Consider the following 40570-nt stretch of genomic DNA (forward strand, 5'->3'; position numbering starts at 1 on the left):
GCCCTGTCTCGACTCGAGACAGGGCCACGAGCCCACCCACAACATTGCCCGGGGTGGCGCGGGCGCGCGGTGCTCAGCCCAGGCGGTCGGCGAGCGCGGCGCGGACCTGCGCGACGGCGTCGGCGACGTCGACCTGCGACGTGTCGATGACGAGGTCGGCGTCCGTGGGCTCCTCGTACGGCGAGGAGATCCCGGTGAACTCGGGGATCTCGCCGCGGCGGGCCTTGGCGTAGAGGCCCTTGCGGTCGCGGGCCTCGCACACCTCGAGCGGCGTGCTGACGTGCACCAGCAGGAACGTGCCGGCGGCCTCGGCCAGCTCGCGCACCCGCGCGCGGCCGGAGGCGAACGGCGCGATGGGGGCCGCCACGGCCACGCCGCCGTGCGACGACACGAGCGACGCGACGTAGCCGATGCGTTCCACGTTCAGCTCGCGCGAGGCCTTGTCGAAGCCGAGCCCCTTGGACAGGTGGTGGCGCACCTCGTCGCCGTCGAGCAGCGTGGTGTGCAGGCCCTCGTCGTCGAGCTCGGCCGCGAGGGCGCGGGCCACGGTCGACTTGCCGGAGCCGGACAGCCCCGTGAAGAAGACGACGGCGCCCCGGCGGCGCGCGGTCCGCGCTGCGCGGGCCAGCTCGCCGGCGGCGGGCTCGGCGTAGAGGGCGGCGACCTCGTCGGACCAGAGCGCGCCGAGCCGAGCGACCCGCTCTCCTTCGCTGACGGAGCGGTGGTCGGCCAGGACCTCGGCGCGCGCGGCGCCGTAACGCGCGGCGACGTCGGGCCAGCGCAGCGTGCCGGGGGCGGTCGCGGGCCAGGGGACGACGACGACCTCGGCGCGCCGCCCGGTCGCGCGCAGGCGCTCCGCCACGTCGCGCGCGACGCGGACCAGGCCGGGCGCGCCCACGTGCCCGGCCGCGGGGGAGCGGCGGGAGGCGGGCACGAGGACCAGGACGGCGTCGGTGTCAGCGGCCAGGGCGGGCAGCGCGTCGAGCTCGGAGCGTGTGGGGGGCTCGGCGACGACGATCGCGAGGGCGGCGTCCGCGCCGGGCCGGACGTCGTCCGCGGTGCGGCGCAGCGCCGGGTCCCAGTGCGGGCCGGCGGCGCGGGCGAAAGGCTTGACGGCGCGCGGCGCGGCCTCGTCGCCGACGACGGCGAGGGGGGTGTTCTCGGCGTCGGTGAGCGTCACGGGGCCGTCGGGAAGCCCCGCCGGCGGGGTCCAGGGCGCTCCGCCGCCGAGGGCGAGCTCGAGCAGGTCCAGCTCGTCGGGGGACAGGACGCGCGTCGCGGCGGGCAGGTCGTCGGGCTGGTCTGCGGTGAGGTCGGCGGGGGCGGTCATGGTGAGGGGGTGACGTCCTTCGGTGCGGGCTCGGGCTCGATGTCGGGGGCGGAGACGGTGCCGAGGGGCTTGGGCCGCGGCGGGAGCTTCTTGATCCGCTCGCGCACCACGATCCACAGCACGTTGCCGACGACGAGGGCGCCGACGGCCGCGGCGAGGACGACGCCGAGCGGGGCGCCGAGCAGCTTGAGGCCGGAGGCGAGCAGCAGGATGGCGAGCGCGCGGCGGATGATGCCGCCGGGCGCGCGGCTGGAGACGTGCGCGCCGAACCAGGCGCCGGGGATCGCGCCGATGAGCAGGGAGGTGGTGAGCCCCAGCTCGAAGTCCCCGTACAGGATATGGCCGAGCGACGCGGCGGCGACGAGCGGGACCGCCTGCACGAGGTCGGTGCCGACGAGCTGCGACGCCTTGAGCGCGGGGTAGAGCAGGAGCAGGACCACGATGATGATCGACCCGGCGCCCACCGACGTGAGGCCCACCATCAGCCCGGCGACGGCGCCGAGGATCAGGGTGGGGACCTTGCGCACGGCCACGTCGGGGCTGGTCGGCCGGGCCGGTCCCTCGCCGAGGGCGGTGCGGCGCTGGAGCATGCCGAGCACGGCGCGCACGACCAGGCCGGCGGAGGCGATGAGCAGGGCGACGCCGAGCACCTTCTTGAGGACCTCGTCGAAGCCGTCGCCGAACGGCAGGTACCGGATGAGGAGCGCACCGGAGAACGCCGCGGGTACCGACCCGATGCAGAGCCAGAGCACGAGCTGAAGGTTCACGGTGCGCCGGCGGAGGTGCACGATCGCGCCGGCGGGCTTCATGAAGAGGCTGGCGACGACGTCCGAGGACACGGCGGTGAGCGGGTCCACGCGGAACACGAAGATGAGCATCGGCGTCATGAGCGCGCCGCCGCCCATCCCGGTGAGGCCGACGACGAAGCCCACGACGAGGCCGCCGAGGACCAGCGGGAGTTCGACGCTCAAAAGGGCACCATTCCTATCGGATAAAACGAATTTCGCTGTCGCGAACGCTCACTCAGGACTCCATTCCCGGAATGGTAGCCTCGGCCGCGGCCCTGTCGGGCCGCCGTCCCAGAGCAGTCAGCCGAGGAGCCGCATGCCGCAGTCCAGCCCGTCCTACCCGGACCCGGCGCTGCCCGACGGCGAGCTCGCGGTCGTTCTCGCGCGCGGTGCGGGCGAGGTCCTGCTCGGTCTGCGGGCCGAGGTGGACGCCGCCGGGGGCGACTTCGTCGCCGCCGGGCTGAAGGACGCCGGCGACACCGCGAGCCAGGCCTGGCTCGCGGGGGCCCTCGCGCACGCCCGGCCCGACGACGCCGTCCTCTCGGAGGAGGCGAAGGACGTCGGGGCCCGCGCGACGGCGGACCGCGTCTGGATCATCGACCCGCTCGACGGCACGCGGGAGTTCGCCGAGCGGCACGCCGAGGGCGAGCTGTCCGGCGCCTGGCGCGACGACTTCGCGGTCCACGTGGCCCTGTGGGAGCGGGGCTCCGGCCTCACCGCCGGTGCCGTCGGCCTCCCCGCGCGGGACGCCGTCCTCAGCACCGTGGCCACGGGCGCCGACCTGTCCGACGCGGGCGCGGTGCTCGCCGGCACCCGCCCGCTGCGCCTCGCCGCGAGCCGCAGCCGCCCGCCGGAGTTCGTCCGCGACCTCGCCGCCCGCGGCGACGTCGAGCTCGTGCCGATGGGCTCGGCCGGCGTGAAGGTGGTGTCCGTCGTCGACGGCACCGTCGACGCGTACGTGCACGGCGGCGGCCAGTACGAGTGGGACTCCGCGGCCCCCGTCGCCGTCGCGCTCGCCGCCGGCCTGGACTGCACCCGCCTGGACGGCACCGCGCTCGAGTACAACCGCCAGGACCCCTGGCTCCCCGATCTCTTCGTCAGCCACCCGGCCGTCGCGTCGCGCCTGCGCGCGGCGCTGACCGCGGTCGGGGTCGACATCAAGGAAGGTGCCCAGTCGTGACGTCTCACGTCCTGAGCCAGCTCCGCAGCCTCGAAGCGGAGAGCATCCACATCATCCGCGAGGTGGTGGCCGAGATGCAGCGCCCCTGTCTGCTCTTCTCGGGCGGCAAGGACTCCATCGTCATGCTGCACCTCGCCGCCAAGGCCTTCGCGCCTGCGCGGATCCCGTTCCCGATCATGCACGTGGACACGGGCCTGAACTTCCCGTCCGTGCTGGCCACGCGCGACCGGTGGGTCGAGCGGCTCGGCATCCAGCTGGTCGTGGCGTCCGTGCAGGACGCCATCGACCGTGGGCTGGTGCAGGAGGAGCCCAACGGCTCCCGCAACCGCATCCAGACCCCGGTGCTGCTGGAGGCCGCGGAGAAGAACGGCTTCGACGCTCTGTTCGGCGGCGGCCGCCGCGACGAGGAGAAGGCGCGCGCCAAGGAGCGCGTGTTCTCCTTCCGCGACGACTTCGGCCAGTGGGACCCCAAGAACCAGCGGCCCGAGATCTGGGACCTGTACAACGGGCGCGTCCACCAGGGCGAGTCGATCCGCGTGTTCCCGCTGTCCAACTGGACCGAGCTGGACATCTGGGCCTACATCGAGGCCGAGGAGATCGACCTGCCCGACCTGTACTTCGCCGCCGAGCGCGAGGTCGTGGACCGGGGCGGCATGCTCTTCGCCGTCAACGAGTTCACGCCGCTCAAGGACGGCGAGACCTCCGAGGTGCGCTCGGTGCGCTACCGGACGGTGGGGGACGCGAACCTCACCGCCGCCGTCGCGTCGACCGCGTCGACCCGCGCGGAGATCGTCGAGGAGGTCGCCGCCGTGCGCCTCACCGAGCGCGGCGCCACCCGTGGCGACGACAAGGTGAGCGAGGCCGCGATGGAGGACCGCAAGCGAGAGGGCTACTTCTAAGCCATGAGCACCGAGACCCAGACCCCGTCCGCCGCCTCCCAGCAGGCGGTCGACACGTCGGCCGACCTGCTGCGCTTCGCCACGGCGGGCTCCGTCGACGACGGCAAGAGCACCCTCATCGGGCGGCTGCTGTTCGACTCGAAGACGATCTTCGAGGACCAGCTCGAGTCGGTCGAGCAGGTGAGCAAGGACCGCGGGAACGACTACACGGACCTCGCTCTGCTCACCGACGGCCTGCGTGCCGAGCGCGAGCAGGGCATCACGATCGACGTGGCGTACCGCTACTTCGCGACGCCGAAGCGCAAGTTCATCATCGCGGACACCCCCGGCCACATCCAGTACACGCGGAACATGGTCACCGGGGCGTCGACGGCCGACGTCGCGCTCATCCTCGTGGACGCGCGCAAGGGCGTCATCGAGCAGAGCCGCCGGCACACGTTCCTCGCGACCCTCCTGGGCGTGCCGCACATCGTGGTGTGCGTCAACAAGATGGACCTCGTCGACTACTCCGAGGAGGTCTTCGAGAACATCCGCCGGGACTTCACGGACTTCGCCTCGCGCCTCAACGTGCCCGACCTGACGTTCGTCCCGATCTCCGCCCTCGTGGGCGACAACGTGGTGAACCGCAGCGAGAACACGCCGTGGTTCGACGGCCGGCCGCTGCTCAGCCACCTCGAGACCCTGCACGTGGCCAGCGACCGCAACCTCCAGGACGTGCGCTTCCCGGTGCAGTACGTGATCCGGCCGCAGTCGCACGACGCCCGCGACTACCGCGGGTACGCCGGCACCGTCGCGAGCGGCGTGCTCAAGCCGGGCGATGCCGTGCGCGTGCTGCCCTCCGGGCTGGAGACCACCATCGAGGCGATCGACACCGCCGACGGCCCCGTCACCGAGGCGTTCCCGCCGATGTCGGTCACCGTGCGGCTCGCCGACGAGATCGACATCTCGCGCGGCGACATGATCTGCCGCCCGAACAACAGCCCCGCCGCGCTGCAGGACCTCGACGCCATGGTCTGCTGGATGGACGAGTCCGCGCCGCTGGTGCCGGGCAAGAAGTACGCCATCAAGCACACCACCCGCTGGGCGCGCGCGATGGTCAAGGACGTCAAGTACCGCGTGGACGTCAACACGCTGCACCGCGACGAGGACGCGACCGAGATCCGGCTCAACGAGATCGGCCGCATCCAGCTGCGCGTCACGCAGCCCCTGTTCGTCGACTCCTACCGCCAGAACCGCCGCACCGGCGCGTTCATCCTGGTGGACGAGGCCACGAACAAGACCGTCGCGGCGGGGATGATCGGCGCCCTGCCGCACTCCTCCTGACCGACCGCCTCCCGGCCGCACACCTCCTGACCGCACACCTCCGGACCGCGGGAGGGCCCCCGACCGTCACGGACGCCCCGTCCGTCGCCTGATCGCGAGTTGATGACCACCGTGCTTTCGAACCTCCTGCGGTCCACGTACCGTCGTCTGCCGGCCTCCTGGCGCGCGCGCGTGACGGAGCTGCGCCGGCCGGGCCGCCGGACGCTCGTGTCCGTCGTCGTGCCGGTGTACAACGTCGAGCGGTACGTGGGGGAGTGCCTGGAGTCGATCCTCGCGCAGACGCACCGGCGCCTCGAGGTCGTCGTGGTCGACGACGGCTCGCCCGACGACTCGATCTCGGTGGTGCGGGCGATCGCCGCGCGCGACCGCCGCGTGCGGATCGTGCAGCAGGAGAACGGCGGCCTCGGCGCCGCGCGCAACACGGGCGTGCGGCACGCGCGCGGCGAGATGCTCTGCTTCGTCGACTCGGACGACACGGTGCCGCCGAACGCGATCGAGGTCATGCTCACGTCGCTGACGCGCAGCGGCTCCGACTTCGCGGTCGGCTCGCTGCTGCGGGACACCTCGGGCGGCCGGCACATGCCCGCATGGGCCCGCAAGCTCCACGACCGGACGCGCACCGGCGTGACCATCGTCGAGGAGCCCGACGCGCTCAAGAACGTCTTCGCGTGGACGAAGCTCTTCCGGGCCGAGTACTTCCGCCGGGTCGTCGTCGGCTTCCCGGACGGCCTCTACGAGGACCAGGTGCCCTCGGCGAAGGCCTACCTGCACGGTCGGTTCGACATCGTCGAGGACGTGGTCTGCTACTGGCGGATCCGGGACGACGAGTCGTCCATCACGCAGCAGAAGTCGACGATGAAGGACCTCACCGGCCGCTGGCGGATGCTCGACGAGCTGCACGAGGTGATGCGCGACGCGCCCGTCGCCGTGCGCCAGGCGTGGGAGGCGAAGGTCATCGGCTTCGACATGCGCCTCTACTACGAGCAGGTGCCGCGCACTGGCGACGAGTACTGGGACTTCCTCCGCACGGAGGTCCAGGGCTTCCTCGACATGGCGGGGTACGAGCGCCTGCGCGAGGTGCCGGTCTACGACCGGCTGCCCGCCGCGGCGGCGTACCACGGCCTGCGCGACGACGTGGCCGAGCTCGTGGCCCGGCGGGAGTCGATGACGTGGAAGGTGCACGGCATCGCACGGGACGGGCACGTCACCCTCGGACCGGACTTCCTCGAGGGGCTGGAGCTGGAGCCGGACGGGGTGCTCGACGACCTCGACCCGGACGCCGAGATCGTGGGCCGCGTGGCCGACGTCGTGCTGGGCGACGGGTCGCTCACCGTGGAGGGGAGCGCGTACCTCGCGTACGTGGACCTCGCGGGGACGTCGAGCGAGATCACGCTGGACGCGGTCGCCGAGGACGGCGGGCGCGTGCCGGGCACGGTCGAGCGCTTCACCGACGAGACCATCGACATGCGCGCGGTGGACCCGTGGAACGACCACGCCGCGTCCGGCTTCCGGGCGCGGTTCGACCTCGCCGAGCTGGTCTCGCCGCCGTACCGCCTCGAGGTCGGGGTGCGCGTGGAGGGCGTCGAGCGGGTCGCGCCGCTTCCAGTGCCGGACCCCCGGACGAGTGGGCGGCTCCCCGTCTTCGGCCCGCTGGACGCCGCCGGCCGCTGGTTCGTCGACGCACCGGCGGGGACGGACGCCCTCGAGCTGCGCCGGACGACCCCCGCCCGGGTCCCGGTCGAGGACCTCCGGGTGTCGGGCCGCCGCGTCGAGCTGGTCCTGCCGGGGGCGTCGCCGGAGATCCGCAGCTGCGCCGCCCGGGCCGGGACGTGGACCGTGCCCGGCGTGCGGCGGCACGAGGACGGCCGTGACGTCGTCGCGTTCACGCTCCCCGAGGCGCTGCCCACGGAGGGGCTGCGGACCTGGGTGTTCGCCGCCCGGCCCGCCGGGGGCGGCCGCGAGGTCCGGTTCTCGTGGGTCGCGCCGAGCAGCACCCTGGAGCCGGTCGCCGGCACCAGCGTGCTGCCCGCCGCCACCCGGTTCGGCAACGTGATCGCGCAGACCGGCCCCGTCCTCGGCGAGATCGAGGAGCTGAGCCTCGGCCGCGACGGCCTGCGGGTCCGTGGGTGGGCGTTCGTGTCCAAGGAGCTGCCCCGCGAGCAGCTGACGCTCGCGCTGTGGCACGAGGTCGCGGCGGGCAGCGAGGTCCGCCTCGACCTCGACGCCGACGGCGCGTTCGACGTCGTGCTCCCGATCACCGACGCCGTCGGCAGCACGCTGTCGAAGTCCGTGAGCTTCGTCATGGTCCTGTCGGTGGGCGACGTCGTGATGCGCCCGCGCGCGGCGGCGCGCCTCCTGCGGTCCCTGCAGCTCGAGCTCACGGACGGGGTCGTGTCGGCGTCGGTCTCGGCGACCCCGAAGATCGGGTCGGTGAGCGTGCGCCTGCGCACCGCGCTCGACGACGGCGAGCGGAGCCGCCGGGCGCAGCACCTCCTGTACCTGCGGTACCGCCGCGCCGAGCAGGAGCCGCTGGACGCGGTGCTGCTCGAGTCGTTCGGCGGCCGGACGGTCGGCGACTCACCCCTCGCGCTGAGCCGCGAGCTGCACCGCCGGCGGGACGCCCGGCCGCAGTACTGGTCCGTCGCGTGCCTGTCGACTCCGGTGCCGGAGTGGGCCACCCCGGTGCTGCGCTACTCGACGGCCTGGTACGACCTGCTGGAGCGCGCCACGCTGCTGGTCAACAACAACAACTGGCCGTGGTACTTCCGCAAGCTGCCGCACCAGACCTACCTGCAGACGTGGCACGGGACGCCGCTCAAGCGCATCGGCAACGACGTGCCGGGGGCGAACCTCACCCTCACCTACCGCCGGCTCATGGTCCGCGAGGCGCAGAGCTGGGACTTCCTGCTCGCGCAGAACGCGTACTCGGCCGAGATCTTCCCGGGGGCGTTCGGCTACGACGGCAGGATCGTCACCGAGGGCTACCCGCGCAACGACTCCCTGGTCGACGACACCGCGGCGGCCACGCGCGCCGCGGTCCGTGAGCGGTTCGGCCTCGACGACGACGTGCGGGTGCTCCTGTACGCGCCGACGTGGCGGGACAACATCAAGGAGGGCGCCCGGTACGGCCGGGTCGCGTTCCTCGACTTCGACGAGCTGCGCCGCGCGGCCGGGCCGCGCACCGTGGTGCTCTACCGGGGGCACTCGAACACGGCCGGCTCGTCGAGCGACCTGCCGGACGGCGTCATCGACGTGACGCACCACCCCGACGTCAACGAGCTCATGCTCGCGTCGGACGCCCTGGTGACGGACTACTCGTCGATCATGTTCGACTACGGGGTCCTGCGGCGGCCGATCTACCTCCTGGTGCCGGACCTGGAGCTGTACGGGTCGAAGACGCGGGGGTTCTACCGCGACCTCGTCGACGTGGCGCCCGGCCCGCTCTGCGCGGACACGGGCGAGCTGGTGGCTGCGCTGGGCGCCGACCACTGGTCCGCGTGGGGCGCCGCGCACGATAGGTTCGTCGCTGAGTTCGCACCGCGCGACGACGGCGCCGCGTCGGCCCGCGTGCTCGACGCGACTGGCCTGAGCCACTGACCGACCCCCAGCACCGGAGCACATCATGTCGATCTATCGTTCTGCCCGGTCCAGGCTCGGTCAGGTGGTGCGGAGGGCCGGCGAAGGACGCCGACGTCCGGACGCCGTCGAGGCGCTGCGCGCGTTGCGACTGCTCGACGACTACGAGGTGGCGGACGACCTCGTCCTGGTGGACGGCAAGGTGCCGGTCAACCACTTCACGTTCCGCTCCAGCTTTGGCGACGCCCTGTCGCCGTGGCTCGTCGGGCGGCTCACCGGCCGCGCGACGATGGTGGCGGACCGGTCTCGGCCGCACTACGGCGTCATCGGCTCGGTGATCAACCAGGGCACCGACGAGACGATCTTCTGGGGTACGGGCGTCTACGGGACCGAGGACGTGACGGAGGTGCCCGCCGCCGCGGCGTACACCGCCGTCCGCGGCCCGCTGACCCGGGCCAAGCTGTCGGCGGCCAAGGGGTTCGGCATCCCCGTCCCGGCCGTGTACGGCGATCCGGCGCTGCTCCTCCCGCTGGTGCACGCCCCTGAGGTGCCGGTGACGCACGACGTCGGTGTGGTCGTCAGCTGGAACGAGCGGCGCTGGGCCGAGGCGACCTACGGCCCGGGCGTCCTGCTCATCGACGCCGGGCGCGTCGACGTCGAGGCCGTGCTCCGCGACATCCTGTCCTGCCGGCGCATCGTGTCGTCGGTGCTGCACGGGCTCGTGGTCGCCGACGCCTACGGCATCCCGAGCGCGTGGCTGGAGTCCGACGCCCCCCGTGGGGGCGCGTTCCCGTTCTACGACTACTTCGGGGCCGTCCAGAAGCTCCGGGCCCCGCACCGGTTCGACCTCGCGGCCCAGCCGGTGACCCGCGAGCTGCTCGACGAGACCTTCACGTTCGCGGACGACCCGATCCGGTTCGACCACCGGGCGCTCCTCGACGCGAGCCCGCTCCTGCATCGGAGGGGCGCGCCGCGTCGACACACCGAGCGCCTGCCCCGGCGGGAGCCGAGCACGCTGGCGAGCCAGGGCGGCACCCGCGTGCTCCTGCCGTCGCTGGGGTACTTCGGCGGCATCGGGGCGAACTACCTGCCGGTCCGGTTCGCGGCTCCGGTGGAGGAGGTGCGCTTCTCGCTCCCCCGGGAGGGGCAGCACCAGCTCGACCTGCGCGGCCTGGAGCTCTTCCGCCGTGGGAAGCGCGTGGAGGTCGACCTGTCGACGGCGACGGTGACGCAGAGCTCCGACGTGACCAAGGACGACCGGTCCCCGTTCGGCCTCGGCGGCATCCGGACCGCGCGCGAGACCGGCCCGTGGTGGACCGTGCGTTTCGACCCGCCCGTCGACGCCGACGAGGTGCGCGTCTACAACCGCCTCGACGGGTACGGCATCCGCACGCGGGCGCTGAGCGTCGCGGTCGGCCGCGGAGCCGACGGCCCCGACGTCGTCGTCACGGTGGACTCCGACCGGGTGGTCCGCCACACGCTCGACGTCCTGTCCCGGATCGGCGGGGCGCCGGTGGACGAGGCGGTCCTCGCCTCGGCGGAGGCCGCCGGCGCGGCACGCGCGGACGTCCTCGCGCGGCTCGCCGAGCGGGCCCGTACGGGGCTGCTGACGGCGGACCCGGCGGAGCAGCGGCTGCTGGCGCAGCTGCTGCCGACGGAGCGCCCGGACGACGACGTCGAGCTCTCCGACGACGAGTGGGCGCTGCTCGGCCACCTGCTGGCGGCGGAGCGGCACCGGGCACCGGGGACCGCCACGTCCATGCGGGCCTTCCAGTTCGTCCTGCGCTCGAAGGCCGACCTCCACCGGCTCGGCGACGAGGTCAACCGGGCGGGCGAGGTCCTGGGCGCGCCGCGGGCGGTGCTCACGCGGCACGGGATCGTCGACGTGGGCGGGCTGCGGGAGCGGTCGGACGACTACATCGCGACCATCGAGCACGCGTCCGCGGTCCTCGAGTCGTGCGGGTACCCGACGATGCTCGCCTACGGGACGCTGCTGGGCGCCGTGCGCGAGGGGGACTTCCTGGCGCACGACGACGACGTCGACCTCATGGTGCCCCTCGACGCGCCCGGCCGGGCGGAGGGCGAGCCCCTGCTCGCCGAGCTCCGCGAGCGGCTGCAGGGGAAGGGCTGGAGGGTGTCGCGCCCGAACACCTACACGAACTTCCACCTGCACGACCCGGAGACCAAGCTCCACGTGGACGTGTTCCCGCTGTTCGTCGGCGGCGCGTCGACGGCGCTGCACATGGAGAAGATGCAGCTCCGCACGATCGACACCGACATCGTCCTGCCGCCGCGGACGTTCTCGTTCAAGGGCCACGACCTGCTCGTGCCGGCGCGGCCCGAGGCGTTCCTCGAGGAGCGGTACGGCGCCGGCTGGTCGGTGGCCGACCCGTTCTACGACTGGCCTTGGACGCTGCGCGACTGACGCGGCGCGGTGGGCGCGCGGCCGTCAGGACAGCGCGCCCACCTTCCGCAGCTCGCGGAGCACGTACGGCGCCATCGTCTTGGTGTACGTGGTGGTGAGGTGGCTGTTGTCCCGGTAGACGTTGACGCCCCCGATCACGGACGGGCACGTCGTGTCGTCGCAGTAGAAGTCCGTCAGGTCGACGTACTTCGCGCCGCGGACCTCCTGCGCGGAGGCCTTGAACGTGTTGGGGAACGGGAAGGCCTTCGCCCGCGTCGTGTCGCAGCTGTCGGGCTCGATCACGTCGAGCTGCTCGAGGCACTTCGAAGGACCCGTGCGGTGCCAGGGGTTGTCCCCGAGCGCCACGATCGGCACGTCCTTCTCCGCGACCGGCCGCCACGCCGCCACCATCTGGTCACGCTGCTGGTCGGCGTCGCCGGAGAGCATCTTGAGGTAGCCGGTCGTGACGATCAGGTCGATGTCCTCGGCGTGGTCCACGAGCCAGGGAGCGAGCTGGTCCTTCCACGTCTCGCACGTCGCGGAGCGCTGCGGGTCGTCGTAGTTGATCGTCCCCGTGGTCCACGCGCAGGTGGCCTTGAGCTGCGGGGTCAGGCTGATCGTGCCCTTCTCCGCGAGCGCGATGAACGCGGGCAGCATGGCGCGGGCGTGCGAGTCGCCGATGAGGACGACGTGCGGGACGTCGGGGTCGTCCACGGGCCCGAACGAGCACTCCTTGAGGCGGTCCTCGTTGCCCTCGACCCAGCAGTCGGGGTAGTCGGCGTAGTCGCCGCCGACGGCCTCGGGGGCGGGGACGAGCATGCCGTCCAGGTCGGGGTTGTCGCAGGGCTTCTCCGGGTCCATGGATCCGGCGCCGAAGCACGGCGGCATGTCGGCGACGAGCCGGGCCGCGAGCTCCTCTTGCTGCTGCGTGCGGTGGTCGGCGACGGCCAGGCCGGCACCGGCCACGAGGGCGAGGACGGCGGCGACGGCGGCGGTGAGCCCGAGGGCGCGCCCGGTGCCCTGCAGCCCCCAGCGGCGGGTGAACCGGAAGGTGTCCTCCACGTACCGCTTGGACAGCATGGACAGCATCAGCACCGCCACGAGCAGGGCGACCCGCTCGAGGAGGCCGGGCGTGTGCCCGAGGACGTACGGCAGGATCACGATCGCCGGCCAGTGCCACAGGTACAGGGAGTACGAGATCTCCCCGGTGTACTGCACGGGGCGCCAGCGCATGAGCGGGGTCGGGCTGAGGGGGCCGGACGGCGTCCCGGCCCAGATGACGGCGAGGGTGGCGACCACGGGCAGCAGGGCCGCGGTCCCGGGGAACGGCGTCTTCGCGTCGTAGAACAGTCCGCACGCCGCGATCGCGGCGAGCCCGGCCCAGCTGACGAGCACACGCCACCGGGCGCCGAGCAGGGCTGGCGCCGACCGCGCGAGGACGACGGCGAGGAGGGCGCCGGCCCCGAACTGCCAGGCACGCGTCGTGGTGACGAAGTACGCGGAGGCGGGGTTGGTCGTGGTGAGCCACAGCGAGTAGCCGAAGGACGCGAGGGTGGCGACGGCCAGGACGGCGCCCGTCACGCGGCGGCGCGAGCGGCCGGCGCGCGCCGCGAGGAGCGCGGCGACCAGCACGAGCACCGGCCAGACCAGGTAGAACTGCTCCTCGGCCGAGAGGGACCAGTAGTGCTGGACCGGCGAGGGGGCGTTCTCGGCGGCGAGGTAGTCCACCGAGTCCGCGGCGAGCACCCAGTTCTCCACGTAGAGGGTGGCGCCGATGGCCTCGCGGAACCACTGGTGCCACTGCGTCATGGGCACGACCAGCAGCGTCACCACGACGGACACCGCGATCACCATGTAGGCCGCGGGCAGCAGGCGCCGCGCGCGGCGCGCCCAGAACCTCCCGAGGGCGACGGTGCCGGTGGACTCGACCTCCCGCAGGAGGTGGCCGGTGATGAGGAAGCCCGAGATCACGAAGAAGACGTCCACGCCCACGTACCCGCCCGGCAGGCGACCCGGCCAGAAGTGGAACAGCACCACGAGGAGCACCGCGAGCGCGCGGAGCGCCTGGATCTCGTACCGCAGGACCTTCGCGGGGGGCCGGGGCGCGGTGGTGCGCTCGGGCGCGTCGAGGGTCTGGCTCACGACGCGGACGCCGGGACGGGGTGCGGGCGGAGAGCGGTCAGTGCCACGGGAGAACCTTCGATGGGGTACAGAACCAACGGGACATGGTAGCGGTGATCCTGCCGTGTCCTTCGACCTACGCGTGCGATCGCCAAGTCGGTCATAATCGCTGCGATCACGACAGGTGGAGGTACGAGTGGATGACGACCGGGGCGAGCACCGTTCGCGTCGAGGGGTGCTGGCTGCTGCTGCGGCCAAGGCGGACCTCCGACGATCGGCAGCGGCGGCCAGACGTCGAGTTCGGCTCGGCCGCGGAAGCGGTGGGGCCGAGCGCCGCAGGGTCTTTGTCGTTGCTGATGATGGTCCCCCCGACGTGCTGCGTGCCGTCATCGACCGGTACCGGGACGACGAGCTCTTCGTGGTCGCGCCGAAGCCCTACGACGAGTGGTGGTTGGACGGCACGCGCCAGCGGTACCTGACCCTGGCGAAGGAATCGAACGTCCATTGGTTCCTCAAGCTGCACGGTCCCGTCGACCGCATCGTCGACACCCGGGTCAGGTGGCCCAAGGAGCACGAGGCGTCGCTCCGCAAGCTGCTCTTCCATCTGGCGCCCGACGGCGAGTACGTCATTCCGCGATCGGGGTTCAGGGCCTACGGGGCCGGCAACCCGCTGGAGAAGCGGCTGGTGAAGTTTGCTCGCGCGCTCTCCGTGGGTGAGCCCGACGACGACTTCCCGGAACTGTCCCGTGCGGTCGCAGAGGTGCGCCTGGACCGTGAGGAGATCGTGGTGCGCAAGAACGGGCGCCACTACCTCAAGCTCACAGATCACTGGGCGAACCGGATGATCACGACACGGAACGACCAGACCACGACGGTTCGTGAGCTGACGAAGCTGCGCGAGCAGCGATTCGATTCCGCCACGACGGTGACGTCGCACGGGGCTTCGGCTCCGTTGGCAGGGCTGGAGACCACGGTCGAGGTCCCCCCGATGCACCTGCGCCACTACACAGGCCGGATCGGGCTCGTGAGCAACGCGCTGACGTTCTCCGCCAACGAGATCCTCCCCGACTCCTTCCGCCACCACCTGTCCAACCGGCACAATCCCCGACTCATCCAGGTGGACAAGGACTTCGCGCGGATCCCGCAGCACGTCCAGCCCACCGAGACGCTCCCGGGCTCGTACTACATGCTCGACTCGGAGAACTCCGGTCACTACGGGCACCTCATGACGGAGGTCATCTCACGACTCTGGGGCTGGGACCGGGCGAAGGCACAGGACCCGGACCTCAAGGCGATCATCCGGCTCAGGTTTGCGGCCGAACGGGAGCCCGACCTCGAACGGTCGATCCTCAGGGCGTACGGCATCGCCGAGGAAGACCTCGTCACGATCGATCACCCGGTGTACCTCGAGTCGATGTACGGGGCGACGCCGATGTTCCACAATGCCCGGCCCTACTACGTGCACCCGGAGATCCGGGCGGTGTGGGGACGCATTCGAGACGGATTGATCACGGAGCAGGGTGCGACGTGGGATCGCGTCTTCGTCTCGCGAAAGGACTCGCTCGGGAACCGGCGCTGCCTCAATCGCGTCGACGTGGAGGAGTTTTTCGCCGCAGCAGGGTTCGAGGTGATCTACCCCGAGGACTACTCGCTCGGTCGGCAGGCGGAGATCTTCGCGAACGCCCGAGTCGTGGCAGGGTTCGGCGGGTCAGCGATGTTCAACGCGGTCTTCTCCGAGCAGCTCGAGCACATGATCGTGCTGACGCAGGAGGCGTACACCGCCCGCAACGAGGTGCTGATCGCGCTGCCTCTCGGGATCGACATGCACTACTTCTGGAACACGCCGACGACCGCGCACCCGCCGGGCGGCTGGTCCGAGGCGGCCTACAAGTCTGACTGGTCGTTCGACTTTTCTCGCCACAGCGGTGAGCTCGAGGCGTTGTTGCGCTCGTTCTGAGTTCGACGCCTCGCTCTGGCGGGAGCGGGACGATGTGGCGGATTGCCCCCGAGGGGAATCCGACGTCCTTCTCGTCTCCAGGCGTTCCTTGTCCGTCCGAATTGTTCTGAGGGGTCATTCATGCGTGTTCTCGTGACGGGCGGTGCCGGGTTCATCGGGGCGAACTTCGTGCAGCAGACGGTGCGTGAGCGGCCGGAGGCCGTGGTGACGGTGCTGGACGCGTTGACGTATGCCGGGGACCGGTCGTCGCTGGACCCGGTCGCGGACCGGATCAGGTTCGTGCAGGGGTCGGTCACGGACGCCGACCTGGTCGACGGCCTGGTGGCGGACGCGGACGTGGTGGTGCACTTCGCGGCGGAGTCGCACAACGACAACTCGCTGACGGATCCGTCGCCGTTCGTGCAGACGAACGTGGTGGGCACGTTCACGCTGCTGGAGGCGGTGCGCCGTCACGGGGTGCGGTATCACCACATCTCGACGGACGAGGTGTACGGGGACCTGGCGCTGGACGACCCGGCGAAGTTCACGCCCTCGACGCCGTACAACCCGTCGAGCCCGTACTCGGCGTCGAAGGCGGGCTCGGACCTGCTGGTGCGCGCGTGGGTGCGCTCGTTCGGCGTCGAGGCGACGATCTCGAACTGTTCGAACAACTACGGCCCGAACCAGCACGTGGAGAAGTTCATCCCGCGGCAGGTCACCAACCTCATCGACGGGGTGCGTCCTCGTGTATACGGGGCGGGGGCGAACGTGCGCGACTGGATCCACGTGGCCGACCACAACGCCGCGGTGTGGGCGATCGTCGACCGCGGCCGCATCGGGGAGACCTACCTGATCGGCGCGGACGGGGAGACGTCCAACCTGCAGGTCGTGCGGACCCTGAACGAGCTGTTCGGGCGCGACGCGGACGACTTCGACCACGTGACCGACCGGGCGGGGCACGACCTGCGGTACGCCATCGACGCCACGAAGCTGCGCACCGAGCTCGGCTGGACCCCGCGGTTCACCGACTTCCGCTCGGGCCTGGCCGCGACCGTCGAGTGGTACCGCGAGCACGAGGAATGGTGGCGGCCGGCGAAGGCCGCCGTCGAGGCGAAGTACGCCCGGACCGGCCAGTAGCGAGAGCCAGGGTTGACGACAGGGCTCCGGCACCGCGCGCAGCGGTTCCGGAGCCCTTCGTCGTGCTCGCTCGACCTGGCGTCAGTCGCGCAGGGTCGCGAGGTGGTCCTGGACGGCCTGGTGGGTGGGTAGCAGGCCTTGGGCCTTGGCCTGGGTGAGGGTGGGGGCGGTGGTGTCCTTGTCGGACAGCTGCGGTGTGAGGGGGGTGCCGTCGGGGGCGGTGGTGGGCCAGGCGATGCCGATGTCGGGGTCCAGGGGGTGGATGCCGTGCTCGTGGGCGGGGTTGTAGCCGGTGGAGCACAGGTACAGGACGGTGGAACCGTCCTGGAGGGACATGAAGGCGTGGCCGAGGCCTTCGCCGAGGTAGATGGCGCGGCGGTGGACGTCGTCGAGGAGGACGGAGTCCCAGTGTCCGAAGGTGGGGGAGCCTTCGCGGAGGTCGACGACGACGTCGAGGACGGCGCCGGTGGCGCAGGTGACGTACTTGGCTTGGCCGGGCGGGACGTCGGCGAAGTGGATGCCGCGCAGGACGCCGGCGGCGGAGACGGAGGCGTTGGCCTGTTGCAGGTCGAGGGGGTGGCCGAGGGTGTCGGTGAAGGGGCCGGCTTTGAACCATTCGAGGAAGACGCCGCGGGGGTCGCCGTGCTGGGTGGGGGTGATCTCGTAGGCGCCGGGCACGGCCAGCTCGCGGAACTGCACGGGTGCTCCTCCAGGGGTGGGCAGCGGTCGGTGAGGGGGCCGTAGGATCCTACGGTGACCGAGACGACGACCACGCCGCCTGCCGTTCCTGCTCGTCGCCGTTGGCTGGTCGTCGGCGCGGCGGGGATGCTCGGGACCGATCTGCTGGCCCGCCTTCGAGTCGTCGGCGGGGACGTCGTCGGACTGGGCCGGGCCGAGCTGGACGTCACGGACGCGGCCGCGGTGGCGGCCGCCGTGCGTGACGTGGACGTGGTGGTGAACTGCGCGGCGTGGACGGCGGTGGACGACGCGGAGGCGCGGGAGGCGGACGCGTTCGGGGTGAACGCGGTCGGCGCGGCGCACCTGGCGAGGGCGGCGCACGCGGCGGGGGCGCGGCTGGTGCAGGTGTCCACGGACTACGTGTTCGACGGTGCGGCCACCCAGCCGTACGCGGAGGATGCCCCGATGAGGCCGGTGTCGGCGTACGGGCGGACCAAGGCGGCGGGGGAGTGGGCGGTGCGGGCGGAGGCGCCCGACCATCTGATCGTGCGGACGGCGTGGTTGTACGGGGCGTACGGGGCCTGCTTCCCGAGGACGATGGCGCGCCTGGGTGCGGAGAAGGATCGGTTGGCGGTGGTGGACGACCAGGTGGGTCAGCCGACGTGGACGCGTGACCTGGCCGATCTGATCGTCCGTCTGGTGGAGGCGGGAGCGCCGGCGGGGACGTATCACGGCACGGCGTCGGGGCAGACGTCGTGGTTCGGGTTCACGGGCCGGATCCTGGCGTCGGCGGGGCTGAGCACGCCGTTGGAGCCCACGACGTCGGCTGCGTTCGTGCGTCCCGCTCCTCGGCCGGCCTGGTCGGTGCTCGGTCACGACGCCCTGCGGGCCGTCGGGGTCGAGCCGATCGGCGACTGGGCCGCGCGGTGGGACGCCGCCGCGGCCGACGTTCTCGCCTGAGCCTGCCGGGCTACTCCTCCAGCAGGCCCAGCAGGTAGGTGCCGTACCCGGACTTGGTCAGCTTCTCGGCACGCTCGCGCAGCTCGTCGTCCGTCAGGAACCCGCGACGCCACGCGACCTCCTCGGGCGCGCCCACCTTGAGCCCCTGGCGGCTCTCGATCGTGCGGACGAAGTCGGACGCCTCCAGGAGCGAGTCGAACGTGCCCGTGTCGAGCCAGGCCGTGCCGCGCGGGAGCACCTCCACCCGCAGGTCGCCGCGGTCGAGGTAGGCACGGTTGACGTCGGTGATCTCGTACTCGCCGCGCGCCGACGGCTGCAGGTTCTTGGCGATCTCGACGACGTCGTTGTCGTAGAAGTAAAGGCCCGGCACGGCATAGTTCGACTTCGGCTGCGCCGGCTTCTCCTCGAGGGAGACCGCACGCATGTCGGCGTCGAACTCGACCACGCCGTACGCCGTCGGGTCCGCGACCCGGTAGGCGAAGACGGCGCCACCATCGACGGACGTGAACTTCTGCAGCTGGTCGCCCAGCCCCTGCCCGTAGAAGATGTTGTCGCCCAGCACCAGGGCCGCAGCGTCCGACCCGATGAACTCCTCGCCCAGCACGAATGCCTGCGCCAGCCCGTTCGGCTCCTGCTGCACCGCGTAGGAGATCGAGATCCCGAACTGCGACCCGTCGCCCAGCAGTCGCCGAAACTGCTCGGCATCGTGCGGCGTCGTGATCACCAGCACGTCCCGGATGCCCGCGAGCATCAGCGTCGAGAGCGGGTAGAAGATCATCGGCTTGTCGTAGACCGGCACGAGCTGCTTGCTCACCCCGAGGGTGATCGGGTGCAGCCGGGTGCCGCTGCCACCAGCCAGGATGATTCCGCGCATGCGGTAAGGCTACCGAGTCGTCGGTACCTGGACTTTCGGCACCAGCACGCCCGGCCCGGGGCTCAAGCCGTCGGCCTGGCCCGGCCTAGCTGAGACTGTGCCCACTCCCGGGCGGCGCGCCGCCGCCGTCGGTACGCGGCCGGCTCCCCGAGCGCCTGCCGGATCTCGGCCAGGCCCCGCTCGCGCCGCCGCCACGGCCGGTCGCCGCGGTGCAGCAGCCCCCACACGGGGCGGCCGAGCAGCCGCTGCGCGTCCCACGCGCCCGTCCGGTCGAGGACGTCCTGCGGTACCGGCTGCGGGTCGTCCTGGGTGTAGTCGGCGACGATCCGGTCGTAGCCGTCGGACAGCACGGTGCTCGTCGGGTCGAGGCCGAGCACCACGACGGTCCCGGTGGGGGCGGTGTCCACGGGGAGCACGGTGAGGTCGGGCCGCAGGTCGCGCAGCACGTCCGCGACCCGGAACACGTCGCCCGTCCAGGCGCTGGTGTGACGGTCACGGGCCGCCTCGTCGACGTCGCGCGGCAGCATGTCGTCGAGCACGACGACGCTGGACCACCGGCAGTGCTTCTCCACATTGATGAAGTCGCGCAGGGCGTACTCGAACAGGTGCATGCCGTCGATGAAGGCGAGCTCCACCGGCCCGCCGAGCCACTTCTTCGGGTCGGTCGTGGCGAAGTACTCGTCGCTGGTGGTGCGCGCGAGCCGGACGCGGGCGCCGAGCTCCTTGGTGACCGAGTAGGCCGGGTCGATCGCGACGCTGGGCACCGACGAGAGCTGGAGGCTCGACCCGTTGGCGACTCCGATCTCCAGGTACGTGCGGGGTCGCAGCCGCCGGTGCAGCCCGGTGAGCAGCTCGTGCCTGGTGGTGCGGGTCCGAGGGCGCCGTGCGTGAGGTGACATGCCTCACATCATGACGACGACCTCGGCCCGGGGGAAGGGTGCCCCGCGGCCGCGTCTCAGTCCCGCAGGGCGGCGCGGCGCGCGAGGATCTGGTCGCTCGCGTCCACGAACCGCTGCAGCGAGGCGCCCGGGGTGACGTCCCCGAAGTACCGCTCGACGATCTGCTGGTAGCGGTGGTGGTCGCCACCGTCCGCGACGGCGTCGATCGCGGCGAGCACGTTCCCGGCGTCCTCGGCGCGGAACGTGCGCAGCAGGCCGGCGATGCCCTCCCGGTCCACCTCGGTGGCCGGGTCGGCGGGCTCGGTGAGCAGCAGCGGCTTGCCGGTCGCGAGCCAGTCGAAGGCCACGGCGGAGATGTCGGCGACGCACACGTCGGCGGCCTTGAGGTGCCAGCCGAACGCCGAGTCGGTGTCCACGACGTGCCCGGCCGCGGGGTCGGCGCGGTTCGCCGCCTCGAGCTTGGCCACGACCGCGCGGTGCAGCTCCTTGTACCGAGGGGCGAAGGCGCCCGTCCGCGGGTGCGGCCGGTAGATCACGCGGTGCGTCCCCGTGGCGAGGAGGGCGTCGAGCATCGGGCCGGCGTGCGACGCCAGCGACGAGTAGCGCATCGACGGACGGTCACCCTCCCAGGTGGGTGCGTACAGCACCACCGTCCGGCCGTCGTCGGGCAGGGCCGGCCCCTCGTAGTCGACGTCGACCTGCGGCCGGCCGACGCGCACCAGGCGCGTGTCGCGGTCGTAGTCCACGAGCCGCCGGCCGATGCGCTCGTACGCGGCCTGCCCGGCGATGTACGTGTAGTCGTAGGCCTTGAGCTGGTTCGAGGCCATGTAGTCCTTGTCGGACTCGCCGTGGCTGATGAAGATGTGCGCCGGGTCGCGGAAACGCAGCATGCGGAAGTTCGTCATGTTCTGGTTGACGTAGAACACGATGCCCACCGACTGCCGCGCCATCCAGTCCTCGGTCTCCGCGACGGTCGGCTGGAGCACGACGGGCAGCGGGCACTCCCGGGTGAGCGCGACCGCCGTCAGCACGTCGCGCGTCAGCACGACGACGGGGTGCTTCTCCGCGAGCCGGCGCATGGGCTCGTACCACTGCCGCACCTGGTACAGGTTGACCGGCGGGTCGGCGAAGAAGATCACCACCTCGAACTTCTGGTCCGCGGTGTGGTGCACCGCCTCGTGGCGGCTCCACTCGATCCGTGCCTGCCGCCGGTCGAGCGTCGAGCGCACCAGGCCGGACATCGTCTTGAGATCGCGGAGCAGGGGCACAGGCGGAGACCTTCGTGGAGGGGACGGGCGCAGCCATCCTAACGGCGGAGGTCGACCGCCCCGGAGCCTCCGTTTATCCGTGTAGTCTGATCGGAATAGTGAAGAAAGCCAACCCATGGAGCACCCCTATGCCGACCTTCCCCTCCGTCCGGGCCCGCCTCGACCGAGCGGCCCGGACCAGCCTCGGCCGCCGGGTCCCGGACACGTTCGGCACACGGCGCTCGCGCCACCTGCTGGACGACTACGAGGTGGCGGACCTCATCGAGGTGGACGGCAAGGTGCCGCTCAACTACTTCACGTACCGCCCGAACTTCGGCGACCTGCTCTCGCCGTGGCTCGTAAAGAAGATGACGGGCAAGAAGGTCGTGGTCGCGGACCGCAAGGAGCCGCACTACGTGGTGATCGGCTCGATCATCAACCAGGCGACGGCGCACTCCGTCGTGTGGGGCAGCGGCACGTACGGAACGGAGGGCAAGAACGAGGTGTCGCCCGACGCGCAGTACACCGCGGTCCGCGGTCCGCTGACGCGGGCGAAGCTCGGCGCGTCCAAGGGGTTCGGCATCGACGTGCCGGAGGTCTACGGCGACCCGGCCCTGCTGCTCCCGCTGTACTACATGCCGAAGGTGCCGGTCACGCACGAGTACGGCGTCGTGGTGCGGTGGAGCGAGCGCCGCTGGGCGAAGGCGACGTTCGGGCCCGGCGTGAAGCTGATCGACTTCGCGCGGAGCGACGTCGAGGCCGTGGTGCGGGAGCTGCTCGCGTGCCGGCGGATCGTCACGTCGTCCCTGCACGGGCTCATCGTCGCCGACGCCTACGGCATCCCCAGCGCGTGGCTGGCGTCGGGCTCGCCGCGCGGCGGCGTCTACAAGTTCTACGACTACTTCGCCTCGGTGGAGAAGTTCCGCAACCCGCAGTCCTTCGACCTCACGGGCGGGCCCGTCACCGCGGAGCGGCTCCGCGACTCCCTGTCGTTCGACGGCGACCCGATCGAGTACGACTACCGGCCCCTGCTCGACGCGTCGCCCTTCCTGCGACGCCGGGAGTCCGCCGCGTCCCTGGCGTCCGGGGCGGGCACCGGGCTGCTGGCCGGGGCCGCCCGCCCGTAGCGTCCGGCCCTGACCTGCGACGACGGCGGTCACCGCACGCACGCGGCGTTCCCGTCCTACTGTCACCCCTGACGGCCGCAACGACGCGGCCGTGCCCAACGAAGGGGAGACATGACCATGCGCACCACGAGTCGCGCGCGTCTGGCCGCCGTCGGAGCCGCCGCAGCCCTCCTGATCGCCGGTGCCGGCAACGTCGCCGTCGCCGTCGACACACCGGACGAACCACCGTCCACCCCGGTGCCGGTCGCCACGCCGGACGGGCAGACGTTCTCGTACGTCGTCAACGCCAAGCACGCCAACCCCGGCCAGACCATGCTCGCCGAGCGCGCGGTGCGCGACGCGGGCGGCGTCGTCGTGCAGTCCTGGCCCGAGATCGGTGTGGTCGTCGCGCACGCGGCCCGCGCCGACTTCCGTGCCGACGTCGTGCGGCTCGCGCGCGGCCACGCGGTCGAGTCCGTGGGCTTGACGCGCACGGTCCCCGTCTCGGAGGCGACGCCGTCCGCCGTCGCGGACGTGCCGGGCGCGAAGGGCGGCCCCCGCGAGGCCACGGTGACCAAGGAGCCGGGGGCGGACGTCTCCGACGGCACGGCGGTCACGGCCGCCGACCCGGGCGAGGCCACCCAGTGGGACATGGCGATGATCAAGGCCGACCAGGCGATCGCCGTGAACCCGGGGTCGAAGGACGTGCTGGTGGGCGTGCTCGACTCCGGCATCGACGCCAGCCACCCCGACCTCGCCTCACAGGTCGACGCCGCGGCGTCGGTGAACTGCACGGCGGCCGGCCGCCCTGACACGTCGCCCACGGGCTGGCTGCCCACGACGTCCGACCACGGCACCCACGTGGCCGGCACCATCGCGGCCGCGGACAACGGTGTCGGCGTCGTGGGCGTCGCCCCCGGGGTCCGGCTGGCGTCGGTGAAGGTCGTCAACGACGACGGCTTCATCTACCCCGAGTACGCCGTCTGCGGCTTCGTCTGGGCAGGCCTGCACGGGGTGGACGTCACCAACAACTCGTACTACATCGACCCGTTCGAGTACTGGTGCGACGACCAGCCCGACCAGGCGGCGGTGAAGCAGGCCGTGCGCCGCGCGATCGACTTCTCCACCGACCACGGCGCCGTGCACGCGGCGGCGGCCGGCAACTCGGCCGCCGACCTGGCGACCAACACCCGGGACACGGCCAGCCCCAACGACTCGACGGCCGTGGACCGCACCATCAACTCGGGCTGCGAGGACCTCCCGACGGAGGCGGACGGCGTCGTCACGGTGTCGTCCGTGACGCGCACGGGCGCGTTGAGCTCGTTCTCGAACCGCGGCCTCGGCAAGATCGACGTCGCGGCCCCGGGCAGCTCGATCCTGTCGACGGTGCCCGGCGGCTGGGGCCTCAAGAGCGGCACGTCGATGGCGTCGCCGCACGTGGCGGGCGTGCTCGCGCTCATGAAGTCCGCGCACCCCGGCTGGACGCCCGCGATGCTGGAGCAGGCCGTGCGCGACCAGGCGGACGACCGTCCGTGCGGGACGACGGGCGCCGGTCCGGTGTGCGTCGGCACCCCGGAGGAGAACAGCTTCTTCGGGGACGGCATCGCCGACGCCCTCGACGCGGTGACGCTCGGCTGACTCCGGCGGGCCGCGACGACGCAGGAGCCCCGGCCTCGCGCGAGGCCGGGGCTCCTGTCGTGCGACGGGCGCGGGCTACCGGCCCGCGGCGTACCCCTGCGCGCCGCGGGGATTGGCGGCGGCGCCGACGACGCCGGTGGCGGGGTCGCGCGTGACGGCGCTGAGCCGCCCGAGCGCCCAGTCGCCGGCAAGGGTGAGGACGTGGCCGCGCTCGGCCAGCCCGGCCAGGACGTCGGGGCCCAGCCGGTCCTCGGCGACGGCACCGCCGGGAGTCCAGGTGCGGGGCCAGAACGAGCCCGGCGCGGACGTCGTGTGCAGGGCGGGGGCGTCGATCGCCTCCTGCGGCGTGTAGCCGCCCACCAGCACGCGCAGCAGGAACGCCAGCTGCCACTGGTCCTGCTGGTCGCCGCCCGGGGACCCGCACGCGAGCACGGGCTTGCCGTCGCGCAGCACGAGCGTGGGCGTCAGGGTGGTGCGCGGGCGGCGGCCGGGCTCGAGCCGGGACGGCGACGACTCGTCGAGCCACGTCATCTGCAGGCGGGTGCCGAGGGCGAAGCCGAGGCCGGGCACGGTGGGGGAGGACTGCAGCCAGCCGCCCGACGGCGTCGCGCTGATCATGTTGCCCCAGCGGTCCACGACGTCCAGGTGACAGGTGTCGCCGCGCGTCGCGCCCGTGGCGTCGGTCTCCAGGCCGTCGCCGTCCAGCGGGGCGGCGGGGACGACGGCGGTGGGAACGACGACGGTGGGTTCGCCGATGCCCGCCGCGGCGCCGCCGGTGGGCGCCCCGGGCAGCGCGGCGGCGGGCACGTCGGTGGCGTACTCGGTCCGCAGCGGCGGGAGGGCGGGCGCGGGCCGCCCGGGCACGCGGCCGGGCCGCACGTCGTGGGAGGCGCGCTCGCCGATCAGGGCGCGGCGGGCGGCGGCGTACTCCTGCGACAGCAGCGTGTCGAGCGGCACGTCGTCGTCCCCGTCCGCAGCGTCCCCGTACCAGGCGTCCCGGTCGGCGAGGGCGAGCTTGAGCGCCTCGAGCACCGTGTGCGCGCCGAGCTCGGTGGACGGGTCGAGGCGGTCGTCGTCGAGCCCGTCGAGGATCCGCAGCGCCTCCAGCAGGGCGGGGCCCTGGCCCCACGCGGCGGTCTTGGCCACCGTGTACCCGCGGAAGCCGATGGTCGTCGCGTCCTCGTACGACGCCTCGAACGCGGCGACGTCGGCCGCCGTGAGCACGCCCGCGTGGTCGCGGCCGTCCGCGTGCCGGTGCGGCGTGCGCACGAACTCCTCGACCGCCTCGCCCACCACGTCGCGCCAGGCGGTGCGGGCAGCGTCGACGGCGGCGGCCCGGTCGGCGCCCGAGGACATGGCCTCGGCCTCCGCCGCACCGAGGCGCTCGAGCACGGCGGCGAGCTCGGGGTTGGTCACCAGCTCGCCCGGGTGCGGGGCCCGGCCGCCGGGCAGCCAGCGCTCCGCGGAGGTGGGCCAGTGGTCGCGGAACAGGGCGGACACGCCCTCGACCGTGCGGCAGACCGCCGCGAGCACCGGGTGGCCGTCGCGCGCGTAGCCGAGGGCGGGGGCGAGGGCGTCCGCGACGGTCCACGTGCCGTGGTCGCGCAGGAGCAGCAGCCAGGCCTCGACCGCGCCCGGGACGGCGGCGGCCAGCGCGCCCGACCCGGGCACCAGGTCCAGGCCCTCGACGTCGCGGTAGTGCGCGATCGTCGCGCCCGCCGGCGCCGGGCCCTGCCCGACGAGGACCCGCGGGCGCCCCGGCTCGGACGCCGTCGCGAGGATCGCCGTCATGTCCCCGCCGGGGCCGTTGAGGTGCGGCTCGACGACGTGCAGCACGAACGCGCCCGCCACCGCCGCGTCGAACGCGTTGCCGCCGCGCTCGAGGACGGACTGCGCGCTCGCGCTCGCCAGCCAGTGCGTGGAGGCGACCATCCCGAACGTGCCGCGCAGGTCCGGACGGGTCGGGTGGGGCGGCGGGGGCGTGAACGTCATGCTTCGGCTTCCTCCGTGGTGTGTCCGAGGGCTGCGACGAGGAGCGTGAGCACGGCGCTCACGGCCACGCCCCACGCCAGGTGGGCCTGCAGCAGCAGCGCGCCGACGGCGGCCCCCGCGCAGATGAGGACGATCGCGGCGATGCGCCGCCCCGAGTGCTTGCCGTGGCCGCCCGCGAGCCGGGAGTCGGCGGCCAGACCGGTGATGGTCGAGGTGACGACGACGGTCGTGATGTCCTTGACCGACAGGTGCCGGGCCGTCGCGGCCTGGGTGCCCATCGCGAGGGCCAGCAGCACCGTGACGACGAGCTGCACGGTGCGCGGCAGGTCGGCCTCCGCCACGGCGAGGAGCACCGTGATCGCGGCGAGGACGAGGCCGACCGCCGTGATCAGGCCGGTGGTGCGCGGCGTCCAGCCCACCTGCACGGGGCGCAGCACGACGCCCGCCAGCGCGGCCCCGGCCATGAACGTGCCGAGCGCGAGCAGCGGCCCCGCGACGGGCAGGTCGTCCCCGCCGGCCAGCGCCATCCCGAGGATGACGACGTTGCCCGTCATGTTCCCGGTGAACACCCGGTCCAGGCCGAGGTAGCCGACCGCGTCGGCGATGCCGGTCGAGAACGTCAGGGCGAGCATGAGCACCAGGTGCAGGCGGTCGCGGTCGCCGGTGATCCGGCGCAGGGTGGAGCGGGGCACCCGGCCACCGTACCGACCACCGCCGAGGTAGTTCAGATCTCGCCGAGGTAGTACGAAACTCGCCGAGGTAGTTCCTCTTGAGGAACTACCTCGGCGGGTTCGGAACTACCTCGGCGAGATCTGAACTACCTCGGCGAGGGGAGGGTCACTTCGCGGAGTCGCTGTCCGACGCGCCGCCGGTCACCTGGTCGACGAAGTCCGGGTTCGCCTTCAGCCACGCGTCGACGGCGGCCTCCGGGTCGTCCTTGTACTGCTCGTCGTTGAACATGGTGTTCTCGAGGGAGAACAGCTGGTCGTCGTCGAGCGTGAAGTCCTTCAGCCAGCCGGCCAGCTCCGGGTAGCGGTCCGCGAAGTCGGCGGTGCCGTAGGTGTGGATCTCCTCGGCGTCGCCCATCGCGCCCTCGGGGTCCTCGAGGTCGCGGATCGGGTACTCGTCGTAGGCCCAGTGCGGGCGCCACAGCGTGACGGCGATGTTGTTGCCCTTGTCGACGGCACCCTTGAGCTCGGCGAGCATCGCCGGGGTCGAGGAGATGGTGTAGTCGAGGTCCTCGAGACCGTAGGTCGGGATCGCCTGCTCCTTGGTGACCTTCGTGAGGCCGGCACCGGCCTCGATGCCCACCAGCTTGTTGCCGTAGTCGTCGGCGTACTTCGCGAGGTCGCCGATCGTCTTGGCGGGCGAGTCCTCGTTCACCGCGATGGTGAGCTTGGCGTCGTCGTACCAGGTGCCGAGGTCGGAGATGTCGTCGCCGAACTTCTCCACGTAGCTGGCGTGCGTCAGCGGCAGCCAGGTGTCGAAGAGCACGTCCATGTCGCCGCCGGCGAGGCCGGTGAAGACCACGCCGATGTCGGCGGTCTTCGTGTCGACGTCGTAGCCCTTCTCCTCGAGCACCTTGGCCCAGAGGTTGGAGACGGCGATGCCCTCGTCCCAGCCGGACGGGATGCCGATGGTGATCTCCTTCTCGTCGCCCGAGCCGGTGTTCGAGCCGCCGTCGTCGTCGCCCGACGCGCAGGCGGCGAGGGACACGGCGAGGGCGAGGGTGCCGCCGGCGGCGGCGACGCGACGGGTGTGTCGTCCGAGATTCATGGTTGTCCTTCCGTGAGGTGCCCGTGCGGCGGCGCGGCGGCCGCCGCACGGGCGAGGTGCGGGGAGCGTCAACGCGCGGCCTTGAGGGCCTTCGCGACCGGCGAGCGGTCGGCGAGGGCGGAGGTGACGCGGTCGAGGTAGATGGCGAGGAACACGACCGCGAGGCCGGCCTCGAACCCGAGGGCGATGTCGACGCTGGACAGCGCGCCCACGACGTCGCCGCCGAGGCCGCCGGCGCCGACCATGCCGGAGATGACGACCATCGACAGGGCCAGCATGATCACCTGGTTGACGCCCGCCATGATGGTGGGCATCGCCAGCGGGATCTGGATCTGGCGCAGGATGCGGCGGTCGGTGGAGCCGAACGCGCGGCCGGCCTCCACCACCTCGGAGTCCACCTGGCGGATGCCGAGCTCCGTGAACCGGACGCCCGGGGCGAGCGCGAACACGATCGTCGCGATGATCCCGGGGACGGGGCCCGTGAGGAAGATGACGACGGTCGGGATCAGGTAGACGAAGGCGGGCATCGTCTGCATGAAGTCGAGGATCGGCCGCACCACGCGCGAGACGCGGTCGTTGCGCGCCGACCAGACGCCGAGCGGGATGCCGATCAGCAGCGCCACCACCGAGGCGAGCAGCACGAGCGCCAGGGAGTCCATGGCGTTGCCCCACTGGTCCATCGCGGCGATCAGCACGAAGCCGATGAGCGAGCCCAGCGCGAGCTTCCAGCCGCGGGCCCAGAACGCGATCGCCGCGAGCACGAGGGCGACGACGAAGAACGGCGGCGTGCTGAGCACCCAGTCCAGGCCGTCGTAGATCGACTCGAAGAACGTCTTGATGGCGTCGAAGAGCGGGTCGAACGTGTCGGTGACCCAGTCGATCGCCGTCTCGATCCAGTCGCCGACGGGGATGCGGGGGACGAGGGTGTCGCTGGCAGCGGTGGCGATCATGCCGGGGCTCCTTCCGTCGTCCCGGCAGGTTCGTCGTCGGCCGGCTCCTCCGTCGTCGTCCCCGGGGTCGAGACGTTGCCGTTCTCGACCGCTTCACCGGCCATGGCCTCGAGCAGCGTCACGCGCGGCACGACGCCGACCAGGCGGCCCTCGTCGTCGACCACCGCGAGCGGCACGGCGGACTCCGCCGCCGGGGCGAACAGCTCCGCGATCGGGGTGTCCTGGTGCACCGACGTGACGTCGGTGTCGAGGATGCCGTCCAGCTTCTCCGCGCCCTCCTTGGTGGCGCGCACCGCGTCGTCCGCGCGGACGAGCCCCTTGAGGACACGTCGGCGGTCGACGGCGTACGCGCCCGACACCTCGGCCTCGCGCATCTCGCGTGCCGCCTGCCGGGGTCCGCCGCCGGCGGGGACGGTGAGGCGCGGCCGCTGCATGACGGACGACGCCGTGAGCACGCGCGACCGGTCGACGTCCGCGACGAACTTCTCCACGTAGGAGTTGGCCGGGTCGGACAGGATCTGCTCGGCGGAGCCGATCTGCACGATCCGCCCGTCGCGCATGACGGCGATGCGGTCGCCGAGGTGCATGGCCTCGTTGAGGTCGTGCGTGATGAAGATGATCGTCTTGCCGAGCTTGGCCTGGAGCTCCAGGAGCTGCTCCTGCATCTCCGAGCGGATCAGGGGGTCGAGGGCGCTGAACGCCTCGTCCATGAGCAGCACGTCGGTGTCGGCGGCGAGGGCGCGGGCGAGGCCGACGCGCTGACGCATGCCGCCGGACAGCTGCGAGGGCAGCGAGTCCTCCCAGCCGGACAGGCCGACCATGTCGAGGGCCTGGCGGGCCTTCTCCTGCCGCTCGGCCTTGCCGACGCCCTGGATCTCCAGCGGGTACGCGGCGTTGTCGAGCACCGTGCGGTGCGGCAGCAGCGCGAAGTGCTGGAAGACCATGCTGACGCGGGTGCGGCGCAGCTCGCGCAGGCGCTTGCCGTCCACGGTCGCGAGGTTCGCGTCCCCGAGGAGGACGTCGCCCGCGGACGGGGTCCACAGGCCGTTGAGCATGCGGATGAGCGTCGACTTGCCCGAGCCGGACAGGCCCATGACGACGAAGATCTCGCCGGGGGCCACGTCGAAGGACGCGTCGATCACCGCGGCGGTACCGAGGCTCTTGACCTCGTCGCGAGTGGCTCCCGCCTCCAGGCGGCGCACGGCCTCGCCGGGCTTGGGACCGAAGACCTTGTAGACGCCTCTCACCGACACCGCGGGCGTGACCCCGGGCGTCTCGGCGGGCGTTGTGGTGGTACTGCTGTCTCCCGACATACGGGCAGGGCTCGCCACCTTCCATCACGTTCGGATGTACCCACGGTTCGCCGGGCGATGCGTCGAGCACCGGTCACGGGTTCCCGTGCTTCCGCGGTTCCGGTGGGCACAAGGGCATCAAGCACCCTCCTACGCCGACGGGTGCCGTGGCGAACTGGGAAAGTGCGCCTGATCTGCGCGTTTCTTCCGTGTTGTCCTGGGGTTTTACCGACTTTTGGCTGGTCAGAGCAGTGGAGGGATCGTTACCGGAATGTGATAGAGCGCGTGACTCACCTCACGACTCGTGCCCGGACAGTGTGTCCTGGGCCACCCACGCCCGCCACCGGGGAGGCGAGGTCGATGAAGAGAGCATCAGGATTCGGCAAGATCTGCGTCAACCGAGGCCTCGGCGAGGGGCGGACGGGAAGGCGCGGCCGTCCCGCGGCGGGGGCCGCGGGAGCGGGTGAAATCCGGGCCGAGAGCGGGTGAATTCCGGCCTCGTCGCGGCACCCCGGGCCGGGACGGGTGCCCGCGGCTCCATACTCGGCGCAGCACCGCCCGGCCGAGCTCCCGTCGCACAACGAGCCCGGCCGCGGCGACCGGCACCGACGCCGCCGTGACCCTGTGGTCGTGCCCACCTCGCCGGCCGGGAGACCCGGCCGGCACGAGTCCCCGGAGGACCCGTGGACCCCCGTCCTGTCCCGTCGCGCGCGGCACCGCGCGCGCACGACGGCGCTCGTCGCCGCCCTCTCCCTGGTGGTCGCGCCGCTGGTGGTCGCGCCCGCCGCCGTCGCGGCCACCGACCCCCCGCCCGAGAGCCGGGTCGCCGTCGCGCCGACGGCCGATCCGACGACCGATCCGACGACCGATCCGACACCTGATCCGACGACCGATCCGACGACGCCCTCCGAGGCCGTCGACGTCGTCGCGCCGTCCCCCGAGCAGCTCGCCCTGGAGGGCGCGCTGCGGGTGGGCGAGCAGGTCACGGTCGACCCGCGCGCCGAGCTCTGGACGCCCGCCGACGTCGAGCTCACCTTCACCTACCGCTGGTCCGTGGACGGGGTCGAGCTCGCGGGCGAGACCGGGCCTGCCCTCCTCGTCCCGGCCGGCGCCGTCGGCGGCGTCCTCAGCGTGGCGATCACCGGCACCGCGCCCGAGGGCGCCGTCGACGGTGCCCCCTCGGCGTCCGTCGTGGTGACCGCCGCCGGCACCGTCGCGCCGGGCGCCATCGCGGGCACCGATCCGGTCCTGTCCGGCACCGCGCGCGTCGGGAGCCGCGTCACGGTGCTGCCGGGGGAGTGGCCCGAGGGCACCGCGCTGACCTACCGCTGGAGCGTCGCGCGCGCGACCGGGACGACGGCGGTCGGGACCTCGACGTCCTACACGCCGGTCGCGGCCGACAAGGGAGCGGTGCTCACCGTGGCGGTGACCGGCGAGCGGCCGGGGTACGACCCTGCGACCCGCACCCTCTCGGCGACCGTCGGTGCCGGCGTTCTCACCGCGCCGACTCCCGTGCTCTCCGGCACCGCGCGCGTCGGGTCGAAGGTCACTGCCAAGCCGGGCACGTGGACCTCGGGCACGACGCGCACGTACCGGTGGTACGCCTCGGGGGTCGCGATCCCGGGGGCGACGGCGTCGACGTACACGCCGACGGCGTCGGTCAAGGGCAAGACGCTGCGGGTCCGCGTGACCGGCACGAAGGCCGGCTACACCACGGTGACCCGTGCGAGCGGGTGGAAGACCGTCGCCGCCGGGGTCTTCTCCGCGCCGAGGCCGACGATCCGCGGCACCGTGCGGGTCGGGTCCAAGGTCACCGTGGCGAGGGGCACGTGGAAGCCCGCGGCGAGCACCTACCGCTACCAGTGGCGCGTCAACGGCACGAAGATCAAGGGCGCGACGAAGTCCTCCTACACGCTGCCCGCCAGGTACGCGGGCAAGAAGCTCACCGTCAGCGTCACGGGCAGCCGCTCGGGCTACACGACGAAGACGGTGACCAGCGCGTCGTCCACGGTGCTGCGGGTCTACTCGCGGACGTCGGCGCCGAAGATCTCCGGCAGCGCGCGCGTCGGGTCCACGCTCAAGGTGAGCAGCCGCGGCACGTGGACGCCGAAGCCGTCGTCCTGGCGGTACCAGTGGAAGGCGAACGGCGCCGCCATCAAGGGCGCGACGAGGTCGAGCCTCAAGCTCACGGGCGCGCAGTACGGCAAGCGCATCACCGTGACGATCAAGGGCGTCCGCTCGGGCTACTACCCCTCCGCACGCACCAGCGCCGCGACCGCGCGGGTCACCGTGCCCGCCGCCGTGCTCACGAAGAACGGGACGTACAAGGTCGGGACGCAGATCAAGCCGGGCACGTACGTCGCCCCGGGCTCGCCAAAGGGGTGCCGCGTCCAGCGGCTCGACGGCAACAAGAAGATGGTCTGGGCGGGCCTGACCTACGGCCGGACGATCGTCACGATCCGCAGCACCGACAAGTACTTCTCCACCACCGGCTGCGGCACGTGGCGCCGGTACGCCGCGTACGGGACGGTGCGGACGTCGACGGCGACCGACGGCATGTACAAGGTCGGCACCGGGGGCGGCCAGCTGAAGCCGGGGCTGTACTACACGGCCGGACCGGCCTACTCGGACGACATCTGCTATGTCGCCGCGCTGAAGAGCTTCGCCATGACCAGCTCCGCGGTCGACGAAGCCGCCGAGTTCACCGAGCCGGGCTACTGGAAGGTCCTGCCCGGCGACGTCGGGTTCGAGGCCTACGGCTGCTCCTGGCGGCGCGTCTCGGGCTGACGTCGCACGAGGTGCTCGGGCGGAGTTCACCCTCGCGGTGCGGGTGAACTCCGCCCGAAACGGCCGGCTGGTGACGGGTCGTCGCGGACACTGGCGCTCGGCGTCGTGGCCCCCGGGCGGACCGGGGCGGCGCCGATCGCGACCCGACCCGTGACGACGGTCGGCCTACCCACCTGGAGATGTCGGTGAAACTCACTCAGCCTGTGCGCCGGTTCGGGCGCCTCGTCGCCCTCGCGACGGCGGCGACGCTGCTGGCGGCGCCCCTCGCCGTCGCCCCTGCCGCGAGCGCGGCCCCCCTCACGTCGACGGCTGCCTCGGCCGGCTCCGTCGCAGCGCTGAAGACGGTGGTGTCCACGCGGCCGACGATCTCCGGGAAGGTCCGGGTCGGCAGCAAGCTCACGGCGAAGCCGGGCACGTGGACGAAGGGCACCACGCTCACCTACACGTGGAAGGTGAGCGGCAAGGCGGTCAAGACGGGCAAGACCTTCACGCCGGCGGCCAAGCACGTCGGCAAGAAGGTGACCGTCGCCGTCAGGGGGAAGAAGTCCGGCTACAGGTCCGTCACGCGCACCAGCGCGGCGAAGACGATCGCCAAGGGCGTGTTCAAGACGGTCATGCCGACGATCTCCGGCAGCCGGACGGTGGGCGCGACGCTCACCGCCAAGGCGGGCTCCTGGTCGCCCACCCCGACCAGGTTCACCTACCAGTGGCGCGCCGACGGTGCTGTGATCAGCGGCAAGACCAGCAAGACACTTCGTCTGACGAGCGCTCAGAACGGCAAGCGGATCACGGTCAAGATCACGGGGTCGAGGGCGGGATATGCCACGGTCAGCCGGACCAGTGCGGCCACTGCCAAGGTCGTCGTGCCCCCGCCGGTCCCGGGCAACGGGAGCTACCGCGTCGGCAGCGAGGTGAAGCCGGGGACCTATGTGAGCAAGGGTGGAAGCCTCTGCTACTGGGAGCGCCGAAGCAGCGCCGGTTCGTCCTTCGAGGGGATCATCGCCAACGGGTTCAGCTCGGCCGGCCAGGTCATCGTGACGATCGGCTCGGGGGACATGTACTTCGTCACCGACGGCTGTGGTTCGTGGGTCACCCTGGCCGCCAGCGGGTCGCCGAAGAAGACCTCCGTCTCTGACGGCATCTACGCGGTCGGGCAGCACATGGCGGCGGGAACGTACAAGACCGCGGGCAAGGCCGGCTGCTACTACGCGATCACCAGCGGGTTCAGCGGGGAGTTCGACGAGCTGCTGGACAACGACTTCACCTCGGAGAAGTCGTCCCGGTACGTCGACCTGGTCAGCGGCCAGGGCTTCGAGACCTCCGGGTGCGGCACCTGGACCAAGGTCGGCTGATCGACGGGCTTCGCTGACGCCGGGTCGAGCCCTCGCCCTCCGTCCCTCAGGGGCGGAGGGCGAGGGCGTTCGTCGCGACCGAACGAGGGCGACTGCGGCGAAGATCACCCACGACGCACCGGGTGAAGTCCGACATCTGCCGGTTGTCCTCGGTAAGAGCGCTCACATACTTGACCTGCGACACCGTCGCCCGACGAGCAGCCCGTCACGGGTCCTCGCCGCGGGAGCGCCGGGCCGCGTCTCACGCACCGCCGACCGTCGTCGGCGCTACCCAGGAGAAGCCCGTGAAGCACACCTCGCCCGCGCGCCGGGGCGGCCGCCTCGCCGCGATCGTCGCCGCCGTGACCCTGCTGGCGTCGCCCCTGCTCGTCGCGCCGACCGCGACGGCGGCCACGACCACGCAGGTGACGATCAAGACGATCGGCACCAAGACGGCCCCGTACAAGCGGTCCGTCACGGTGCGCCCGAACGTCACCGCCAAGGGGCACGTCTCCGTGAAGTCGAAGACGCTCACGGTGAAGAAGGCCGGCAAGACGGTCGCGAAGAACAAGAAGTCCGTCGCGCTGAAGGCCGGCACGTACACGGTGACCACGAAGGTCACGTACAAGACCTACCGGCTCACGGCGTCGAAGGCGAAGGTCTGGTCGGCCACGAAGGTGAAGTCGAAGACGCAGAAGCTCGTCGTGAAGCAGGGCAAGAAGCCGTCGCAGACCTCGCCGATCAGCAAGTACAACTGCCCGAGCTGGGCCCCGATCAAGGGCAACCAGTCGGGCATCTACCACGTGCCCGGCGGTCGGTACTACAAGGTGACCACCCCCGAGAAGTGCTTCACCACCGCCTCCGCGGCGCGCAAGGCGGGCTACCGCGCGTCGAAGAACGGCTGACATCCCACCGCTCCGCACGCGGCACGAGGCCGGCTCCCACCCCGGGGGCCGGCCTCGCTGCGTCCGTGACGCGCCGCGGACTACCCTGGGTGCTGGCCCGCGCCGTCGACCAGCGACGACGGGCCACCGCGCAGACGGGAGCCCCCAGCGCGACCGACATGACCCCGAGACGTCCAGGAGGGCGACCATGTCCACGACCGCTGAGGCACCCGGAACCACCGGCTTCGACGAGGTTCCCGGCCGCTACAAGGTGCGCTCGCTCGCGCTCGCGGAGGCGGGGCGGCACCAGATCCGCCTGGCCGAGCACGAGATGCCCGGCCTGATGGCGCTGCGCGCGGAGTACGGCGAGTCGCAGCCGCTGGCCGGCGCGCGCATCGCCGGCTCGCTGCACATGACGGTGCAGACCGCCGTCCTCATCGAGACGCTCGTGGCGCTCGGCGCCGAGGTCCGGTGGGCGAGCTGCAACATCTTCAGCACGCAGGACGAGGCCGCCGCGGCGATCGTCGTCGGCCCGCACGGCACCCCCGCCGACCCGCAGGGCGTGCCCGTCTTCGCCTGGAAGGGCGAGAGCCTCGAGGAGTACTGGGACTGCACCGAGCAGATCCTCGTGTGGCCGGGCGCGGAGAACGGCCAGGGCGGCCCCAACCTCATCCTCGACGACGGCGGCGACGCCACGATGCTCGTGCACCTGGGCCTGCAGTACGAGCGTGCCGGCGTCGTGCCGCCCGACACGCTGCCGGGGGAGCCGGACCACACCCACGAGATGAACGTGGTGCGGGGCGTGCTGCGCCGGGCGCTGGAGTCCGACCCGCTGCGCTGGACCACGGTCGCGCAGGCCATCGGCGGCGTCACCGAGGAGACGACGACGGGCGTGCACCGGCTCTACCACCTCGCGGAGGCGGGGGAGCTGATCTTCCCGGCGATCAACGTCAACGACTCGGTCACGAAGTCGAAGTTCGACAACAAGTACGGCATCCGCCACTCGCTGCCGGACGGCATCAACCGGGCCACGGACATCCTCATCGGCGGCAAGGTCGCGTTCGTCTGCGGCTACGGCGACGTCGGCAAGGGCGCGGCCGAGGCGTTCCGGGGCCAAGGGGCGCGCGTCATCGTGTCCGAGGTGGACCCGATCTGCGCGCTGCAGGCGGCGATGGACGGCTTCCAGGTCGCCCGCCTCGACGACGTGATCGGCGAGGCCGACTTCGTCATCACCACGACGGGCAACAAGGACGTCGTGCGCGTCGAGCACATGCTCGCGCTCAAGGACAAGGCCGTCGTCGGCAACATCGGGCACTTCGACAACGAGATCGACATGGCCGGGCTCGCCGCCGTGCCGGGCGTCGTCAAGACCGAGATCAAGCCGCAGGTGCACGAGTGGACGCTGCCTGCGGCCGACGGGCGCCCCGAGCGGTCGATCATCGTGCTGTCCGAGGGCCGCCTGCTCAACCTGGGCAACGCGACCGGCCACCCGTCGTTCGTCATGTCGAACTCGTTCGCCAACCAGGTGATCGGCCAGATCGAGCTGTTCGCCGACATGGCGCGCCCGGTCGACGAGCGCCAGTACGAGCGCCAGGTCTACCGCCTGCCCAAGGTGCTCGACGAGAAGGTGGCGCGCCTGCACCTCGACGCCCTCGGCGTCCGGCTCACCGAGCTGAGCAAGGAGCAGGCCGAGTACATCGGCGTGCCGGTCGAGGGCCCGTACAAGCCGGAGCACTACCGCTACTGACGTCCGACCCCTGCCGAGACACTGACCGTCTCGGCAGGGGGGACAACCCCCGGCGCGACGGCGGCGGGCCGGATATCGGCTCGGCGCCGCGGGCGGCAGGCTGGGAGCATGACCAGCATGACGTCCACCGACGGCACCGCCGCCACCCCGCAGACGACGGCGGCCGCGCCGGTGTCGCACGGCGAGGACGACGGCGCGCCGCCGTTCCTCCTCGCCCCGTTCGACGGCCGCACCTGGCGCGCCTACGGCTTCCTGTGGCTGTCGCTGCTGCTGGCGCCGTTCGCGTTCACCTATGCGATCTTCACCGTCTCCTTCATGGCGGGCGTCGCGGTCACCGTCGTGGGCCTTTTCGTGGCGGGCGGCGTGCTGGTCGGGGCACGGGGCTGGGGCTCGATGTACCGCCGGATGGCGGTGCGCTACCTCGGCGTCGAGATCGCCGACCCGGCGCCGCGCACGCCCCGCAAGGGCTTCTGGCGCCGCCTGGGCGGGATGCTGGGCGACTCGACGGCGTGGCGGTCGCTGCTGTACATGGTCGTCACCTTCCCGCTGGCGATCGCGTCGTTCGTCGTGAGCACGGTGTTCCTCGTCGTGGCGCTCGGCGGCATCACGCACTGGTTCTGGTCGCGCTGGCTGCCGATGCAGCAGGCGAGCGACGGCTCGTGGCACCGGGGCGCGTCGTTCGGCTCCGACTGGTTCGTGGACACCCCGGCGCGCCAGCTCCTGCTCGTCGCCGTCGGCGTGATCCTGCTGTACCTGTGGCCACAGGTGCAGGCCCTGTTCGCGGGGCTGTTCCGGCTCCTGACCGTGGGGCTGCTCAGCCCCACCAAGGCGAGCCTGCGCGTGGCGTACGCCGAGCGGGCCCGCGCCGTCACGGTGGAGGACGCCGACGCCCGCCTGCGCCGCATCGAGCGCGACCTGCACGACGGCACCCAGGCGCACCTCGTGGCCGTGGCCATGCAGATCGGCGAGGCGCGCGAGCTGCTGCGCGACGGCGCCGACGGCGTCGACACGGCCGAGCTCGCCGCCGTCCTGGAGACGGCGCACTCCAGCACCAAGGACACGCTCGCGGAGCTGCGCGAGCTGGCCCGCGGCATCCGGCCGCCCGCGCTGGACGCCGGCCTCGCCGTCGCGTTGGAGACCCTGGCGGCGCGCGCCGCCCTGCCGGTCCGGGTGCACGCCGTCGGCCTCGACTCCGCCGACCTGCCGCCCAGCGTCACCGCGATCTCCTACTTCGCGGTCGCCGAGCTCGTCGCCAACGCGACCAAGCACGCCCGCGCGACGGGGGTCGACGTCGTCGCCGGCGTGGAGCCCGTGGCCGACACCTCGACCGGCGCGGCCGTGCGTGCCCTCGTCCTGCGCGTGCACGACGACGGCGTGGGCGGGGCGGGCGTGCGCGCCCCCGACCCGTCGGGCCGCGGCAGCGGGCTGGCCGGCCTGACCGACCGGCTCTCCGGCGTCGACGGCACGCTCGGGGTGGTCAGCCCGGCCGGAGGGCCTACGGTGATCACCGTGACCATCCCGCTGCCCGCCCCCGGCACCGCCCGATGACGCCGGACGCCCCCGCAGGGTCGCCCGGCCTGCGCGTCGTCGTCGCCGAGGACTCCGCGATCCTGCGCGACGGACTCGTCGCGCTCCTGTCCCGACGCGGGTTCGACGTCGTCGCCGCGGTGCCGGACGGCGACGCCCTGGTGCGCGAGGTCACGACGCTGGCCGCCGCCGGCGCCCTGCCCGACGTGCTCGTCGCCGACATCCGCATGCCCCCGTCCCACACGGACGAGGGGCTGCGCGCCGCCGAGGCGCTGCGGGCCGCCCACCCGGGGCTGCCCGTGCTGGTGTTCTCGCAGTGGGTCGAGACGCGGTACGCGTCGCGCCTGCTCGAGGGCGACCCGCGCGGCGTCGGCTACCTCCTCAAGGACCGCGTGGCCGACGTCGGCGACTTCGTCGCGGCGCTCGGGCGCGTGGCCGCGGGGGAGACGGTGCTCGACCCGGAGGTGGTGCGCCAGCTCATGGGCGCGCACCGCTCCGTCGAGGACGGGGTGGCCCGCCTGACACCGCGCGAGAAGGAGGTGCTCGAGCTGATGGCGCAGGGCCGCTCCAACGGCGCGATCGCCGAGTCGCTGTACCTGTCCTACGGCGCCGTGGAGAAGAACGTCGCGGCGATCTTCACCAAGCTCGACCTCCCGCAGGACTCCGCCGACCACCGGCGCGTGCTCGCCGTCCTGCGCTACCTGGGCGTCGACGCCTGATCCGTGGCCCTGACAGGTCGGCCGGGGGACGTCCCCCCGAACGGCCCGGGGGAGGAGCCGGACGGGGCGGGGGCCAGGCCCATGTCCGACGACGCCGCAGGTCACGAGGCTGAGAGTGTCCCTCTCACCGAGCCTCAGGAGCCATCGTGGCCGTCCTCGACGCCCCCGCACCGCCCGCCCCGTCCGCGCCGCCGCCGGTCGTCCGGAGCCGGCCCGACGCCGCCGCGGCCCCCGCCGTCCCCACGGCGCCGCGCCGCCCGCGCGACCCGTTCGTCGACGTCGTCCGGGCGGTCGGCACCGTCGGCGTCGTGCTGCTGCACTGGCTGATGGCGGAGGCCGCGTGGGACGGCAGCACGCTGCACGTCGGCAACGCCCTCGGGCACGGCGCCGGCTGGCTCGTGACCTGGCTGCAGCCGCTGGCCCTGCTGTTCTTCGCCGCCGGCGCGTCGGCGGGCTACCAGCGCGGCGGCACGGCCGTCGCCGGCCGCGGCTGGGGCGGCGTGGTCCTGGCCCGGCTGCGGGGCGTCGCCCGCCCGGTGGGCGCGTTCGCCGCGGCCTGGGCGCTCGCGATCGCCGCGCTCCTCGCCCTGGGCGTGCCCGACGACGCCGTGTGGCGGATGGCGCGGATGGCGCCGCAGCTGCTGTGGTTCCTCGGCGTGTGGGTGGTGCTCATGGCGATCACTCCGCTGCTGCGGGCCGCGTGGGAGCGCTGGCGGTGGGGCGCCCTCGCCGCGGCGGTGGCGCTGCCGCTCGCCCTCGACGCCCTGCGCTTCGGTCTCCCGAACGACGTCACCGCCGGCCTCGCCTGGGCCAACGTGCTCCTCGCGTGGGCGGCCCCCTACCTCGCCGGCATCGCGTACGCCGCCGAACGGAGCGCCCCGCGCCGCCCGGCCGAGCCCCTCGGCTCCCGTACCGCACGCCGGCTGCTCGCCGCGGGGGTCGTCGCCGCCGTCGCCGCCATGGCCGTGCTGGTCGCCGTCGGGCCCTACCCGCCCAGCATGATCGGGATGCCCGGCGACGAGATCTCCAACCTCGGCCCGCCCACCGCGCCCGTCGTGGCGCACGCCGTCGCCCAGGTCTGCCTCGTCCTGCTGTTCCGTGCGGCACTGGTGCGCCGGGCGGGCACGGCCGCAGGACAGCGGGTCGTCGGGGCGCTGGCCCGCCGGTCGATGACGGTCTACCTGTGGCACCTCACGGCGATGTTCGCCGTGGTGGGCGTGGCGCTCCTCGGCCTCGGGCAGCAGCTGCCCGCCGCGTGGGGCGCGGACTGGTGGGCGTCCCGGCCGGTCTGGTTCGCCGCGTTCCTGCTGGTGCTGCTGGGCCTGGTGCGCGTCTTCGGGCGGTTCGAGGACCGCCCCCGCCCCCGCGGCGCCTGACCCGGGTGGTGGTGGGGGGGGGGAGGGGGGGGCTTGTTTTCGGGTGAGGGAAGCCAGAAAGAATGAACACCACAACCAAATGGCGGAGGTAGA

General features: G+C 72.5%; 29 protein-coding genes. 17 read left to right on the forward strand and 12 right to left on the reverse strand.

Translation table 11 applies throughout. The features are described from left to right. Window positions 1-73 precede the first annotated feature (73 nt). Together cysC and ACWF41_RS19300 are read right to left on the reverse strand one after the other, a co-directional pair. The gene (cysC, locus tag ACWF41_RS19295) at window positions 74-1330 is read right to left on the reverse strand and encodes an adenylyl-sulfate kinase (protein WP_380323027.1); all 1257 of its coding nucleotides are present in this window, start codon (window positions 1328-1330) and stop codon (window positions 74-76) included. Beyond that, the gene (locus ACWF41_RS19300; RefSeq protein WP_380323030.1) at window positions 1327-2301 is read right to left on the reverse strand and encodes a sulfite exporter TauE/SafE family protein; all 975 of its coding nucleotides are present in this window, start codon (window positions 2299-2301) and stop codon (window positions 1327-1329) included. Before ACWF41_RS19300 ends, cysC begins: the two co-directional genes overlap by 4 nt. A gap of 133 nt (window positions 2302-2434) precedes the next feature. Here ACWF41_RS19300 and ACWF41_RS19305 point away from each other — a divergent pair, with 133 nt between their 5' ends. The 5 genes from ACWF41_RS19305 (at window position 2435) to ACWF41_RS19325 (ending at window position 11521) form a co-directional block, all read left to right on the forward strand. Further along, window positions 2435-3298: a 3'(2'),5'-bisphosphate nucleotidase CysQ gene (locus ACWF41_RS19305; protein WP_380323033.1), complete on the forward strand. Its 864-nt coding sequence runs from the start codon at window positions 2435-2437 to the stop codon at window positions 3296-3298. Further along, complete coding sequence (cysD, locus tag ACWF41_RS19310) at window positions 3295-4197, forward strand: sulfate adenylyltransferase subunit CysD (protein WP_380346900.1); 903 nt, start codon at window positions 3295-3297, stop codon at window positions 4195-4197. The genes ACWF41_RS19305 and cysD overlap by 4 nt, the downstream gene beginning before the upstream one ends. Window positions 4198-4200: 3 nt before the next feature. Next, the gene (gene cysN / locus ACWF41_RS19315) at window positions 4201-5520 is read left to right on the forward strand and encodes a sulfate adenylyltransferase subunit CysN (protein ID WP_380323039.1); all 1320 of its coding nucleotides are present in this window, start codon (window positions 4201-4203) and stop codon (window positions 5518-5520) included. Window positions 5521-5622: 102 nt separating this feature from the next. Further along, complete coding sequence (locus tag ACWF41_RS19320; protein WP_380323042.1) at window positions 5623-9117, forward strand: bifunctional glycosyltransferase/CDP-glycerol:glycerophosphate glycerophosphotransferase; 3495 nt, start codon at window positions 5623-5625, stop codon at window positions 9115-9117. Between the two features lie 64 nt (window positions 9118-9181). Then, window positions 9182-11521 carry a LicD family protein gene (locus tag ACWF41_RS19325; RefSeq protein WP_380323045.1) on the forward strand — a complete coding sequence of 780 codons (2340 nt, stop codon included), beginning with the start codon at window positions 9182-9184 and terminating at the stop codon, window positions 11519-11521. A gap of 24 nt (window positions 11522-11545) precedes the next feature. On the opposite strand, the gene ACWF41_RS19330 is transcribed toward ACWF41_RS19325, so the two are convergent. Further along, on the reverse strand, window positions 11546-13642 hold the full coding sequence (locus ACWF41_RS19330) for an acyltransferase family protein (RefSeq protein WP_380323048.1): 2097 nt from the start codon (window positions 13640-13642) through the stop codon (window positions 11546-11548). A 175-nt stretch (window positions 13643-13817) separates the two neighbouring features. On the opposite strand from ACWF41_RS19330, the gene ACWF41_RS19335 reads away from it, so the two are divergent. Together ACWF41_RS19335 and rfbB are read left to right on the forward strand one after the other, a co-directional pair. After that, window positions 13818-15578: a glycosyltransferase family 61 protein gene (locus ACWF41_RS19335; protein ID WP_380323051.1), complete on the forward strand. Its 1761-nt coding sequence runs from the start codon at window positions 13818-13820 to the stop codon at window positions 15576-15578. Window positions 15579-15698: 120 nt separating this feature from the next. Beyond that, window positions 15699-16694: a dTDP-glucose 4,6-dehydratase gene (gene rfbB, locus ACWF41_RS19340; protein WP_380346902.1), complete on the forward strand. Its 996-nt coding sequence runs from the start codon at window positions 15699-15701 to the stop codon at window positions 16692-16694. Between the two features lie 81 nt (window positions 16695-16775). Here rfbB and ACWF41_RS19345 read toward each other — a convergent pair whose 3' ends face one another. Further along, window positions 16776-17393 carry a dTDP-4-dehydrorhamnose 3,5-epimerase family protein gene (locus ACWF41_RS19345; RefSeq protein WP_380346904.1) on the reverse strand — a complete coding sequence of 206 codons (618 nt, stop codon included), beginning with the start codon at window positions 17391-17393 and terminating at the stop codon, window positions 16776-16778. 54 nt (window positions 17394-17447) lie between these two features. On the opposite strand from ACWF41_RS19345, the gene rfbD reads away from it, so the two are divergent. After that, complete coding sequence (gene rfbD / locus ACWF41_RS19350) at window positions 17448-18332, forward strand: dTDP-4-dehydrorhamnose reductase (protein ID WP_380324008.1); 885 nt, start codon at window positions 17448-17450, stop codon at window positions 18330-18332. A gap of 10 nt (window positions 18333-18342) precedes the next feature. Here the strand turns inward: rfbD and rfbA are convergent, their stop codons facing one another. From rfbA to ACWF41_RS19365, 3 genes are all read right to left on the reverse strand, one after another. Continuing rightward, entirely contained in the window at window positions 18343-19206 is an 864-nt protein-coding gene (gene rfbA, locus ACWF41_RS19355; protein WP_380324011.1) for a glucose-1-phosphate thymidylyltransferase RfbA, read from the reverse strand. 62 nt (window positions 19207-19268) lie between these two features. Continuing rightward, window positions 19269-20105 (reverse strand): class I SAM-dependent methyltransferase, encoded by an 837-nt coding sequence (locus tag ACWF41_RS19360; RefSeq protein WP_380324014.1) that lies wholly within the window; start codon window positions 20103-20105, stop codon window positions 19269-19271. Window positions 20106-20161: 56 nt separating this feature from the next. Then, window positions 20162-21373, reverse strand: coding sequence for a CDP-glycerol glycerophosphotransferase family protein (locus tag ACWF41_RS19365; RefSeq protein WP_380324017.1), 1212 nt, complete (start codon window positions 21371-21373; stop codon window positions 20162-20164). A 128-nt stretch (window positions 21374-21501) separates the two neighbouring features. Between ACWF41_RS19365 and ACWF41_RS19370 the strand changes: the two genes are divergently transcribed. Beyond that, window positions 21502-22479: a polysaccharide pyruvyl transferase family protein gene (locus tag ACWF41_RS19370; protein ID WP_380324020.1), complete on the forward strand. Its 978-nt coding sequence runs from the start codon at window positions 21502-21504 to the stop codon at window positions 22477-22479. Between the two features lie 111 nt (window positions 22480-22590). Further along, window positions 22591-24096: a S8 family peptidase gene (locus ACWF41_RS19375; RefSeq protein WP_380324023.1), complete on the forward strand. Its 1506-nt coding sequence runs from the start codon at window positions 22591-22593 to the stop codon at window positions 24094-24096. Between the two features lie 75 nt (window positions 24097-24171). On the opposite strand, the gene ACWF41_RS19380 is transcribed toward ACWF41_RS19375, so the two are convergent. The 5 genes from ACWF41_RS19380 to ACWF41_RS19400 all read right to left on the reverse strand — a co-directional run bounded on the left by ACWF41_RS19380 (window position 24172) and on the right by ACWF41_RS19400 (window position 30127). Further along, window positions 24172-26088, reverse strand: a complete 1917-nt coding sequence (locus tag ACWF41_RS19380; protein ID WP_380324866.1) for a gamma-glutamyltransferase family protein — start codon at window positions 26086-26088, stop codon at window positions 24172-24174. After that, entirely contained in the window at window positions 26085-26780 is a 696-nt protein-coding gene (locus ACWF41_RS19385) for a YoaK family protein (protein ID WP_380324868.1), read from the reverse strand. The genes ACWF41_RS19380 and ACWF41_RS19385 overlap by 4 nt, the downstream gene beginning before the upstream one ends. Window positions 26781-26925: 145 nt before the next feature. After that, complete coding sequence (locus ACWF41_RS19390; RefSeq protein ID WP_380324870.1) at window positions 26926-27864, reverse strand: glycine betaine ABC transporter substrate-binding protein; 939 nt, start codon at window positions 27862-27864, stop codon at window positions 26926-26928. Between the two features lie 68 nt (window positions 27865-27932). Next, window positions 27933-28814 carry an ABC transporter permease gene (locus tag ACWF41_RS19395; protein WP_380324873.1) on the reverse strand — a complete coding sequence of 294 codons (882 nt, stop codon included), beginning with the start codon at window positions 28812-28814 and terminating at the stop codon, window positions 27933-27935. Further along, window positions 28811-30127 carry a quaternary amine ABC transporter ATP-binding protein gene (locus ACWF41_RS19400; RefSeq protein ID WP_380324876.1) on the reverse strand — a complete coding sequence of 439 codons (1317 nt, stop codon included), beginning with the start codon at window positions 30125-30127 and terminating at the stop codon, window positions 28811-28813. Before ACWF41_RS19400 ends, ACWF41_RS19395 begins: the two co-directional genes overlap by 4 nt. A 609-nt stretch (window positions 30128-30736) precedes the next feature. On the opposite strand from ACWF41_RS19400, the gene ACWF41_RS19405 reads away from it, so the two are divergent. From ACWF41_RS19405 to ACWF41_RS19435, 7 genes are all read left to right on the forward strand, one after another. Next, complete coding sequence (locus ACWF41_RS19405; RefSeq protein WP_380324879.1) at window positions 30737-32893, forward strand: hypothetical protein; 2157 nt, start codon at window positions 30737-30739, stop codon at window positions 32891-32893. 185 nt (window positions 32894-33078) lie between these two features. Then, window positions 33079-34245 carry a hypothetical protein gene (locus ACWF41_RS19410; RefSeq protein WP_380324882.1) on the forward strand — a complete coding sequence of 389 codons (1167 nt, stop codon included), beginning with the start codon at window positions 33079-33081 and terminating at the stop codon, window positions 34243-34245. Between the two features lie 284 nt (window positions 34246-34529). Beyond that, window positions 34530-35129, forward strand: coding sequence for a sunset domain-containing protein (locus ACWF41_RS19415; RefSeq protein WP_380326209.1), 600 nt, complete (start codon window positions 34530-34532; stop codon window positions 35127-35129). Window positions 35130-35316: 187 nt separating this feature from the next. Then, on the forward strand, window positions 35317-36855 hold the full coding sequence (gene ahcY, locus ACWF41_RS19420) for an adenosylhomocysteinase (protein WP_380326206.1): 1539 nt from the start codon (window positions 35317-35319) through the stop codon (window positions 36853-36855). 108 nt (window positions 36856-36963) lie between these two features. After that, a complete protein-coding gene (locus ACWF41_RS19425; protein WP_380326203.1) occupies window positions 36964-38403 on the forward strand; it encodes a sensor histidine kinase in 1440 nt (479 codons plus the stop codon). Further along, window positions 38400-39101, forward strand: a complete 702-nt coding sequence (locus ACWF41_RS19430) for a response regulator transcription factor (protein ID WP_452183085.1) — start codon at window positions 38400-38402, stop codon at window positions 39099-39101. The genes ACWF41_RS19425 and ACWF41_RS19430 overlap by 4 nt, the downstream gene beginning before the upstream one ends. 146 nt (window positions 39102-39247) lie before the next feature. Then, window positions 39248-40477 (forward strand): acyltransferase family protein, encoded by a 1230-nt coding sequence (locus ACWF41_RS19435; RefSeq protein WP_380326200.1) that lies wholly within the window; start codon window positions 39248-39250, stop codon window positions 40475-40477. The last annotated feature ends 93 nt before the right edge of the window (window positions 40478-40570 follow it).

The organism is Isoptericola sp. NPDC055063 (assembly GCF_053608125.1).

Coding starts and splice junctions, on each gene's coding strand:
- cysC (WP_380323027.1), bottom strand. CDS start 1,330: ATGACCGCCCCCGCCGACCTCACCGCAGACCAGCCCGACGACCTGCCC.
- ACWF41_RS19305 (WP_380323033.1), top strand. CDS start 2,435: ATGCCGCAGTCCAGCCCGTCCTACCCGGACCCGGCGCTGCCCGACGGC.
- cysN (WP_380323039.1), top strand. CDS start 4,201: ATGAGCACCGAGACCCAGACCCCGTCCGCCGCCTCCCAGCAGGCGGTC.
- ACWF41_RS19320 (WP_380323042.1), top strand. CDS start 5,623: ATGACCACCGTGCTTTCGAACCTCCTGCGGTCCACGTACCGTCGTCTG.
- rfbB (WP_380346902.1), top strand. CDS start 15,699: ATGCGTGTTCTCGTGACGGGCGGTGCCGGGTTCATCGGGGCGAACTTC.
- rfbA (WP_380324011.1), bottom strand. CDS start 19,206: ATGCGCGGAATCATCCTGGCTGGTGGCAGCGGCACCCGGCTGCACCCG.
- ACWF41_RS19360 (WP_380324014.1), bottom strand. CDS start 20,105: ATGTCACCTCACGCACGGCGCCCTCGGACCCGCACCACCAGGCACGAG.
- ACWF41_RS19370 (WP_380324020.1), top strand. CDS start 21,502: ATGCCGACCTTCCCCTCCGTCCGGGCCCGCCTCGACCGAGCGGCCCGG.
- ACWF41_RS19375 (WP_380324023.1), top strand. CDS start 22,591: ATGACCATGCGCACCACGAGTCGCGCGCGTCTGGCCGCCGTCGGAGCC.
- ACWF41_RS19380 (WP_380324866.1), bottom strand. CDS start 26,088: ATGACGTTCACGCCCCCGCCGCCCCACCCGACCCGTCCGGACCTGCGC.
- ACWF41_RS19390 (WP_380324870.1), bottom strand. CDS start 27,864: ATGAATCTCGGACGACACACCCGTCGCGTCGCCGCCGCCGGCGGCACC.
- ACWF41_RS19395 (WP_380324873.1), bottom strand. CDS start 28,814: ATGATCGCCACCGCTGCCAGCGACACCCTCGTCCCCCGCATCCCCGTC.
- ACWF41_RS19400 (WP_380324876.1), bottom strand. CDS start 30,127: ATGTCGGGAGACAGCAGTACCACCACAACGCCCGCCGAGACGCCCGGG.
- ahcY (WP_380326206.1), top strand. CDS start 35,317: ATGTCCACGACCGCTGAGGCACCCGGAACCACCGGCTTCGACGAGGTT.
- ACWF41_RS19425 (WP_380326203.1), top strand. CDS start 36,964: ATGACCAGCATGACGTCCACCGACGGCACCGCCGCCACCCCGCAGACG.
- ACWF41_RS19430 (WP_452183085.1), top strand. CDS start 38,400: ATGACGCCGGACGCCCCCGCAGGGTCGCCCGGCCTGCGCGTCGTCGTC.